Raw genomic sequence first — 57,671 nt, 5'->3', positions numbered from 1 at the left:
AGCGCCGAGAGCATTCTCGAGACGCCGATCGCGGTCTCCGCGTTGACCGGCGAGGACATCCGCGCACGCGGCATCGTCTCGGTGCAGGACATCGCCGCCTATACACCCGGCATGAAGGTCGTGAACAACGGCGCGGGCCGCAACGACCGTTCGTTCCAGCAGATCATCATCCGCGGCTTCACCCCGCCCAATGCCGTCGCCCAGACCGCCTCGGTGTTCATCGACGGCGTGCCGGTCAGTTCGGCCACGGCGATCAACAACATCACCAATCCCGAGCGCGTCGAAGTGCTCAAGGGACCGCAGGCCGCCTACTTCGGTCGCCAGACGTTCGCCGGCGCGGTCAACGTCGTGAGCAAGGCACCCAGCGACCACTGGACCGGCACCGTCGATGCGATGATCGGCACGCGCAACAGCTACGACGTCATGGGCGAAGTGAGCGGCCCACTGGTCGATGACCTGCTCGGCATCCGCGCCACCGTGCGCAAGTACGCCAAGGACGGTTCCTACGAGAACGCCGGGGTCCCGGGACAGACGCTGGGCGACCAGAAGACCCGCACCGGCACCCTGGCCCTCACTTTCACGCCCGCCTCGAACCTGACGGTCAAGGGCTTCGGCATGATCACCTACAACGACGACGGCCCCAGCGCGCAGGGTCTGATCGGCGCATACCAGGCGACCGACGACAATGGCCGGGTGATCGTGCAGGACCAGTCGAACTGCAGCTTCAACGTCACCAATTCCAGCGGGGTCACCCGCACCAACCGCTATATCTGCGGCACGGCGCCCAAGCTGGTGAACTCGCCCTCGGCGAACACCACCAACGACGCCTTCATCAAGAATTTTCTCGCCAATCCGAAAGGCCGTCTGATCTCGCCGGAAGACGGCGTGCAGGGCTATGGTCTGCGCAGCCGCTTCTACCACCTGCATGCCTCGGTGGACTGGGAAGTGGCCGACGGTGTGACGCTCAGCTCGCTGACCGGCATGAACAAGGAGCGCAACAGCGAACTGGCCGACCTGGACAACTACTACAGCGTCGGACAGGCCAACATCTTCGGCTCGGCCGGATCGCGCAGCTACTTCGATTTCCCGTTCCTGGTGGAGCGCAGGCAGAGCGACTGGTCGCAGGAATTCCGGGCGCGCTACGACACCGACCGCTTCAAGGGCACCGTCGGCGTCAGCTACCTCGACGCGCGCTACCAGAACGCCAATGGCGGCGGCAACAACGCGCTGGGCATCTCCACCTTCTCGGCCGTCTTCGGACAGTCGCGCAACCAGACCCTGGGCGCATTCTTCGGCCTCAGCTACGACCTGACCGACAAGCTGACCATCAGCGTCGACGGGCGCTACCAGATCGACAAGCTCTATGCCTATGCTCCGCCGGGCGGCCTGACCGTCACGACCGACGCTTTCGCCCCCGCCGGCTTCTATGCCGAGGGCCAGACTCTGGCCCATAAGAACTACCGCAATTTCATCCCGCGCGGCATCGTCCAGTATCAGTTCGATCCCGACACGATGTTCTACGCCTCCTACGCCAAGGGCATCAATCCGGCGGGCTTCAACACCCAGTTCCTGACCGGCACGCCGTCGGTCCAGCAGACGGCGGCGGCATCGGGCCTTGCCATCGAAGTCGATCCGGAGAAGCTGGACAACTACGAGATCGGGCTGAAGGGGCGCCTGCTGGGCAACAGCGTGCGCTACACGCTGGCGGCCTACAGGGCGACCTGGAAGAACCAGATCAACTCGGCGGACGTGGTGTTCTTCGATGCGCAGACCAACACGCCGCAGGTGATCACCGCATTGCGTAACGCGGGCAAGGTCATCATGACCGGGTTCGAGGCTGAAGTCTTCGCCGACGTGACCGACAACCTGTCCATCACCGCCAGCGGCGCGATCAACGCCAGTTCGATCCGCAGCCTGACCGCGCCGTCTTCGACTGCGCTGACCGGCATTACCGACTTCCGGGGCAACGAGAACCCGCTGACCTCGAAGTATTCGGCGGCGGTCAGCGTCAGCTACAGCCATCCGATCCCCGTCGCGGACGGTGCCAAGGCGTTTATTCGCGGTGACCTCAGCTACAAGTCAGGCGTTTACTCGGATGCGTCGAACGTGCTCAAGTCGCCCGACCTGACCCTGGTGAACATGCGCACGGGCATCGAGACCGGCAAGGTCAACGTCGAGGTCTTCGTGAACAACGTGTTCAATACGCACGCCTATACCAGCGTTGCGTTGGGCACTCTGTTCACCAACGACTTCCGCTATACCGGCACCAACACGGCCGCGATCGTCGGCCTGCCGGACCTGCGCACGGCTGGCCTGCGTATCCGCTACAGCTACTGAAAATGACGTCGGCGTCAGGCCCTCCCTGACGTCGGCGCCATGGTGGAGGCTGCCGTTGCCGGTGCGGCCTCCACCACCTTTTGTCGCCGGCCTTTGTTGTCGGGGCATCATCGATGGCGGGTGTGGATGGATGGTGTTAGAGGCCGCCGCCCCATCAAAGCAGGAATTCAATTCGATGATTCAGCCCGGCGCGACGTTCAAGGACAATCTGCAGAAGCTCCCGCCGATCGATGGGCTGGAGCGCATCGACCTTGTCGCGGTCGATGGAACGGTGGTCGCCAGCATCGAAAACCAGCCCGGCAAGCAGGGGTCGCTCGCCGTGTATCAGCACCTGAAGCAGTGCTTCCCCGCCCTTGACGCCGCAGCGGCCGAGCATGGCCTGGGCGTGTTTGCCGAGCACACGGCCGATGCCCGCAACCGTCCCGGCGCCCATCCCAATATCGACCGCCTGCTGGACATTGCCGCCGGTGGCAGCCCGCTCTCCATCGAGATCATTCCCCAGTCGTAAGGCTGAGGGCGCTTGGACGAACGGCCATGGTGACCGCCGAAATGCCTGAAATACGGCTGTGAACATGGGGTGGCAGCTCGGAGGAGCTGCTGCCCCATGTTCGCGTAATATCATGTGAAACCACCCGAATTCGGGAGTTCTGACTGGAAAAGCGTTGCGCTCATCGCAACGAACCTCACGGATTGGCTGCATTGAAGGGCAACCGCGCTCGTGTGACGTTTCTGTCATCCGGCGATGCGGGGACACTTGCTGTCGCGCCGGTTAAAGCACAATCGGGTTGAAAGGGGTTCCATGAAGATCGAGACGAACGCAGCGCTGAGGCTTTTCGTAACCGGCATGATGGCCGGCACCGCGCTGTGCGCCGTGCCTGCACTCGCGCAGGACGCGGCGACGGCCGCTGAGGGCACCGGCGGCGACATCGTCGTCACCGCTTCCAAGCGTACGTCCTCGACCGTTCAGGATACCCCGATCGCCGTGCAGGCGCTGGGCGGCGACGCGCTGAAAGACAAGGGTGCGGTCGATTTCGCGGACTTCTACCACGCGATTCCGGCCCTGTCGGTTCAGGACGAAGGCCCCGGCGACAAGCGCTACGTCATTCGCGGCGTCAACTCGGCCGGTGCCAGCACCGTGGGCATGTACCTCGACGAAACCGTGATCACCGGCGAGAACGCGCAGGACGGCGGCGGCCAGGCCCCCGACATCAAGCTGTTCGACATCGACCGCGTCGAAGTGCTCAAGGGCCCGCAGGGCACCACCTTCGGCGCCAGCTCGATGGCGGGCACGATCCGCTACATCACCAAGAAGGCCGATCCCGACGGCGGCGTGAACGGCTACGTCCAGTCGGCCCTGCGCGCCACCAAGGGCGCATCGCTGGGCATGCAGACCGACGGCGCCGTCAACCTGCCGGTCATCCCCGGCGTCCTCGCGGTGCGCGCCTCGGGCTTCTATGCCGACCTGCCGGGCTGGATCGACAACCGCTTCCAGAAGGGCGCCAACGCCGAAAAGAGCAAGGCCGGTCGCCTGACCGCCCGCCTGCAGGCAACGCCCGACCTGACCGTCGACCTCACCGCGATGTACCAGGACGTCCATCAGGACGCGAAGAACTTCTACAACAAGCTGGATTACGACGGCAACGTGCTGCCCTCGAACTATCAGGCCGACGAAGTGCGCGCGCCCTACAGCGACAAGAGCGAAATCTACAACGCGACCGTCAACTACAAGCAGCCCTTCGGCACGTTCACCGGCACCGTCTCGCGCTTCGTGCGTGACACCAGCTTCGTGCGCGACGCCTCGCTGGCGGCGCAGGCGTTCCTTGGCCTGCCGCACGACACCACCGGCCGCAGCGCTCTGAAGCAGGACAAGCACCGCCGGGTGGACAGCGGCGAACTGCGCTTCGCTTCGGACTTCGACGGTCCGTTCCAGATCCTCGTCGGCGGCTTCTTCCAGAACGAGAACCGCTTCTTCAACAGCTCGTGGCCCAAGGCCGACGTCAACGGCAACCTGCCTGCCGATGCCGACATGCTGCTCGACCGCACCGTCGATACCCGCATCAAGGAACGCGCGCTGTTCGGCGAACTCAGCTACGAGATCGTGCCGGACCTGACCTTCACCGCAGGCGGCCGCCTGTTCGACTTCAAGCTTGAGCAGCAGTCGGTCGCCAACGTCGCGTTCGGCGGCGGCACCGGTGCGGGCGCCGGTCCGGTGCTTCACACCAAGGACAACGGTCTGATCGGCCGCTTCAACCTGGCGTACAAGCTGAGCGATCAGGTCAACACGTACGTGCAGGTCGCGCAGGGCTACCGCTCGGGCGGCACCAACGACCAGACCGCCGCCGCCATCGCCAACGTCGTCATCCCCGACGGCTACGGTTCGGACTCGCTGTGGTCCTACGAGTGGGGCGTGAAGACCACGCTGCTTGATCGCAAGCTGTTCCTGAACGGCGCGGTCTATTACATCGACTGGTCGGATATCCAGGTCTCGCAGCAAGCGACCGACGGCACCGTGTCGTTCGGCTACACCGGCAATGGCGGCAAGGCCGAGGTCAAGGGCATCGAAATGACGCTCGATGCGCGCCCGATCCCGGGCCTGCAGATCAACCTGTCGGGCAACTACAACACCGCCAAGCTGGCGCAGGACAACCCCGTTGCCGGCACCGGCAACAAGGGCGACCGCATCCCCTACGTGCCGGAATTCACCGGCTCGGGCAGCGTCAACTACACGACCTTCGTGGACGCACTGGGCGTGGACGCTTCCTTCGGTGCGGACGTGAGCTATCAGGGTTCGATGGCGACCAAGTTCAACCCGACCATCGACAACTACCAGCCGCTCGACTCCTACTGGCTGGTCGGCATGCACGCCGGCATCAGCAAGGGTCCGTGGCAGGTGAACCTCAACGTCACCAACCTGTTCAACGACCAGACCACGATCAACTACAACGAGATCGTCCCGGGCGTGTACCCGCTGGGCTACTACATGAACCGTCCGCGCACGGTCAGCCTGTCGGGAATGGTGAAGTTCTGATCATGACTGTTGCTTCCAAGTTCGTCCTCGGGTCGCACCAGGTGGCAAATGTATCCCGGAGAGCCTTGCTCTCCGGGATCGCGTTTTGTGCCGTGGCGGCCGTTCCCGCTTTCGCAGCCGAGGCGCAGCAGCCCTGGCTGGACGCCGCCCGCACGCCTGAACAGCGGGCCGAGCTGGTGGTTGCGGCGATGACGGACGACGAGAAGCTCAAGCTCCTTCAGGGCGATACCGAGCTTGATGCCAACGGCACCGGCGTCAACGCCTGCGTCGGCCACATCAGCGGCATCGCCCGCCTCGGCCTGCCGCGCCTGTGCATGGGCGACGGCCCGGCAGGCGTCGGCAACGGCATGAAGGGCGTGACGCAGTTCCCCGCACCCGTCATGGGCGCGGCGACCTTCGACCGCGATCTGATGAACGCCTACGGCAAGGCGCTGGGCGCCGAGCACGCGGGCAAGGGGCGCAACGTGGTGCTCGCCCCCACCATCAACATCATCCGCACCCCCAAGTGGGGCCGCCTCGCCGAGACGCTGAGCGAAGACCCCTACCTGACCGCGCAGCTGGGCACCGCGATCACCGGCGGCATCCAGTCGCTCGGCCTCATCGCCACCCCCAAGCACTTCGCGGCGAACAATCAGGAATGGCTGCGTCTGGGCGATGGCCCCGCCTACGAGGCGGTGGACGCCATCGTCCCCGAGCGCGCGCTTCGCGAAATCTACTACCCCGGCTTCGAGGCTGTGGTGAAGCAGGGCAAGGCCGGCTCGATCATGTGCGCGTACAACCGCGTCAACGGGCACTACGCCTGCGAGAACCCCGGCACGCTGGGCAATCTCAAGCGCTGGGGCTTCGACGGGTTCGTCGTTGCCGACTGGTACTTCGCCCACCGCTCCACCGCGCCCTCGGTGAAGGCGGGGCTGGACATTTCCATGCCCGGCGGCGTCAGCCCCTTCGGGTTCGCCGAGTTCTACGGCGTCAAGGAACTGAAAGCCGCCCGCGCGAGAGGCGCCATCACACAAGCTGACATCGACGGCATGGTGAAGCGCATCGTCACCCCGATGTTCCGCCTCGGGCTCGTCGATCATCCCATCGCGGCGGCCGACGCCAATGCCAACGTGCGCGATCCGGCGCACCTCGTCCTGTCGGAAAAGATCGCCGAGGAAGGCACCGTCCTCCTGCGCAACGAGCGCGGCGTTCTGCCCCTGAAGGCCAAGACGATCGCCGTGATCGGCGACGATGCGGGCGCGAACGTCCAGACGTCCGAACGCTACGGCGGCTTCGTGAAGACCGAGGACGTCGGCACGCTCAAGGCCCCGGTCGATGCGATCAAGGCGGCGCTCGGCGACAAGGCGAGCGTGACATATGCGCGCGGCACCCTTGGCATCGCGCCGCTGCCCGCCATGCCGGCCTCGGCCTTCGAGGGCCTGACGGCGCGCTACTACGCCTCGCCCGACTGGAAGGGCGAGCCGCTCGTCACCCGCAAGGAAGCGTCGATCGACTACGCCGAGGCTGGTCCCAAGGCGGGCGTGCAGGGCTTGCCCTCGCTGTGGTCGGCGCGCTGGACGGCGGGCTTCGTGCCGCCGAAGACCGGCACTTATCGCTTCTCGCTCAACGGCGGCGGCGAGATCGCGCTGCTGATCGACGGCAAGCGCGTGGTCTACGTGCCCAAGCAGAGCTTCCGCCTTGCCACGCACGGCACCGTCTGGCTGGAAGCGGGCAAGCGCGTGGCGCTGCAGCTCGACTATTCCAACGCGCCGACGCTCTCGGCCAACGAGCTGCGCCTTGGCTGGCAGGCGCCGGATCGGGCGCTGATAGATGAGGCCGTCGCCGCCGCGAAGAAAGCGGAAGTGGCGGTGGTCTTCGTCGCCGATCACGTTTCCGAAGGCGCGGATCGCACCGACCTCAAGCTCCCCGGCGATCAGGACGCGCTGGTCGAGGCCGTCGCGGCGGCCAACCCCAACACCGTCGTCGTGCTCCACACCGTCGGCCCGGTGCTGATGCCGTGGCGCGACAAGGTCGCGGGCATCCTCGCCGCCTGGTATCCGGGAGAGCAGGCGGCGGACTCCATCGCGGCGCTGCTGACCGGCAAGGCCAACCCCTCGGGTAAGTTGCCGGTGACGTTCCCGGCGGACGAAGTGAATGGCCCGGCCGACCAGCCCGCCCGCTACCCCGGCATCGGCACCACCGCGCGCTATGACGAGGGCATCCTTGTCGGCTACCGCTGGTACGACGCCAAGGGCATCGCGCCGCTCTATCCGTTCGGCCACGGCCTGTCCTACACCAGCTTCGCCTACAGCGGCCTCAAGCTGTCGAAGTCGGACGTTGGTTGGTCGGTGCGCGCCACCGTGCGCAACACCGGCAAGGTCGCGGGCGACGAAGTGGCGCAGCTCTACGTTTCGATGCCCGCTGCCGCCAACGAACCGCCGCGCCAGCTCAAGGGCTTCGCGCGCGTCTCGCTGCAGCCGGGCAAGTCGACCACCGTCGAGTTCCCGCTGGACCGCCGCGCCTTGTCCTACTGGGACGAGACCGCGCACGACTGGCAACTGGCCAAGGGCAGCTACCGCGTTCAGATTGGCTCCAGTTCGCGCGATCTGCCGCTTGCCAAGGACTTCGATCCCGCGCGCTGAGCGGCTATGCGTCGTCCCGGACTTGATCCGGGACCGCTGGCGGTCTTTAGATGCGTGTTCGCGACGGGGACTTCGACAAGCTCAGCCTGAGCGGGATGTGGATGGATGCTCCATCCCCGCTCAGGCTGAGCTTGTCGAAGCCCCGCGCGTTAATGATAGGCGTGCCGGTCACGGCCAGCGGTCCCGGATCAAGTCCGGGACGACGAAGAGGAGCACCCCTTGTCCGAAGCCGGAATGCGATACCTGCTGGAAGCGCTCAGCGCCGGATCGATGCGCGCGGCGGGGGATCGGCTCAATGTCGCGCCGTCCTCGATCAGCCGCCAGATCGCGCAGCTGGAAAGCCAGTACGGCCTCGCCCTGATCGAGAAGGGGCGGCGCGGCGTGCGCCTGACCCATGCGGGCGAGATCGTCATCGCCCACTACCGCAACCAGTTGGCTGACCGCGAGGCGCTGCGTGCCAAGCTGGAGGAACTGCGCTCGGTCCGCACGGGCCAAGTGACCGCAGCCATCGGCGACGGCTTCGCGGGGCAGAGCTTCACCTCGATCGTCAGTCAGTTCTCGCAAGCGAACCCGCTGATCCGGCTGGAGATCCTCACCGGTTCCACCACCGAGATTCTGCGCATGATCGCGGATGACGAGGCGCATTTCGGCCTCGTCTTCTCGACCCCGAACGACATGAAGATCCACGTCCGCTCGGTGATCGCGCAGCCGCTGATGGCGATCATGCTCCCTGACAACCCGCTGGCCGCACAGCCGAGCGTCACCATCGCGCAGCTGGCGCAAGTGCCGCTGGTGCTGCCGCCCGCGCATTTCCGCATCCGCCAGATCCTGAGCGCGGCGGAGGCCAATTCGAAGACCTATTTCCAGCCCGCGATCACCTCGAACTCGATCCACGTCATGCAGGACATGGTGCGCGCGGGGATCGCCGTTGCCATCCTGCCGCAGATTTCGGTGTGGTCCGAACTGACCGAAGGCGCGATGGTCAGCGTGCCGATTGCCGACGACAGCATCGAGGAAACCACCACCAGCCTCGTCCTGCGCTCCGGCCGCCAGTTGGAAGGCGCGCCGCTGCGCCTGCTCAAGCGGATCGAGGCGCAGTTGCGGCAGTGGAACCGGCCGGTGGGGCGGGAACGGTGATGTCAGGTTACCTTCGGATCGTCATTGCGAGCGCAGCGAAGCAATCCAGGGCAGTATGAGGCCGCCTTGGATTGCTTCGCTACGCTCGCAATGACGAGATGGGTGGAAGGTAATCATACGGGTCGGCGTTTCGTTTTTCGCAACGTTTCGAGCATTGATTCGTCATTGAATGCAACGTTGACGGCGTCCACGCTGCTCATTGCAACATCCGAGAGCACTGATGACTGACCCAACCGACAACCCCGAAGACACCGGCCTGTCGCGCGCCGACCTGCTGCTGTTGCTGCCGTTCGTGTGGCAACTGGGCTTCGCGTCATGGGCCAACGGCGTCGAGTGGGCACCGCTGGGCCTGCCGTTCGGGATGGTCTGGCAGATGGCGGGCATCCTCTTCGCCACCGCCGTTCTGGGCCTCTGCTTCATGCTGGACGCGCGCAACAGGGAGGGCGGAGCATGATCCTCTCGCTCATCCTGCTGATCGTGTGCGGCACTGTCGCCGGATCGATGCTCTACGGTCGCCGCAAGCAGAAGCGCGCGCAGACCATGGAGGAATGGGCGCTTGGTGGTCGCAAGCTGGGCACGCTGGTGTTCTGGTTCCTCAATGCCGGTGAGATCTACACGACCTTCGCCGTGCTCGGCATCTCGGGCTTTGCCTGGGCTTATGGCGCGCCGGCTTATCTGGCGTTCTGCTCGGTCTCGCTCTCGGCGGCGCTGGGCTACTGGCTGACGCCGATGATCCATGCCTATGGGCGGCGCCACGGCCTCGTCACGCAGGCGGACTTCTTCGCGCACCGTTATCAGGCTCGCTGGCTGGGCATCTGCGTCGCAGCGGCGGGGCTGATCGCGCTGGTGGTCTACGTCCAGATCCAGGTCACCGCGCTGACCTTGGTGGTGCGCCTTGCCGCAGGGCCGTGGGTGAGCCAGGGCGCGGCGGCGGGCTTCTCGGTCGTGCTGATGCTGCTCTTCGTGTTTCTCGCGGGCCTGCGCTCAGCCGCCTTTGCCGCGGGCGTGAAGGACGTGCTGATGCTGATCGTGGTCATCGTGCTGGCCTGGACCGTCGCGAGCGTGGTGGGCGAGGCCTCGGTGCTCGACGTCTTCCGCACCGTTGGCGAGCGTTTTCCCGACGCCACCCGCTTCCCCGGCCTCAAGCCCGAACTCGGCCTCGACGTGACCTGGCTGGTGACCTCGGCGATCAACGTGGCGCTGGGGACGTACATCTTCCCGCACATGTTCCAGCTGTGCTACTCGGCCGACAGCGGCACGACGATCCGGCGCAATGCGGTGTTCCAGCCGATCTACTCCCTCTCGTATTTCTTCATCATCCTGCTCGGCTTCGCGGCGCTGCTGGCCGGGACCAAGGCCCCCGGCGGCGACCCCAATGCGCTGCTGCTGGCCTTCGTGGAGCAGCGCTATCCGGCGTGGATGCTCGGCGTGCTGGCGGGGACGGCCTCGCTGCTGGCGCTTGTGCCCGGCTCGGTGCTGCTGCTGACCTGCGGGTCGATCTTCGGCCGCAACATCGTGCGCCCGCTGGTTCCGACCATAGACGACCGCACCGAACTGCTCGTCTCGCGCCTCGCGATGGTCGTGTTCGCCGCGATCGCGCTTTACCTGACTTTGGGCGCGAGCGGTTCGCTGGTCGAGATCGGGCTGTCCGCTTATGCCGCGATCGGCATGCTGGCGCCGGGCGTCTACTGCGCCTTCCTGCTGCGCCGCACTAGCGCCGCCGCCGTCCTGTGCGGATTGCTGACGGGTTACGCGGTGCTCTGGGTGCCCGCGTTGTCGAGCCTTGCCGCAGGGTGGTTCCCGCATTGGGAGGTCGGCCTCGTCGCGCTGATCGCCAATGCCGTGGTCACCGTGGGCCTGTCTCTGGCCAGCCCGCGCAAGGTGCTCGTCGCCCAACCCGCCTGATGGCAGGCGACTGAGGCGAAAGACAACGCCGCGTCCGGTCTCGACCGGGCGCGGCGTCTTCGTGTCCGGGCCATGTCCGACGTTGCAGCCAGCGCAACGTTTTCGCCCGATGCGCGCCATTGTTGGAAAACAACCCCGCTGGCATCGATCGTCTGAAGGCAGAGAGCGGGACAAAGATCGCGCCGCTGCAGCAGGAATTTCCGCAGGTCAGGAACAAGGACGAAGCAATGACGGTCAGCAAGCGGTCACGGGTGAACTGGCAGGGCTATATCCCCGCGATCACGACCCCCTTCATCGACGAGGACACCCTCGACGAAAAGGGCCTCGGCCTGCTGCTGGAATGGCTAGTCGATCAGGGCATGCACGGCCTCGTGCTGGCGGGCACCACCGGCGAATGGACCAGCATGCGCCCGGACGAGCGCAAGCGCCTGTTCGAACTGGCGGGTAGCCAGATGGCGAAGAAGGTGCCGCTCATCGCAGGCTGCTCCAGCTTCACCGCGCGCGAGACGATTGCTTATGCGCAGGCCGCCGCCGAGGCCGGTTTCGAGGGCGTGCTCATCACCCCGCCGCCTTACGTGCGCCCGCTGCCGAACGAGATCGTGGCGTTCTACGAGGAAGTCGGCGCCGCCATCGACCTGCCGATCTGCGTCTACAACTGGCCTCCGGGCACCGGCATCGACATGCCGCTGGAGACGCTGCGCCGCCTTGCCGACATCGACGCGATCGTCGCCATCAAGCAGTCCACCCCGCGTTTCACGCACTTCGCCGAGACCGTTTTCGCGCTGGGCGAGCAGGTCCGCGTGTTCGGCTATCCGATGGACGAACTGGGCCTGACGATGCTGCGCGTCCACGGCGGCGACGGCACGATGGGCGCAGGCGGCGTGCTCGGCCGTAACCAGACCGGCTTCTACGACAAGCTGTGGGCCGGTGATATCGAGGGTGCCCGCGAATGCGGGCGCAAGGACCGGGTGCTGATGGAGGAGTGGTACACCCCCGACCTCGTCGGCCGCTTCGGTTCCGGCCCGGCGATCCTCAAGGCTGCGCTCGATGCCATGGGCCTGCCCGGCGGTCCGGTGCGCAAGCCGCTGATCGACGTCACCGGCAAGGACCGCGAAAGCATTGCCGAGACGCTGCGAAAGCTCGATATGCTCTGACCATGAGCATGCCGACGACGACCCACTGCGATATCCTGATCGTCGGCGGCGGACTCGTCGGCTGCGCTACGGCCTGGCACCTTTCCCGCTTGGGATTCAAGGCCTTGCTGGCTGAGCGGGGGCACCTCAACGCGGGTGCCTCCGGGCAGAACGCGGGCTCGCTGCACTTCCAGATCGAGCGGCGCTTCCTCGAACAGGGCGAGAAGGCCGCCGCCGACGGCGCGCGCATCGTCTCGCTCAACCGCCTCGCGATCGAGGAGTGGAAGGGCATCGAGGAGATGCTCGGCCGGCCGCTCGATGTCGCCATGCACGGCGGACTGATGGTCGCCGAGACCGAGGCGGAGATGGACCTCCTTGCCTTCAAGGTGGCCCGCGAGAACGAACTTGGCTTGCCCACAAGGGTACTCAACGGCACCCAACTGCACCATAAGGCCCCCGCACTGTCCCCCAACCTTGCCGGAGCCGCTTGGCTGGAGGACGAAGGCCATGCCAATCCGCGCATCCTCGTCGATGCCTTCGCCGATGGCGCGCGCGGGCAGGGCGCCGTGGTGAAGACGGGCACCGCGCTCGCCGGACTCTCGATGCAGCGCGACCGGACCTACCGCGCCACACTACACGGACCCGACGGCGAGATCACGGTGAACACGCCGCGCGTGCTGCTGGCGGCGGGGCATTGGGTGCCGCGCCTTGTCGGGCTGCTGGGCCTCAACGTGCCGCTTTGCCCTGCGCCGCTGATGATGAGCGTCACCGATCGGACCGCGCCGGTGCTGCCTTACCTCATCCAGCACGTCGGGCGGCGGCTGTCGATGAAGCAGACCGAGGACGGCAACCTGCTGATCGGCGGCGGCTGGCCCTCGCGCCTTGCGAAGCGCGCCGACGGCACCCCCGATCTCGACCGCCCCGCGATTGTCGAGCCTGCCAACTTGCGCGCCAATCTGGAAGTCGCCGCGCGGGTCATGCCGGGGCTGGCCGAGCGCTCGCTGCTGCGGACATGGACCGGCACCACCTGCATTTCCGCCGACCAGCTTCCGATCGTCGGCGAGGTCGCCGCCGCGCCGGGGCTGTTCGTGGCGGCGGGGGGATCGCTGTTCACCCTCGGCCCGGTGCTGGCGCGGCTGCTCGCGCGTACCATCGCGGAAAGCGCCACGCCGGAGGAACTGACGATGTTCACGCCGCGCCGCTTCGCGCACCTCGATGCCTTCGCGGTGTTGCCGTGAAGCGCGTCGAACAGGGCGTCACCCGGCCCGCGCCGGTCGCGGTGGAACTCGACGGCGCACAAGTCATGGCGCATCCCGGCGAGACGGTCGCCGTCGCCGTGCTCTCGACCGCGCCGCGCTTTCGCGACGACCGTTCGGGCCGCGCGCGGGGCATGTTCTGCAACATGGGCACCTGCAGCGAATGCACCGTCTGGGTCGCGCGCGGGGATGCGCCATGGCGCCGCCTGCGCGGCTGCCTCGTGCCCGTAGAGCCGGGCCTGCGCATCCGCACCGAAAGGCCCGAGGCATGAGCCCTTACGACGTCGCCATTGTCGGCGGTGGCCCGGCGGGCATGGCTGCTGCGGAGCGCACGCTGGCGGCGGGCCTCTCGACATGCGTGATCGACGAGCAGCAGCGGCCCGGCGGCCAAATCCTGCGCCAGCCTCCCGCGACGTTCTCGGTCCCCGGCTGGCTTAGCGGCGCGCCTTATCGCAAGGGCCGCGCGCTGCTGGACCGGGTTAGCGGCGACGCGCGGCTGCAATGGCTGGGTGGCCGCTCGGTGCTGGGCATCATGCCTGACGGCGAAGGTTTCGCGCTGACCCTCTCGGGCACGGCGGGCGGTATCGAACAGGTACAGGCGCGGCGCGTGCTGGTGGCCGGGGGCTGCTACGACATGCCGGTGGCGCTGCCGGGCTGGACGCTGCCCGGCGTCATGAGCGCGGGCGCGGTGCAGACGCTCATCAAGGCGCAACAAGTGCTGCCCGGCCAGGGGATCGTCCTGTTCGGCACCCATCCGCTGATGATCGTCCTCGCGCAGCAGATCGTCGAGGCGGGCGGCGAAGTCGCGGCCGTCTGCTTCGCGCAGCCCTTTGCCGCCATGGCGCGCACGGCGCTGGCGCACCTCCCGCGCGCCATGGCGACGCCGGGGCCGCTGCTTGCCGCTGCAGCCGGGATCATGGCGCTGCGCCGGGCCGGGGTTCCTGTTCGCTACGGCGCGCAGGCGTTGCGCTGCGAAGGCACCGACGCGGTGGAGCGCATCGTCTTCAGCAACGGCGAAAGCATCGCCTGCGACGTCGCCGCGATGTGCTACGGCTTCCTGCCGCAAGCCGACCTGATCCGCCAGATCGGCGCCGAGGTACGCTGGTCCGACCCCGCCGGAGGCTGGGAAGCCATCCGCGACGCATCCATGCGTTCGACCGTGCCGGGCCTCTACGTCGCGGGCGAGACCACCGGTGTCGCGGGCAGCGATGCGGCGATGGCCGAGGGCGCGTTGGCGGGGCTGGCCATCGCGCAGGACGCGGGCGCGCTGTCGGACGGGGAAGCGGCTGCGGCTATACGCAAGCCTCGGGCCGAACGGCAGGCGATGCAGGGCTTCATCGACCTTCTGCGGGGCGTCGCCGATCCCCGCCCGTGGCTGCCGGAACCGGAACCGGAAACCCTGCTCTGCCGGTGCGAGGACATTTCCGCCGGGACTGTCGATCGCGCGATTGCCAATGCCTTGGAAGTCGGTCCCTCGTTCGGGGCAAGCGCGATCAAGCTGCGCTGCCGGGCGGGCATGGGGCTGTGCCAGGGGCGGACCTGCGAGCACGCGCTGGTGCGCCGCATCGCCTCGGCGCGGGGCTGCGCGGAAGCCGAGGTCACCGGCTTCCGCCCGCGCTTTCCCGCGCGTGCGGTGTCGGTGGCGGACTTACTGGATACCCAAGAATAACCCCCTCCTCCCGCTCAGCCTGAGCTTGTCGAAGGCCCTGCGGCTGGCGCCTGGAGCCTGCAGCGCGACTTCCGCCGATCCATCGTCATTCCCGCGAAAGCGGGAACCCATCTCCTGACGCCGCCTGTTGCACGGGCATCAGATGGGTCCCGGCCTTCGCGGGGATGACGACCGATGTTTCGAGCAACACTATCACGCTTTAATTCCCGGGCCTTCGACAGGCTCAGGCTGAGCGGGGGATGGGGAGGCGACGGGCCTTTACGTTGCGTCCATCGCAACATCTTCGCTCAGTCCACGCCATTGCCGGAACACTCGTGCGGCGTAGGCTGGCCGCTTCCCAGCCGGAGATTCCCATGACCGACGCCGCGTCCGACCGCCCCATCTTCATCGAGGCCGACCACGTATCCTGGACCGTGGCCGATGCCGACGCCGTCGCGCGGTGGTACAAGGACGTCTTCGGCGCCACCGAACTGTTCCGCATGGGCCCGCTCGACGCCGCGCAGATCCCGGTGGGCGAGGACGGCCGCGACTGGATGGAAAGCCACGTCAATGTGCCGGGCGCCTGCCTGACGCTCATCATGCTAAAGCTGACGGCGAACCTCAACTTCCAGCTCGTCCAGTACGACAAGCCCGCCGATCGCTCCGCGACCCTGCCGCGCAACTGCGACGCGGGCGGCCACCACCTCGGCATCAAGGTGGACGATGTGGAGAAGGCCAAGGCTTACCTCGCCGCCCACGGCTGCACGCCGATGGAGACCATCGACATCACCGAGGGTCCGCTGGCGGGCAAGAAGAACCTCTATATCCTCGACCCCTGGGGCCACCAGCTCGAGATCGTCGACTGACCTTTCCTGACAGGAGCCTGCCATGACCAGCACCCGCATCAATCCCGAGACGCTCTATCCCAGCGTCCAGTACGGTTTCTCGCACGCCACGCTCGACGAGGCGACCGGCACCCTGCACCTCTCGGGCCAGGTGGCCTGGGACAAGGACTACAACGTCGTCGGCGGATCGGACGTGGGCCTTCAGGCGCGTCAGGCGCTGGCGAACATCAAGGACGTGCTGGCTTCGCAGGGCGTCGGCCCTGAAGCGGTGCTGCGCCTGCGTACCTTCATCGTGAACTACGACGTCTCGATGCTGGCCGCGATCGGGCCGGAACTGGGCGCGTTCTACGGTGATGTGGTGCCCGCCTCGAACACCGTGGTCGGTGTCTCGGCGCTGGCGATGCCCGAGTTCCTGATCGAGATAGAGGCCATCGCTACGGTGAAGTAAGCCGCACTCGTCGTCCCGGAGCAAGTCCGGGACGACGATCATCACGGCACGTTGTCCCGCAGCCGCATCCAGCCCGGCGCCTCGACACAGACCCCCGCGCCGACGGCGAGGTTGTCCGCCGCGAGCCACTGCACCGTCTCGTCCTGAGGCTTGCCTTCGGAGACCACGCGGATGCCGATGCGCGCCAGCGTGATGGCGTTGGCATTGGCGTGCAGGAACCGCCCGAGCCAGCCCCAGATACGGATGCCCTCGTGGAAGCGGCGGTCGTTGCCGGGGGCGAAGTCCAGTTCGTTCTCGTTCACCCGCACCTGCGCGGCATTGCCCACGTAGATGCCGTGACCGCCCCACAAGTACTCGACCGGCAGGCGCAGCGCCATGCGGTTGGCGATGACGGCGACGCTGGCGAAGTCCCGGTGGTCCCCGGGGCCGTCGCCCTCGCGGGCCAGCGCGACATGGACGCCTTCGAGGAAGGCGGCGATGTCGTTGCGGGCGATGCGGGTGGTACGCCCCTGGCCGCCGGCGACGACGATCGCCTGTCCGCCGACCACGCCGAGACCTTTGCGCAGCCGCTCGAACCACGCCGCGACGGCGGGGAACTTGGCGCGCAGGTCGGGATCGGTGACGAAGCGGCGGGTCAGGTCGGCGATAGCGTCCCAGGTGCGCTCCTCGGTTTCCGCGGTGATCTCCTGCGCGAATTCGCGGGCGATGCGGATCCAGGTTTCCTGATCAATCTCGGATTCGAAGGCGACGCGCCATTGCCCGGCAGGAATGGTGATCAGGCCCTTGCCATCCGTGGCAGCGGGTTTCGGGGCCTCGGCCACCGTCATCTCGCCGCCGCGGATGAGGTCGCCGAGCAGCTCGGGCGATAGCTGGATGCCGGTCTGTCGCCCCATGACCTTGCGCACCCGGTCGGCAGGCGCGCGGAAGGCGGACGTGGCGGACGTGTCCGCCAGCGCCTTGTCGGTCAGGCGGCGCATGTAGGCTTGCACCGCGTCGGCGCTGGCCGTGTCGGCGGCGGCGGGCGGCTCGGCGGCGATCAGCTTGCGCCATTCGGGCGCCTCGACCATCGAGGCCATGCTCACCGCGTATGGTCCGACGAGGACTGCATTGCCCGGCACCGGCGTGCGCGTCTCGGCCGGGGCGAAGTCGCGGGCAAGGTGCCTTGCCAGCATCCCGTGGCGACGCGGATCGGCGGCGAGTTCCTCCAGCGTGAACCGCTCGGGCAAGTGAGAGACGCGCAGGCGGTTGCCCTCGATAACGGAGTCGATGGCGTCGGTGACCAGCACGCCGTCCTGCCCGAAGCCGCAGGTGAAGGCGCAATCCACGATCCGCACGAAGCTGACCGGAACGGGCTTGCCGTCGCGCTGCGTGCCGGACACGGTCATGCAGGTCCGCTCGTTTCCGCGCGCGGTGCCGCACGTGACGGTCAGGTCCTCGAGCGTCACGGTATCGACCCCGATGGCGGTGATCGCGCCCCGGCGGCGGGGCTTGTGGTCGAGGAGATCGGCGGTCGCGGCGACGGTCAGCTCGCGCATCGAGAGGCTGGCGCAGTCGATGAACTCCAGCACGCTCTCCCCCTCACCGCACAGCACCTGGCTGGCCGCTCCGCCGCCGTGGATGACGACGTGGCCGAGGCCGGTCAGGATCACCGGCTCCCTGGTCTCGAACCGGCCCTGCCGGAAGCAGATCGTCACGTCCTCGCCCTTGGGCAGTTCGCTCAGGGTCTTCACCCAGTCGGTGCCGGGCGAGAGCGTGACTTCCACGCAGCCGCCGCCGACCCGATTGGCTAGTTCCTCGATCGCGCGCTGGACGGTGACGATCCCGGCGAGGCTGGGCGTGGCCGCCGGGTCGTAGGACACGCGCGCGGCGGTGGAGAGGCTGGCCCCGAAGGTGACGGCAAGGCCCACCCGCGCATCGGTGGAATCGATGAGTTCGGCGCGGACCTGCTGGGTCGCGGTAGCGGCGTCGAGTGCCCAGGCGACGGTCGCCTCGCCCTTGTCGTCGGTGAGGGCGATGACGCTGGAGAAGCCGCTCGCGGGCGGGATGACGTTGAGCCCCCCGCTGCCCGACAGCACCGTGAAGCGCACGCGGGCATTCTGGACCGGCATGGTCCCGCGAAACACGCCGACACGCAGCAGGTCGGCGAGGGGACACAGGCGCGTCGGCTGGGTCGGATCGGGCAGCGCCTCTTGCCCGTCGCCGCCGAGTAGCGCCAACTGGCGCATCCGGGTGAGCGGCGGGAACAGAGGGCGGCAGTCGCCCACGATAGTCCACGCGCCGCCGGTGCAGTCGAGCACGGCGAGGCGGGCATAGGCATGTTCGATGCCTTGCGGTGACTGCTGTGCGGGGGCACCGCCGCTCTCGGGCCAGTCGATCCCGCTGCCGCTGCGGGCAGGGATCACCCACCAGTCGCCCGAGCGATAGGCGCCCCCGGCGAGGAAGGCGACCTCCAGCCCGCTTTCCAGCGGCAGGAAACCGTCGTTGGTGCCGGGCACGGTGATGGCAACGGCACCGGGCGAATCCCACGCGCGGACCTTGGGATTGCGACCGAAGGAACTGATCGCGATCGGCCCGTCGGCAGTCGGCGCGTCGAGCCGGACGCGGTTGCCGGTCAGGCTGACGATGCGCACCAGCGTTCCGGGGCGGCCGGCAAGTTCGGCGTCGTCGTCGGTCAGTTCGATCCACTGGCCGGGGCTCAGGCCGCTTACCGCGTCGCGGCCGGTCTCGGCGAGGGTCAGGGTATCGCCATTGCTTTCCAGCCAGCGCGTGGCGAAGGCGGCATTGTCGCGCGACCATTTGAAGGTCGCCCCTCCGCCTGCCGTACCCGGCTTGTGAATCTCGACGCGGTAGAGGTGGTTTTCGAGCCGCTGATAGCCTGCGGTCTCGGGAAAGGCGCAAGGGTTGGCCTCGGTGTCGGCGGGCTTGCCGCGCGCGGCGATCGTGCCGTTCGGGCGCTGGATGAAGGGGGTCCACCCCGGCACCGCCGCGTCGCAGGTCACCGCGCCGTCGCCCGCATCGCCTGCCCGAAGGAAACCGACCTGCTCGACCACCTGCAGCCGCGTCGTGGTATCCACGCCCAGCGCTTCCTCGACGAGTTCATCGTCCTCGATCGCGGTGACGTGGCGGTGCCAGACGTCGACGAAGGCGATGTAGCGCCCGTCCGCCGGGCTGGCCGAGCGGCTGCCGTCCGCCGTGACGAAGACCGGCGCTCCGGCAGGCAGGAAGGGCTGCGCGTCGTGAAGGAACTTGCCGGGGTTCATGCAGCGCACGCCGTCGACGTAGAGCGTGCCCGCGCCGACCCCCAGCTTGCCTGCCGCCTCGACGGTGATCGCGAACCCGGCATCGCCCTGCGGCGCGCCGGATGGGCCGATCAGGTCTGCGGCGGTGCGCCTGTCGCGGTGGAGCTGGATCGCGCTGGCCTCGTTGCTGTCGGCGTCGAGCGCGACGCGGCCCTGTTGCAGCAGGACGGCCTCGTACTGGCGGGCGGGATCGAACCGCAGCCGGGAAAAATCGCCTTTCATTCGTCCTTCTCCTGCATGATCAGCTGGCCGGCAGCAGTCCGGCTTCGAGGCCGAGGCCCAGGTATTCGTCGAGCGCGATGGCAAGGTTGGCGCGGCGCTGCGGCTCCTCGAGGAAGCGCCAGACGCCCATCGGACCGCCGTTCGCCGCGCCTTGCGTCAGCGCGGGATCGCTGCCCCACGAGAGGCGCGCGAAACCTGCAGCGCCCGGCTCCAGCGTCTCGAAGGCGAGGCCCAGACGCGCGGCGATGGCGGCCTGATCTGCGGCCGCGCCGGCTTCGCGAATGGCGAGGTCGGGCTGGCAGCGGAACTGGCGCGGGCCGGTGGATCCGGGTGGAACCAGCGAGTAGCGCAGGCATCCCACCTGCCGCCGCGTCGCCGCGAGCGTGCGGGCGAAGATGCAGTCGCTGGCGGTGATCGAACGCACCTGTGTCTGGCCGAGAACGGTCGCTCCTGCGAGTGCCGCGCGCGCTCCGGGCATCGTTAGAGCGCCGAGCACCACGCTTTCCGTCACGTCCAGCCCCGGCACCGTCGCGGGCGCGGAAAGAGCGGGCAGGACGCTGCGGCGCAGGGTCACGTTCAGCCGGTCGTGGTCCCCGGCGATGGTGAGGCCGTCCGCGCCGAGCACGGTGCTGTTGGACACGACCAGTTCGCCGAGGTTCGCGGACCCGTCCGCCGCCACCCTGAGCGCGCCGCCGACCAGCAGGCCGTCGATCACCAGCGCGCCGGGATCGAGCGCATCGGCCGGAGCGGTCCCGGTGACGGCAATGTCGCCGGTCACGCAGGCGCGCCGGTCGCGGGCGGTGAGGGAGCCGGGGCGAAGGTCGCTGCCGCCGCCCTCGCGTGGGGTTTCCGGCCAGTCGGCGCTGGCGAGGAGCAGCAGGCTGCCGCGTGGTAGGGCGATCGTGCGGGGGCCGGTCAGGTCCTCGTCGAAGCGGTCGTTGTCGAGCAGGACGATGGCGCCCACGGTCCCGGCAGGCTGGGCGTTCCACAAGGCCACGGCCTCGGCCACGCTGGCGAGCATGATTCCCGGAAGCGGAGCGCGGCGACGGCTGACGCCGACCTGCCAGGTGATCTCGCGCCCGCCGAGCAGCGTGGCGATTGCGGTGCTGCGATCGTAGGGGCCGCCGCCGAGGTCGCCCGGCGCCGCGAGGGCGTGGCTGACGTGGACGCCCGCAGGCTCCACGCCCTCGGGAAAGGCGATGCGGCCGCGCACCGGGTCGAAGGCGGCAGTGATGGCCCGGGTCACGGTGCTTCCCGTGGCATCAAGGTAGTCGAGCGTCGCAGGAGGTCGTCGCCATCCGCGCGCGTCAGCCACGTCATGCAGGTCCGCGCTGGCCAGTTCGGCGGAGGGCACCGCGACGAAGACATCGCCCGTGCTGGCTTGCACCCAGAGTTGGACCGGCGGGCGATCGTCGAACCACAGCGGCGTGGGCGTGCGTCCCGCCGCCATGTCGGCGCGCATGGCTTCCAGTTCGAGATACAGCCTGCGCCGGTCGAGTAGAGTGGGCAGGTCGGCCTCGCCCGCCGGAACGTCGGCAGCAAGCGGGCTTGGCGGGTTCCACAAGGGCAGTTCCCGCCCCGCAAGATCGCAAAGGAAGCGCCCCGGTCCGGCAGGCGCGGCTTCCACGGCGGCGAGCGGATAGACCTGCTGGCGCCACGCGAAGATGCCGATGTTCGGCACGTTGTAGCGGCCCCGCCCGCGCGCGATGGGGCGGATGTCGAGCGTGTGCGGCAGCGCGTCGAAGGCGGTGTCGTGGCGCCGCATCCGCTCCGGTTCGCGCACCGCGGCGGTAGCGGGCGCGTCGAGGCGCAAGTGGCGCAGCGCCTGCGCGGTGGCGAGGCGGCGGAACATCTCGGCCGGCACGGCGGGCCAGCCCGTCGTCGCGCGGGTCAGGGTGCCGATGATCCCCAGCGTGCCCTTGCGCCGCCGCAGGCCGACGGTCTGCGCCACCCATGCACGCTCGGAGAAGTTCTCGGTCGGGGTCAGCGCCCGTACCGCGAGGAGGTCGGCGATGTAGGGTACGGCCCATTCGGGGCAGGTCTCGATGAACCAGCTTTCGCTCAGATCCTCGATGGCGCGGGCGACGCGGTCGGCCTCCCCGCCCATGATGTCGAACAGCGCGGCGACGGCTCCCCCGGCATCGAGGTCGGCCTCGCGTAGATAGGCGGGCAAGGCGGTGTATAGGCGATCTGCATCCATGCGCATCATTGCACCTGCGTCAGCTGGAGGGCGGCGGGATCGATCGTCAGCAGTTCCGCCCCCTGCCACCCGTTGCCGAGGCGCGCGGCGATGGCCGCGGGAAGGACGGGGGCAACCGAGGCGGACTGGTCCTGCCGGTGGAAGCGGGTGAACCGCGCGGCGGTCACGCCGTCGACCGCGTGCAGCACGGCGGAGACTTCGGCGAGGCTGGCGGGATGGGCGAAGGCGCGCGCCGCGAACCCGAAGGCGGCCAGCAGCGCCTCGCGCGCGGCGGCCATGACCACGGCGGCGACCGCGTCGGCGGCAAGTACCAGCCCGGCGTGCAGGACAAATCGGCGCGATCGATAGGGGGCGAGCGCGATCGGCAGGCCGTGGCGTTGCCCGGCATAGTCCCCGCCGCTGCGCACGGCGGCGATCGACTGCTCCAGATTGTCGAACAGGGCGTCGCCGGGCAGGGGGGCGCCGCCGCGCGTGTCGGCGATCGTCAGGACGACGGCGCGCAGCGTCCGGTCGCGTACAAGGGTGGCGTCGGCCTTGCCGATCCCGGCGAACGTGCGCGCATAGTCCGCCGCGTCGGCGAGGCTGACTATGCGGGCCATCGTGCGCACGGTGCTCGGCGCATTGGCGCGTGCGGTGGCGAGGGTCTCGGGGTCTTCGGCGCCCGATGCAGGGAGCGGGTTGATCACGCCCGAGAGTCCGGCGGGCCGCTGCAGTGGCTGGCTCAGCTGCCCGGCCCTGAGCATCCCGACAAGGCCGGTGCCGATGCGGTAGCGGGCGATCAGGTTGCCCTTGCCGCTCGGCGGGCGCGCGCCGGTCACGCCGTCGCCGAACTGGATGGTGACGGTGCCGTCGTCGGCGGTGCGGGTGGTGAACACGCGGTCGCGCGGGCCTTTGCCGACGAAATCCGCGACTTCGCGCCAGCGGGCGGGTCCGATGCGCAGTTCCAGCGTGCTCGCGCGGCCGAGCGGCGTGGGGGCCGATACCCAGGTCAGCGGCTTGCCGGGCAGCGCCACGGCCTGGAAGGCGAGCGTTGCATCGCCGTTGCCGATGGCGTCCTCGCGCGTTTCGCCGTGGCTGGCGGCGACGACGTTGGCGTTGATCCGCAGGCTGCGCGGGGTGAGCGGCGGGTCGATCTCGGCGGTGAAGGTCAGGCGGGTGGCGTCCCGTGCCGGGGGGGCGAGTTGCGGCGCGTCGCCGCCCGCCGCGACCGTGTCGATCTGAGCGATGGTGAGGATGCGCGCGGCCGCCGCGCCGCTCGCGGCCTCGGAGCCGGTCAGGGCGACGCGCTGGCCGACCGAAAGCCCGGTAACGTGGCGGCTTAGCGTCACGCTCTTGCCGCTGACGGTTTCGGTCACCGGCGTCATCGCCCAGCCGAGCAATTCGCTGACGCCGTGCACGGTGGTCGAGCGCGGCGAGAAGGCCGTCATCGCAGGGCCGCTCAGCTTCAGGCGGGTGACCTTGCCGGACATGCCGAAATCGCTGACGCTGATCTCGCTGGCTTCGGTGACCTTGTAGGTCTCCATAGTCGTCCCGGCGCGCAGCACGACCCAGCTTCCCGCCACGAAGCGTTCGTAGACCTGGTCGAGATCGACATAGTCGCGGGTGGCGGGGAACGGCGCATCGGCCCAGCTGGAACGCCTGCGCGCATAAAGGCCGGGCGCGAGCTTGCGGGTGGTGTCGAACTCGATGATCTCGCTGATGTCGTCCAGGATGCCGCCGTAGCCGATCGCGCTTACGGCGGTGTCGCCGATGCCGCCCACGATGGCCCGCTTGATCGCCTTAGCCTCCAGCGCGGCTGTGGCGATCGGCAGGAATTCGCCGACGCGCAGGGCGAGGGGCAACGACTCCCACGCGGGCGCATTGTGCCCGAACAGGCTGGCGCGCTGGCGCAGAGCGAAGACGCGGGGCGCCAGCTGCGGAATGGCAGCGGCGGTGCCGAGCGGTGCTTCGAGGACGACTTCGCTGCGCGCCGGGATCTGGTCGGCGGTGTCGGGAGGCACATCGGTCACGCCTGCGACGCGGCGGGCCTGCCAGCGGGGGCTGGTGGTCGCGGTGTCCCGCTCGGAGCCGACGATTAGCACCATGTCGCCGGTGCGCAGCTGCGTGGGCGGCTGCAGCATGAGCCTGTCGTCCCCCGCCTTCGGTGCGACGTAGCGGACGCTTTCGGCGCGCAGGTCCTGCCAGTCCGGGCGGGCGTCCATGGCGGCGTCGGTCTCGAAGATCTGGGGCTTCTCGTCGGGACCGGGGATGCTCATTACCCCTGATCCAGCGGGCAGCGAGACGACCTCCGGCGAACCGGGAATGGTGTCGCAGGTCACCGCCAGCCAGGCCGAGGCGGAGACGCCGGGTGCGGGCGCATAGCCGATCAGCCGCGCCAGTTCGAGCACCGAACGCCGCTCGGTGGCGGGGCGCAGGAAACCTTCGTTGCCGATGCGCTCATTGTAGAAGGCGAGGATGTCGAGCGCAGTGGCCCAGCCGTCGAGCAGGGCGATGGCCGGGTCGGCGGGGTCGCGCGTGGTCAGCCGGGCGAGCGCCGGCGCCTTGTGCAGCCGGTCCAGCATCGCGCCGTTGAAGCCTGCGTGCGTGGCCAGTCGCCACGGGATCATGGCGAGGTTCGCAGCCGGCGTGTCCGGCTGCGTGTCTGCGCCACCGAAGCAGGCGCATTCGGGGTCAGTGGTCATCGTCCGCCCTCCATGTCGAAGCGGATGCGGCCCCGGTCGGGATGGTCGGGGTCGTTGTCGAGCCGCAGCAGTTCCGGGCCAGTCGGTGCGATCACGCCGTCGGCGACCGGGTCTATCGGCGGCGCCCCGGCGCGGCCGAAGCGCGTCAGCATCGCCGATCGCACGCCTTCCACGCCTACGGCAGCGGCGAGGATCGCGCTGGCGTGCACCGGGTCGCCGAAGCTGCGGCGGTCGGGATGGAAGAACCCCGGCGCCCCGTCCGGCGCGGTGGCCGCGCTGAAAGTGCGCTCCAGCCGCTGCCGCACATCGGCGAGGATCGCGCCGGGATCGACGCAGACGTGCATCACGATGTCGAGCGGCACGTGGACTGGGTCGGCGACTTCGAGGTCGAAACCGGCCATGCGCTTCGCTTCCAGATGGGCGAAGAGGTCTGCGGCGAAGTCCGGGTCGTCCGTCGCGGACAAGCCGCCGATGCGGTCGACGATGAGGAACACGGTGTACCAGCTTCCCGTCCAGCGAATGCGCGCCTGTGCGCGCTGGACGCCGGGCAGTTCCTCCAGTGCGGCTGCATAGTCGGCCTCGGTCACCGCGCGGTCCTGCCGGGCGACGCGGGCGGGGGCGAAGCGGCGGATGTGCGCGGCATCCTCCCGGTCGCGGCCGCCCTGTGCCGGGAGCGGGTTGGTGACGGCGACGATACCTTCGTGCGGCGGCAGGGCGACGTGGCGCAGCACGTCGCGCCCGACGTTTCCGGCCGCGCCGCCGCCCAGCCGGTAGGCGACGGAGAAGCGTGTGCCCAAGGCAGGCCGCACGGCCAGCCGGTCGTCGCCGAAGCGCAAGCTCACGGTGCCGCCGTGCTCGACTTCGGCGACGGCGGCGCGGGCGAAGCGGTCGGCGCCGAGCAGGTCGGGCAGGATGTCCCACGCCTGCGCTCCGTCGGTCAGCCGGATCGCGGCATGGGTGGGCGCTTGGGCGGGCGGGGCAAGGAAGCCGGAGACCGGCCCCGATGCGGCGAAGTCCGGTGCGAAGACGACGCCGGCATGCGCCAGTTGCGGACGATAGGGCCGGTCCGTGTCCCGGGCGGTGTCGGGCAGGAGCGTGGCCTGCGGCTCCCAATGCCCGGCATCGGCAGGGGCGAGGTTCGCCATGGCGAGGGCGCAGGGACGCACTTCACCGGCAAGGCTCAGGCTGTCGAGAGGCAGCGCGAAGGGCAGGGCGTCCTCCTCGTCCCACGCGACGTCGCAGACCGGGGTGCCGTCCACCGGATCGACGGCGTGGCGCACGGCGGTCAGCCGCACCGCATGGCGCAGGCGCGGGTCGGCGTCAGTGGCCGCGCCGGTATCGGGATCGGCGCTCTGGAGCAGCATCAGCAGGTCGCCGGGGGCAAGGTTCAGCCGGGGCTCGTCCACCAGAGTGACGCCGAGCGCGCCGGGCGGCAGGCAGCAGGCCGCATCGGACCAGGTGTGGATGGGGATCGCGTCGTGGGCGGACCACAAGGTCACGTCGGCCATCGTCTCGAAGATCGCCGCGCCCGAGCGTAGCGCCGCGTCGCGCTGCGCGGCGGTCTTCAGCACCGCCTCGCGCCCGGGCTGCATCCCGGCGACGAGCTGACCGGCGGGCAGCACCCGGCCGTCCATCGCCGATCCCGCCGCGACGCCGAAGTGGACGAGCGTGCGGGCATTGGCGCCTTCGTCCACGCGGTAGTCGACCAGCCGCGCGTGGCGGCGCAGCGATATGCGGCTGCGCGCGGTGCCGAGGTAGGCTTCGGTGCCCGCCGCGTCCTGCGCGTAGCTGAGCCGGTCTGCGTGGTAAGCCAGCGTCTCCACCAGTGCGAGGTAGGGATCGGCCGCACCCCGGTCGCGCCAGCCGGGCATCAGCACCGCCAGCCTGTCGAGCATGACGCGGCGGAAGCTGGCGTAGTCCTTCGCGAGATAGTCGATGCGCGGTTCCTCGGCCACGACCGGGGGGCAGCGGTGCACGGGGGCGCAGTCGAAGTCGCTGGGGCAACCGGCCTTGAACAGGAAGTCGATGGCGGCAAGGCGCGGGTCGAAGCGCTGCGGTGGTTCCTCCTCTCCGCTCGCGCTGACGAGGTGCAGGACGTAAGTGGAGAAATCTCCGGCGGCATTGACGCGCAGGCGTATCCGGTTGCCGTCGGTTTCGATCAGTTCCTCCACGCCGATCCCGGTCACGCGGTCGCCGCCGGTCACGCTGAAGTTGGCGGCGACCAGCGGCGGCGAAGCGGGAACGCCATCGGTCTCGCCGGGCAGCGCATGGACGAAGAACACGTCGATCAGGGTCTGATCCGGGGAGGCGATCTCCAGATAATCGAAGCCGTTGATGGCGTCGGGCTGCGGGTCGCCCAGGGTATCGCGCACCGCCGCCACGCGGCGCGCCTCGCGGCAGAGGTAGCGGGCGGTCATGGCAGCGGCCTTTCGATCGTCGCCAGCTTCGTTTCGCCGCTGGCGCGCAGGACGTAGGCGACGCGGATGCGCAAGGTGGCCTCCTCGATGGTCACTTCCACCTGCCCGACCTCGATCAGATCGCCGAGCCACTGGCCGAGCGCGCCCTGCAGGCCGAGTTCGACGGCCACGGCGATCGAGGGATCGTTGCCGCCGAACAGGATCTGCCGCAGGCCGCTGCCGAAGTCGGGCCGCATCACCCGCTCTCCGGGAGAGGTCAGCAGGAGCTGGCCGATCAGCATCCGCACATAGCCCTCGGCGTCCATGGCGGCGGTGCGACCACCGGAATCGAAGGCGAGGGGGAAGGCGATGTGCGGCGCCTGCGAGGTGGCTGGCTGGGTCATTGCGCGATCACTCTCGTCTGCACGGTGGTGACAGTGGGCGGGCCTTGCGGGATCTGCTCGGCGCTCTTGCACAGGCCCGGCGAGGTGGAGAGGATCAGCGGCTGCCCTCCGGCGGTGACGCGGGTGGCGGGCACCAGCCACTGCACGGTGACGCAGGGCTGGGGCTTGGTGCCCGCGCCTACCGGGACCTGGAACGGGCAGGCGGCGATCGTCGCCATGTCGGCCGTGGTCGCGGCGGGCATCCCGCCCAGCATGACGCGCGGCGATCCGGGGGCGATGCTCATCTGCCCGGAGTGGGGGCACATGCCGAGCGCGCCGATGTGGAGGATCGGGCCGGGCATCAGGTCACCACCAGCGCGCCCTGGTTCACGGTCACGGTTGGCCCCGTGAGCATGATCGTCGCGCCCTTGCCGTTGGTGATGGTGATGCCGACGTCGTTGATCGCGATCATCGCGCCGGTCATGGTCTTGAGCAGGAAGCCCCCGGTCGGCCCGGGGGTGTCGCTGATCATCAGCGTGTTCTGCCCGGCGGTCTGGATCACGAAGTTCGACAGGCCGGGCGTGCCCGCCATCGCCAGCGGCGGGACTTCGCTGGTGCTGTGGTAGTAGCACCCGGTCCAGATCGGGTAATTCAGGTTGCCCTGTTCGAACTCCACCCACACGCCCGCGCCGATCTGCGGCAGCCAGTGCATGCCCATCTGCTTGCCGGTGGCGGGAAAGCACGGTTCCGCCCACGTCGAGGGGGCGAGGCCGGGACCGTCGGGGACCTGCACCATCAGGCGGCCGGTCTGCATCGGGTCGATGTTGTTGATCACCGTGCCCCGGTACTTTCCGTAATAGCGGCGGGTCTCGGTCATGCGGCCACCTCCTGCGTCCATGAGCCGTGCGCATTGCGCGCCAGCTGGAAGTTCTGGCGGAGTTCCCCGCGCTTGATCGAGGTCGTCACCGACTTGACGAGGTAGACGCCGTCGTGATGCGGCCCGGCCCCGCGCACCGGCACCAGCCGCCCGGGCACCAGCACCCGGCCGTAGCGCGCGACGTCGAGCGTGCCCGAGGCACCGACCACGCGGCTGGCCTGCGCGGCTTCTCCCAGTCCGCGCATGACCAGTTCGGGGACGTCGAGCCGTGCCTGCGTCTCCCGGTCCGAATTGCGGCCGAGGTCGGCGAGCTTGGAGAAGCGGGCATAAGGTATCCAGCCCGGCCCCATCGGCGGGCTCAGGATCTCTCCGGGAATGGGGATCGGGATGGTGAGGCCGGTGCCGCGCACTTCCTGGCTGAGCAGGTAGGGCAGCAACTTCTGAGTGCCGTCGAAGGTGAAGTTCAGCGACTGCACGTTGGATGCCTGATCCATGTTCACCGTCAGCGCGGGCTGCATCGAGAAGCCCTGGCTGTTGAAGTTGCCGCCCGGCGTCAGGCCGCCGAGGTCCGGCCCCCAATAGGCGGTCGTCACGCCTTCCTCCTCGGTCGGCTCGACCATGAAGACGTAGCCGCAATCGCGGGCGAGACGGTTGACGTGGCCGTAGTCGGTGCCTTGCTGGACGTGCCAGCCGTTCACCGGATTGGGGATCGTCCAGCTCGGCGGGGGAAGAATCGCGGCGATCACCCCCAGCGGCGTCCACCGGGCGAGGATGAAAGCGACCTGGCCCATCGGCGGCATGCCCGGCATCGGCAGGCCGGTGACGTCGTACTGGTCCATCAGTTGCGTCACGTCGCCGCCGGTGACGCTGAGGGTGGCCTTGCCGCTCTCGTTCGACTGCGCGACGTCGTAGCGGGCCACGAACCCGTCGAGCAGCACCGTGCGCAGGCCGTCGATGGTCAGCGAGAAGATGAACCGCTTGCCCGGCGTGAACATGCCGCCGGGGAGCATCTCGGTCTCCACCGCGCCCCCTTTGGCGAGGTTCAGCTTCATCTGGAAACCGCCGCGCGGGGACTGGCGGGTCACCTGCAGTTCGGTGATCGCGTCGATCAGCGCGGGCGGCACCGGGTCATGGGTGATGAACCCGGTCCGGATCGAGAGCTGCGCGCCCCTAAGCATCGCCCTGCGCCTGATGCGTGGGGCCGGGCAAGGGCACCATGACCCGCGAGCCGGGCGTCGCGGCGAGCGCGTCGATGTCGGACAGCCCGGCCGCGTCGGCGAGGCGCCAGTCCAGTTCGGCCCGGCCGTAGGCCCGCGCCGCGATGAGGTCGGCGCGGTCGCTTACTCCGATTTCGGCGACCCCGGCGGGGGAGAACGCCTCGGGCGGCGGGATCAGCCGCCGGGTGACGTAGGCCGCGTCACTGCCGTCTGGCAGCGTGACGGTGGCGAGCGGCAGGCCCTGATAGCGGCTGGTCGCGCCGAATGCGGGCTCGGCGCCGGGGGTAAGGCCGGGCAGGACGGGAAGCTGCGACGTGCTCATTGCAGCGCCTCCAGCCCCAGATCGGACAAGGCCCGTCCGCCGAAGCGCCCGGCGAGGCTCTCCTTGCGCCCCTGATAAGCAAGGTAGAGCGAGGCAGGCCAACTGGTGAAGCCGAGGTCGTTGGCATTGAGCACCCGCAGCGACAGCTTCACTTTCGCGCGGATCGGATTGAGCGCGGTGTCGAAGGCGTCCTCGGTCACGCTCATGTCGGTCAGGCGCACCGGCATCACCCGCGAACGGCCCCAGACGAAGACGGTCAGCGGTTCCGGCGCGGGCAGCACCTCGATCGCACCGCGCGCCGCCTGTGCGTGGGCCGCGCGCATCGCCGCGAGGCCGGGGTAGAGCATCCGTTCGAGGATCGCGAGCTGCGGCCAGAGGCCGAGCGTGGCGGCATCGTCGGTCGGCTCGGCATTTTCCAGCGCATCGGTGGCGTCGAGTTCGGCTTCCAGCGAGATCGTCTCGGTCGGCGGGCCGGTGAGGCGGGTCGCCTCCTCCGCCGGGGCGCCATCGGTCGCGCCGCGCGGCTGCAGGGTGCGGGAGAGGGTGTCGGGGTTGTACTGCAGCGGCACGACCTCGATCAGCACGCCGGTCTGCGCCTCGACGCGCACGAGACCGGCCTTGAGCAGACGGGGGGTGAGGGGGGAACTGGCCATCGTCGCGCCTTTTGCTTCAGGGTTTCTTTTTCTTCTTCTCGGCCCAGGGGGGATCGAGCAGGTCGATCGAGAGCCCGCGCACCGAGGTGCCCCGGATCTCGTCTTCCTGCTGCCAGCGGTCCCACTGGTTCGGGTTTTGTCGGTACTGGTAGGATTCGTAAGCACTGGAGATTGAGCGGCGGGCCAGCCAGTCGCCGATGTCCGCGCCGAACACGCCGCTCCAGAACGGTAGCAATCCGCGATAGAGAGACTCTGCCGCGGCGGCGTCCCGCAAGTCCACCGACTGCCCGCGCAGCGCCGCGGAACGTGCAAGGGCGGTCCAGTCCACACCCTCGCCGCGCCATGGGAAGAGGCTCTCGCCACTCAGTGGCGGCACCAGCGTGGCATCGAAGCGTGGCGCGTAATCCGAGGGTAGCAGGCTCGCTCCGAAGTGCGGCGCGAAGCGGGGATCGAGGAGGGGGGCGGACGCCTCCGGCTCGCTTCCGGCAGGCGGCGGTGCGACATCCGGACGCCCCCCGACCAGCGGGCTCGGATCGAGCTGCAGGCGAAAATCGCCGAGCAGGCCGATGCTGGAAAGCTCCGGCGCATCGCGCAGGCGGATGCCGACGCGCCGGTTCTCTTCCACGGGGCCGAAGTCCTGCACTTCGCCCTGCGCGTGGACGTCGAGCAGCGAACCGGGCGGCAGCAGCGGTTCGATCGCCCTGCGCACGGCGACGCCGCGATGGGCGGACAAGTTGGCGTTGTAGGCGTCGTCGCCCTCCAGTGAAGCGTAGCCGTAGACGTCCACCCACAACCTGCGGCTGCGCCCGCGCATCAGGCCCTCGATCGTGGCGACGTCGCCGGGGTCGAGGTCGGCGCTGTCGCGCTCGAACAGGACGTGGCCGGTCTCCGGCATCACGCCTTCGCCGCGCTCGAACGCATCGCGCGGGGGCGCCGAGCCGATGCCGCGCGGGCGGGGCGGATCGTCGTGGAGCGCGATCGGCGGCGCGGCTCCGGTACGGGCCTGCGCGACGTGGGCGAGTTCGTGAAGCAGTACCGGCTCGCCCGCTCCGGCGCCCAGCACGACCTCGTCCCCCAGAGCGAAGGCATTGGCGCCCAGCACGTGCGTGCGCTCCCGTGCCTCGGCCCCGGTGTGGAGGCGTACTCCGGCCAGGTCGATGCCCAGCTGTGCCTCGGCCTGTCGCCGCACCGTGCCCGGCAGCAGGGAGCCGCCGCTGCGGGGGAGCAGTCCGGCCTCGTCCCGGGCTGCCCGGCGAGATGCGGGCAGGCCGCCGAGCAGCCCCGGTGCGGCCAGCCCGCGCACGGCGGTATCGCGCGCGCGGTTCTCCAGCGCGGGGCGTGCCGCTTCGGGAGAAGCGCGGGGGGAGGGCGCATTCATGGACGGTCCTCCCGGGGCCTGCCGTTCGCGTCGAGGCTCCGGAATTCCCCGGCGGTGTCGAGTGCGGGAGTCCCTGCGCGGCGCGGGGCGGGTGTCTCTGGCACCGGGCAAACCTGATCCGGATTGAGCGTGACGATCAGGTTGGTGACGCTCGCCTCGGACAAAGTTCCTTCGGCCGTACGCGGGGTCAGCCCGGCAAAGCCGATCTCGGCATCGGCGATACGGCCGATGTGCACCGCGCCGGTGCGAACGTCACGCGATCCGCGTCCGCGCGTCGGGAAGCGCAAGTCGAGCGCGCTGAGATCGAAATGATCGAGCCGTACCGCCAGTGCGCCGGGGCGCTCGGGATTGGTGATGCCCTGACGGCGGAGGCTCGGGTAGGCGTTGAAGATCGGATCGAGCGGTTGCAGCGCCCCCGTGACCGTGAGGCCCCCGAGCGCGTGCGGCGCGAGTGTCGCCGTCCCCATCGATCCCAGCGAGACGGTGAGATCCGAACCGTTGTCCAGCCCCAGCGCGAGCGCCAGCCGGTCGATCCTGAGCGGCGCGGCGTAGTCCGTGCCGCCGGAGTCCGAGGATGCCGACGGTGCGCGGGGAGAGCGTGCGCGCAGCAGGGTTTCCAGGTCGATCCGGCCCGCCTCCGCCTCGCGCAGGTGATTGCCTTCGAGGTTCCATTCGAAGAAGTCGTGATAGATCGGGATCGGCTCCGGCGTGGGCCCCATGCCTTCGGGATCGCCCGGCGGGTAGAAGTGGAAGCCGGCCCCGATGAAAAGCGTCGATCCTTCGAGGTGGAAGTCCACCAGGGCATCGGCGAGGTTGGGGATCTGGCCCTCGAGGTCGGCGTAATTGATCGAACCGTTGGTGATCGGAACGTTCACCCCGAAGGTGTAGTCCAGCGAAGGGATGCCCAGCGCCCCGTCGATCCCGTAGGCGCCGGCGAGCGTGAAGCTGCCGTTGACGTGGCTGAACAGCTCGTGGTTCGCGGCGAGCCATGCCGCGCCCGCATCTCCCGCCAGATAGCGCGAGGCTGTTGCCCCGCCGCCGCTGCCGGCGCCTGACGGGATCGGATTGATGCGGAACCACGCGTCGGTGATCGTCGCCGAGGGAATCTCGATGACGCGGCGGCCCTGGTTGTTGCCGCCGAGATCCACCGCGACTTGCGGGGACTCGATGCGGCGGATGTCGAGGTGGATGCCCGCACCCTCGTCGTCGTAGCGCAGGCCGCGTGCGTTGAGGCCGGCGAGGGTGACGTGGCCGCCTTCCGCCGCGTTGTAGGATAGCCGATCGCCGCCGATGCCGGTGCCTTCGCCGAACATGTCGTGCCGGGTGCCGCCCGCTCCCCGGCGTACGCGGATGCGCTGGTCGGGATCGCCCATCACGTAGCCGACGATCTGGGTGGCGGACCAGTCGAGGAGGTCGATGCTCATCGGCCCGTCGCCCGCGAGGTTCGCCTGAAGCACGTCGGCATCGAAGGCCATGCGGGCATTGAGCGAGCCGACCAGCTGCGCCTGCAGCCGCTCGGTGTGAAGTGCTTCGGCGCGTACGATCCCGGTGATCGCGGTGCCTCCGGCGGAGGGCACGATCTCCAGCGGCTCGTTGGTGGCGGGATCGGCAGGGCGGCCGACAAGGACAGGGCCGACCGTGAAGGGCTCGCTCTCCGGCAGGTCCAGCCAGAGGTCGAGGCTCGCAAGGTGGATACGCATCCCCGAGGCGGCCACCTGGCCAAGGCGCAGTTCGTCGATGACGATGCGTTCGTAGGGCGTGCCTGCAGCCGCCGCTGCCGCGGGCGTGGGATGCAGGTGCACCGAGAGCCGCGCGGTGATGTCGCTGACCGTGATCTCGCTGGTGTCGGGGGCGAGGATCTGCATCGACGGTCCCGAAAGCTCCAGCTGGGAGAGGTTCAGGCTGTCCAGATGCAGCGGCGCGCTGCCGTTCGCGCCGATCGAGACGACGTTGCCGGAATAGCGGATCAGCCCGGTGTCGAAGTTGCGAAACCCGTAGCCGAGATCGACACCCGGCCCGGTGCCGTCTCCGTAGTGGACCGTGCCCGCGCCCGAGATTCCCGTAGCTCGTCCCTCGATCGCACCGCCGGGATCGAAGGCGAAGTCGATCCTTCCCGCGTTCAGCATGCCGCTCGCGCGCAGTTGTTCGCCGTAGCGCACGAGGAAGTCGGTCTCCACCGAGCCGATCGAGCCGCGCGCCCTTGCTGCACCGGCGGTCGGCCCGATGGTGGTCGCCGCGCCGCCGAGGCCGATCAGCAGGTTGTGGACGTTGATGTCGGACAGCGTCGCCGCCTCTCCCGGCACGAAGCGCCCGCCCGGTGCGGCCTCGGGCAGTTCCAGGTGCAGCGAACCGGCATCGACGACGATCCGCGCGGCGCTGATGCGGTCGACATGGAGGCTGTCGATCGCGAATTCGCTGCGCTCGTCCGCCAGCGAGGAATAGCGGCCGGAGAAGCGCACGCCAGTGGCCACCGTCGGGCCGTCGGCGCGGATCGTGGTGCCGTCGGCGGTGTGCCAGCGGATGCGGCTGAAGGTCAGGTTGTCGAGCCGCAGCGCATTGATCCGCGTGTCGCCGCCCGCCAGGACGACCTGCCCGGACACGTCGCCGCGCGTGATATGCATGCCCCCGCCGCTGCGTCCGTCCGCGCCGCGATAGGTGACTTCGGTGTCGGAGGCGACGAGGGCATCGAGGGCGACGGTCATCGTGCCGTCGCTGGCCATGTCGACACTGACCGCGCGGGGCGCGCGCTCGGCCCCTTCCGGCCGATCGAGCTGGCCACCGGCCTCCAGCATCCGGCCCATCGCGAAACGGAAGCGCATCTGGTCGAATCCGGCGACCTCGATGGCGCCGGACATCCGCGTCTCCCCGCCGCCGAGGTCGATGTCGAACCCTCGCAGGGCCAGCCCGAGCAGGGCGCCGGAGGTGATCTCGACCCGGTACGAACTGCTGCCAGCAACCAGTTTCTCGTAGCCGAGGCCGCTGCCTTCGATCCGGCCGATGCGGAAGGTCTCGATGTGGATGTTGCGGAAATCGATGCCGCCGTTCTCTCCGGTGCGGCGGCGCAGCAGGATGTCGGCGGTGATGTCGCGCGCGGTGCTCAGGCCATCCGCCCAGATGTGATGGGTGCCGTTGTTGTAGTCGAGGGCCTGCAAGTCGAGCTGGCGCACCACGAGCCCCTCGACATGCAGCCCATCGGTAGCCACCCGCAACCCGGCGCTGACACCCGACAGGGTTAGGGCCTGTCCCTCGCGCTCGGTGATGCCAGCGCCGTGGATGCCGCGTACCGCCACGGAACTGGCCCCGATCCGCGCGGAAAACGTCTCGCCGCCGCCTGCCGAGATGGTCGGTCCGGTCACGGTGACTTCGCGCACGCGGATGTCGAGCAGTTCACCCAGCTGGCGCGACACTTCCAGCAGTTCGCGTTGGTCCTGCGGCGAGCGGGCCAATCCTTCCGGCACGCCGATGCCGAGCGAACGGCTCCGCAGTTCCTCGTAGCGACCGACCAGCGGGCGCAGGCGCAGCAGGTGCTCGCGCTCGGCGGGCAGAGGAGGCGGATCGGCGCGCAACTGCGCCTCGATCGCGGCGAGCGTGGGGATCGTCGCGGGCAGGGCGAGGTCGCGCAGGGTGAAGTCGTCGGCGCTCACGCTCGGCCCGCTCGCCGCTGTGCCGAGGCGTGCGGGCGAAGGGGGACCGGCGCTGACGAAGCGGCGGATCGCCTCCTCGCTGGTCATCTGGCGGAAGGCCAGCGCGGCGGTGTCGCCGCCGCCGCGTATGCCGGTCAGTTCCGCATGGCCAAGGCGGACCGGGCCGTCCACGCCGTCGACGCTGACCCGCGCAATGGCGATGGACAGGCCGCCGACACCGCCCACGCCCGTCTCGGCCTGCAAGGTGTCGAGCCGTGCCTGCTCGGCGGGGCTCAGGCGATGCCCTGCCTGCAGCCGCGCCATGAGCCCCAGCATTTCCGCCTCCAGCGGCTCCAGTGCGGCGAGCCGGGGCCGCAACTCCTCGCGATCGGCGACCAGCCCAGCGACCTGTTCAGGAGCGGCGGCGCGCGCCCGTTCGATCCGCGCGTCGAGGACGAAGATCTGCGCGCGCAGCGCCGCCGCGCGGTTGCCGCCTGCCGCCGCCGTGAAGCCCTCGACCGAGAGGCTGGCGACGCGCAGGTCGCCCATGTGAAGGCCCTGCGCGTCGATGCGCCCGACCGAGATGGTCGCGGTGCCCAGCGAGGTGTTCGCCGCCGCCCGCTCGGTCAGCGCGTCGCGGTTGAGCGCGAGGTCCCACAGCAGGCCGAGCACATGGCCCAGGACCGGGGAATCGGGCAGCGGTGCGGTCTGGAAACTGGCGCTGGCATCGACTCCGGCGATGCCGAGGTGGCGCAGGCCGGTCGGTTCGGCGTCCCCCGCGCGGGTGTGGACGATCTCGTCGAGCGAGACGTCGTCCACATGGAAGCGCCCGGCACGCGGCGCCCGCAAGTCCTCTGGCGCGAAGGTGAGCGCGAAATCGAGGTCGGTGAGCGAGACGGCGCCCGCGCGCAGCGTCGATCCGGTCGAGACGGAGGCGAACCGGGTGAGCGCGATCCGGCTGGCCCGCACGCGCATGAAACCGGCGGGCCCGTTGATCTCGATATCGACGACGTTGGGCTGGGCGAGCGCCGCCTCGCGGTTGTCCGAGCCGATGGAAATCCGCTCGCCCGGCGAACGCGCCAGCACCGCGCCGGTGTAGAGCGGAGCCCCGGCGTTGCCCTCCAGCTGTTCGAGGTCGACGGTCACTCTGAGCCCGGTGGTCTCGGCATACGTCGCGGATTCCCCGGTGAAGGGGTCGGTGCCGTGGACGGGGCGGGTGTACTCCTCCAGTTCGTAGGCGCCGGTGCCGAACAGCATCGCCAGCAGGTGGCGGCTGCTCCGCGCGGCGCTGACCGTGTGCGGGCGCGGGAACGTGCGCCCCACGCGCGGGTCGTAGAGCGCGAAACGTTCGACCAGCGGCCCAAGCGGCTCGCGGGTCCAGGCCCGTTGGCGGTGCGACTGCTCGAAGATCCAGTCGAAGTCGCCGGCCGTGATGCCCATCTGGACCAGCAGCGCCAGATCGGCCGGGTTCGTCCCGTCCCATGCCGCCGGGTCGGCCAGTTGGCGGCGCAGCGGGGTTTCCCCGCGCTCGTCAGGGCGGGTGAAGGCGAACGACAGCCCTGCCTCGTGGAGCATCGACTGCGACAGTGCCCCGGCGATCCGGGCGGCATAGGCGCCGCGATCCTCGAGCTCGAAGGCGCGGCGCTGGTCCTCGGGCAGGGCGCGCAGGATGTGGAAGGCGAACAGCGCCTCCTCGAACGTCACCTCATCGATGGTAATGATCCACAGGAAGGTGCTGACGTGGAGCAGCCGCCGCAGGTCCTCGCGATTGAACGCCGGATCGCGGGCGCCGAGGACAGTGGCGAGATCGTTCCAGTAGCGTCGGTCCTGTTTTACCCCGTCGGAGAGGGCGGAGAACAGGCGGCGCATCAGGCCCAGGACGTCAAGCCTTCGCACGACGGCCGGCAGGACGGACAAGCCGGGCGCCGGGCGCGTGGACGTGGCCGCGGTTCCTTCCGGCGGCGCGTGGGCAGGAGCCGGCACGGCGAGCGCGGCCAGTCGCACGAACAGGCGATAGGCCGCCTCGGCGCTGTCGTCGAAGGCGCGGGCGGCGGCGATCAGTTCGGCCTGTCCTTCCAGCAGCGCGCCCGCCTCTGCGGTGAGGTCGGACAGGGAACCGTCTTCGCCGCGAACCACGATAAGCCCGGCCATGGCGGCTTCGGCGCGCAGGTCGTCCGGCAGTTCCTCGATCAGCCGCAGGTAGAGGCGGCCCTCGTCGAGCGACTGGAAGCGCGCCTGCTCGGCGGGCGGCATCGCGCGCAGCATGTCCCAGGCGAGCGAGGCCTCCCAGTCCCGCACTGCCCAGTCGAAGAAGCTGCGGCTCAGCAGGGTACGCATCCGGGCCATGGTCCTGTCCGGCCGCCGGGTGCGGACGAGCATCGCGAAGCCGCGCGCTTCGGGCGTCTCGCCCCGGCGGTCGACGGGTTCGAGCGCGCCGATGCAGCGATCGACGATGCCTGCGCCGTCGAGCCGGGCGATGACGCTCTGCAGGCTGCTTTCCGGCAAGGGGGGAAGGGCGGCGTCCGGTGCAGGTGTCGGTGCGCCCGAGAAGCGCGGGTCCGACACCGCGAGTGCGGGGTTTTCAGCCAGCAGCCGAAGCGCCTCACGGGCGTCCTCGCGGCTGGCGTCGGTGAGCATGATGGAGAGCGTGCGGCGCAAGTCCTCTTCGCGCCGGGTGAGGTCGGGCGCGGCCGCACGCCGTCCCGCTTCGGTGCGCGCGGCCCGGCGGCCGGCCTCCTCGCGGTCGTATTCGGGCAGGGCGGTTGTGCGCAAGGCGCGTAGGTCCGCGCCGTTATCGCCGCCTTTGAGGCGCGTGAGCTGGCCTATCGGCACGCGGCGCAGCGTGGTGACGGCGGCGTGATGTTCGGCCGGACTGAGCGAGCCGGGGTCGAGCCGCATCGCCCGGAAGATGCGATGGCCGTTGTCGGCGCGGTCCAGCATGTCCGTGGTGAACGATTCCGCTGCGGCCAGAACCTCGCGCCGATGGCTGCGTGCATGATCATCGCCAAGGCCGTTCGCGAGCGCGGCGAGCGGCCCGGTGCCCAGCTGCGCCGTCAGCACCCGCGCCGTCTCGAAAGGCAGCGGCGCGAGCAGGTCCAGCACGCGGGTCACGGCATCGGCGGACGGGGTTTCCTGCGCGAGCACGCGAACCATGTCCTCGCGCTCGTCCCGGTAATTGGCCTCGACAACGTCTTCCAGACTGCGTGCGGGTGACGGCTCGGCCCCGTCGAAATGCAGCGCGCCACCGGTCGCCGCACGCGGGCGCGGCGCCATGCCTCCGCCGAGCAGGGCTGCGGCCAGGCGCTCGGCCTCGCGCTCGGCGGCAAGCGGCGACGGCGGTGTCGCGGAATGCAGGCGGCCTTGCGCGACATGGACGAGTTCGTGCGCCAGCGTCAGGCGGCTCGCCTCGGATGCCGGATCGTAGCCGCGCAGCCACACCACATTGCCCCGCGCCGCGCCCCGCGCCCCGGCATCGGCCAGCAGGCGGTCGCCCTCGCGATCGAGCCGGAGATCGACCTCGCTCGCCGCAAGGCCGAGAGCCGGGGCGAGGCAGGCGAGCGCGTCTTGCGCGGCCTCGCGCGGGGCGCTCACGCTCTCGGTCGGGGAAGGGGCGGCGCGTTCGCTCATGGCGCGCGGCCTTGGCCCGCGATCCCCGCATGGACGCGGGCGGCGGCGGCGCGGCCGATGTCCTCGGGGCGGGGCCGGGCGGGAAGACGCTGCGGCGCTGCGGCGCGTGACAGGCCGCGCTGGCCGACGAGACGCTCAAGCTCGGAGGAGAAGGCCGCCCCGGCGCGCCCTGCCTCATCGGCGTTGAGGCCGTGGAAGACCAACTGGCCGACCTCGATCGCCACGCGGCTCACAGCCAGCCTCCCAGTTCGGCCGAAGTGACCGGCCGCTCCAGCTTGCGGCATTCGAGCACGGCGGCTTCGTGCACGTGGCGCATCTCCACGGCGTCCCCTTGCGCAGCGGCGAGGAACGCGGCGTTGACGGCGATGCTGCGGATGTTGCCGGGCGCGACGTTGAGGCGCGCGAGGCGGTCGAAGTCCAGCCCTTCGGTCGGCGTGGCTTGCGGGAAGGCGCGTTCCCAGACGGTCCGGCGCAGCGCTTCGTCGGGGAAGGGGAAGGCCACCACGAAGCGCAGGCGGCGGAAGAACGCGGCATCCAGCGATTCGCGCTGGTTGGTGGTGAGGATGGCGAGGCCGGTGTAGCTCTCCATGCGCTGCAGGAGGTAGCTGACTTCGATGTTGGCGTAGCGGTCGTGCGCGTTGCCGACTTCGCTGCGTTTGCCGAACAGCGCGTCGGCCTCGTCGAACAGCAGCACCGCGCCGCTGCCCTCGGCGGCGGCGAACACGCGGGACAGGTTCTTCTCGGTCTCGCCGATGTACTTGCTGACGACTCCCGCCAGATCGACGCGAACCACGTCGGTGCCGAGGTCGGCGGCGATGACTTCGGCGGCCATCGTCTTGCCGGTGCCGCTGGAGCCCGCGAACAGCGCGGCGATGCCGAGGCCGCGCCCGCCGCGCGCGGCGAAGCCCCAGTCCTCGTGGACGTGGCGGCGGTACCGCACTTGCGCGGCGATGGCGTGCAGCGCGGTCTTGAGTTCCGCGGGAACGATGAGGTCATCCCACGTGGCGACGGGGTGGATGACTTCGGCGATGGCGGCGATATGCGCCTGCGCATGGGCGCGGGCCTCGCGGTGGAGCAGGTCGCGCGCCGCCTCGCGGTCCAGCCCTTCGGCCAGCGGGCCGAGGCGCGCGATCGCGGTCGGGCCGATGGCAAACTGGCTGGCCAGGGCTTCGCTCGCGCCGTTGAGCCTGGCGGTCTGAGCCTGCCCCAGCGCCCGGGTCCAGAGGGCATGGCGCTCGGGCGCTTCAGGCACTTGCAGTGTCGCGGAGACAAAGGGGCGGCGGCATGGCAGCGCCCCCGCGCCGCCGCTGACGATGATGCAATCGTCCAGTCGATCGACGAGATCGGCGGCGAGCGCGGCCTGTTCGGGAGCGATGTCATCGGGCAGTTCAATCAGCAGCGCGAGGCCGCCCAGCAGCGCCTCTCGCCGCCACAGGGCTGCGAAACCGTGGCGCTCGGCGGGAGTGGGCGGTAGGTTCGCCGCGCCGAGAACATGGAGGCGGCGCCCCAGCCGGGTTGCCGCAGTCTGGGCGATGAGCCGGGCGTCGGCGGGCTCGCCGTGATGCAGGTGGATCGCGGGTACCTCTCCGTCCGCGCGCATCGACCACCAGCGCTCGACCAGCCGCTCCGCCTGGGCGCGGCCGGAGGGGCCGATTTCCGCGCCCGCCGCCACCGGGCGGACGAGCGGGGCGAGGCGTTCGTCAAGCGCGTCCTCTCCCAGCAGCGCGAGGAGGATGCGTTCGTCGATCAGGAGTTCGGAAAGGGTCGGTCGGTCGGGATCGGCGAGGCGCAGGCACCGCAACGCGCGCAGCGGGGCGTCGGGACGCAGCGCCGACCATGCCGCCTCCGGCAGTACCGCCATGGCGAGGGCGGCGGTGATGCGGCCTTGCGGGTCGCCGGTCACGGCGGCACAGAGCGCTACGGAGCGTGCACTCAAGTGCGGCAGAGCGGCCAGCAGCAGGCAATCACGGGCGAATGCGATGAGGCCAAGGCGCTCGGCGAGACGCCTTGCCGGCCCACCGGATTGGGCGGCCTCCTGCGCTGCGTGCAATGTCGCTTCGGCGGCCGCGATTTGCTCGCCTGTTCGCGCGGCGGCAAGCGCGAGGTGCGCTTCGATCACGGCGATCTCGCCGGCGAGAGACGGCGCGCTCATATCGTCACCAGCGGGGTGGCGAAGCGGCCGTCGCCGCCGGGGGTGAGCAGGCTTTCGGCGCCGTCGATGCGCAGGCGCACGAGGTAGTCGCCGCGCGCGATGGCGCGATAGGGGATTGCGATCTGCGCAGCCTCGTCCACGCTTTCGGCTAGGCCATTGGCGGCGGGAGCGGCGATGGCATAGCCGCGTGGAGGCCGCGAGGCGGGCGCGCCGCGTTCGTTGAGCAGCACTTCGACCCGCTGGTCACGGCCGATGGCGCGGGCGGCGGTGACCGTCAGGGTGCCGTCGGCGTAAACGATGCCGTCGATGGTCCGCGTCGCGGAATTGGCGGCGGAGACGGTGTTCACCACCGGGCGCAGGATCAGCGCGGCGGCGTTGGAGAACACGCCTTCGTGCGCGGTGGCCGGATCGCCCATTTGGCGCGGGTGGATGACGGTGACGCTCTGCACTCCGGCGCGCGGGCGAGGGGCGGCGGCAAGGTCCACGTTCAGGATGTGGGCGCGGGAATCGGAGGCGGGCGCGTGGTCGGTGGCGCCGATGCGGACCACGGTGCCGCTGGCGGCGAGCAGGCGCAGGCCGGCGATCGCCAGCGTGTCCTCGGTGGTCACCGCCGCGCTCGGATCATCGGCGAGGCCGACCCGCGCGATCTCGGGCAGCGCCAGCGTCTCGCCGAAGACGGCGCGGGCAGTGGCGGGCAGGGCGGTGCGGCCCTTCGCGCGCGGATCGATGAGCACGACGCTCGCTTCGTAGGCGACGGTGGTGCGGTAATGCGCTTGGAATGCCGACCAGATCCGCGACATGTCCTCCAGCGCGACGGCGGTGGGGGTCAGCTTGACCAGTTCGATCTGGTCGGCGAGGCCGCAGTTCTCCAGCGCCGTGGCGAGCGGGCTCGCGGCCGTGGGCACCAGTGCGCGGCGTACCGCCTCGCGCGTCAGGACCGCGTTCTCGCCGAGGATGCGCAAGGTGTGGCCGAGCAGGACTTCGGCGACGAACATCTCCGCCGCGAAGGTCGTGACGAGGTAGTGCAGCGTGAACGCCAGCGGCGGTGCGGAGACGAGGTCGCCGCCGCTGTCGCGCCCAGGCAGCCCGAGATTGCGCCAGGCCGCGTTGGGCGTGACCTGATGGAGATAGAGGTTCACCCGCGTCGGCTCGGGCTGGCCGGGCTTGGCGACGAGGTCGGGCGGCCCGGCACTGACGCCGATGGTGCCGACCGCGTCGCCTGCCTTGTCGAGCGCAAGGCCCTCCACCACGAGCTGGCGCAGCACGGCGGTGACTCCGGCGATGGCGAAAGGCGTGCTCATCGTGCGCGCTCCCCGCCCGAAAGGAACTCTGCGGGGGAGGGGCCGGGCGACGGCGCAGGCGAGGCGGGCTGGCGCCGTGCGGGCGGCGGAACGGGGGGCGGGGGCACCGCATGGACGTCTATGCGCTCGATCCGGATGACGACCGGCGGCTCGCCTCGGGGCGCCGAAACGGAGCGTTGGCGAGGTTGCGGAGCGGCGGGCGTGGGCCGGGGTATCGCATGCGCGACCGGCCGAGGAGCGGGTTCAGCGCGGCGCGGCGGGGGTGCCTGAACGTCCGGGCCGGGCGTTGTGCCGGCGCGTGCGTGGACTTCGACGTGGCGCATGATCTCCTGCAGCACCGTGCGTTCGGAGATCTGGAGGTTCGGGGAGGGCGAGTTGGCCATGCGGCGGGGAGCCGGGCGGTCAGGCGCTTGGGCCGGGGGGGGCGTGAGCGCAGGCGTATGGCCGGGATCGGCAGGGGGCTGCGGTATCGCAGGACGTTCGCCACTCGGTATCGCCGTCTGGATTGGCGGCACGGCCTGAGAACGGAAGCGCGGTTCCGGATTCTCAGCGGACGTAAGCACTTGCGTAACCTGCACCACCGAACCCTGCCGGATTGTCGGCGCGGCGGCGGGGGCCGTGGTGCCCGGGCGCGGCGCCGTGCTTTCCCTTGGGGCGGAGGGCGCGTCCATGACCGTGCGCGGTATAGGCTGCACGCTCCCGGCGATCGGCTGCGCCGGTTCCTCGAAGGCCGTATCTCCGCCGCCGCCCTCGTAAAGCGTGCGCGGGCGCGGGGAAAGCAGCGCCACGCGGCCCGAGGCTCGGGCTGCGAGGGTGGCGAGATAGCGGCTCACGCTGCCAGCTCCAGATAGGCCGCGCGGCGCTGCGGGGTCATCGCCAGGATGTCCGCCTCTCGCCAGCCATAGGCACGTGCGAGCGCGGCGACTTCCGCCAGCAGCCGCCGCGCCTCGGCGGCGACCGAACGGGCGAAGTGATGCGCGGGATCGTGCAGCGCCGGAATGCTCGCGCCGCAATGGGGGCAGGCGACGAGCAGCGTGATCGCCGCCAGCGGATCTGCAGCTTCCAGCGCATCCTCGATCGCGGCGACGGCCTCAGGCGGGAGGTTCGCGGGATCGGCGGGCGCACCATCGCGGGTGCAGAGCGTCACCACGCGGGCGAGGAGGGCGCGCTCGGCCGCTTCGGGCTCCTTCATCGCCAGCGCCGCCATGTCGTGGCTGTCGGCGGGGCGGGCCTCGATCCGCCACGCACCGGTCGTCACCGAGATCGGCGCGACCTCCTCCGGCGCCATCGCCAGCAGGCTGTCGGCATCGAGCGTGACTTCCGCCGTCTCGCCACATGCGTGGCAGGGCAAGGTCGCCTCGATGGCCGGGCCGAACAGTCGCCGCTGGTGCGCGATCAGCTTCCCGTCACGCGCGCCGACGGGAAGGCGTGCAAGGGCATCATCCCCGGCACCGGGCTCGGCGGCCCTCAGCAGGGCGAGCGGGTTCGTGCCCGCCTCCCAAAGTGCGAGCAGTCCCTCGACCGGGTTCGTGGACATGGCCTTACTGCGGTTCGACGAAGCTCGGTTCGGAAGGCTCGGTTACCGCGTAGTCGCGCTCCCAGCCTTCGTTCTCGATCTTGATGTGCTGGATGGCCACCGCGTTGGCGTTGGCGTCGAGATCGGGCATCGACTGGAACTCGCTGATCCAGCAGCGGAACAGGCGATAGACGATCGCCGGTTGCCCTGCCTCATTGTAGAGTTCGATGGTGATGTCCTTGCGGAAGTCGGCGAGCGAGACTTCGGCGCCGAGGGCGGAACCGAAGTTCCAGACCTTGTTGGCCCACCGCTCGAACTCGACGTCATGGGTGACGCCGCGTTCCAGGGTGACGGCCTCGAACTCGCTGCGGCCGGGGGACTTGCGGCTGGAGGAGGGATCGCCCCCCTCGCGATGCTTGACCACCTCGGTCGTGCGCTTGAGCGCGCTGACCTTGCTGACGCCCGCGACATAGCGGCCGTCCCACTTCACCCGGAACTTGAAGTTCTTGTACGGGTCGAAGCGCTGGGCGTTGACGTTGAACTGGGCCATCGGGCAACTCCTCCCTTGCCGATTACGAAGCGGCCTGACCGGCCAGCTGCTGGATGCGGATCATGACGAATTCCGCGGGCTTGAGCGGCGCGAACCCGACCAGGATGTTGACGATGCCCCGGTCGATGTCGGCCTGCGTGGTCGTCTCCTTGTCGCACTTGACGAGGTAGGCGTCGCGCGGGGTCTGGCCCTGGAACGCGCCCTGCCGGAACAGGCCGTGCATGTAGGTGGTGAGGTTCAGCCGGATCTGCGCCCACAGCGGTTCGTCGTTGGGTTCGAAGACGACCCACTGGGTGCCCCGGAACAGGCTTTCCTCGATCATGAGGGCAAGGCGCCGGACGGGTACGTACTTCCACTGGCTTGCCTCCACGTCGGAGCCGACGCGGGTGCGCGTCCCCCACGAGAGCGTGCCGTAGACCGGCAGCGCGCGGATGCAGTTGAGGCCCAGCGGGTTGAGCAGCCCGTTCTCGGAATCGGACAGCTTGTAGACCAGCCCGCGCACCCCGCGCAGCTGCGCGTCGGTTCCGGCGGGGGCCTTCCACACGCCGCGCTCGGCGTCCGTGCGGGCATAGAGCCCGGCGATCGCGCCGGACGGGCCGAAGGTGCGCAGCTGGAAGTCGTTCAGCGGATCGGCCATGCGGACGCGGGGGAAATACGTGGCCGCGTTGGCGCCCTTGACGGTGAGGCCCGAGGAGATCCACTCGAACGCGCGGTCGACGGTGTTCACGGTCGGCGGCGGGTCGATCAGCAGGAAGGCGCGGCGCCTGGCGCAATAGTCGAGCGCGGCCTGATAGATGGCGTTCGGGTCCAGCCCGGTATCGAGCGCGTTGGGATCGCCGGGGCTGGCGCGGGTGGCGTCGGGCAGGACGAGGATGTTGAAGATGTCCGCCTTTTCCAGCGCATGAATGCCGGTGAAGGCGGACGGACTGCCGATCACGTCGGCGCTCTGCGGCAGCTGGGTGCCGTCGGCGCCGGGGACGGGGTTGCGCTGGGCGGCTTCGGCCGTGCCGGTGCCGAGGCGGTAGCGACCGACGTTGAAGTTTGCCGCAGGCAGCTTGAGCATAGCGAGGGCGCCTGCCGGGGCGCTGTCCGCCAGCGAAAGCGTGGTGTCCACGGCCGCGGGGAGCAAGGCCGGGTCGAACATCGGGGCGATGCGCAAGGCCTTGCCCGATCCGGTGACGCCGACGGCGACGGCCGCGCCGGGCAGTGCGGCGGCCAGCGCCTCGTTGAAGCGCCGCTCCAGCAGCCGGGCGAGGGCGACGACCGAGGTGGGCAGCGTCTCGGCCTGCTTGACCAGCGTGACTTCGAGCGCGGTGACGGGGCCGCTGGGCCGGTTGGCGGTGACCCGGACCTTGTACGCCTTGTCGTTGGCGAGGCCGGTGATCCCGGTGGAGGTGACGGTGAAGTCGGTGCCGACGATCCCGCTCTCGGCCGGGCGCGCGCCGGGGCTCGCGGCGGGGACCTTGGCGCTGGCAAGGCGCGAGCCGTTGGCCGGGTCGTTGAGCACCGCCTCCACGAAGCGGGGCGAGGCGGTCGATACGCTGAGGTCTGCCCAGCGCTCGACGGCGCCGCTGCCGAGATCGGTCAGGGTGAGGTTGAAGTTGCTGGCCGATGCCCCGTCGTAATCGACGTCGGCGACGATCCCGTTGCCCCAGTCGCCCTTGCTGGTCGCGGTGAGGGTGAAGCTGACCTTGGCGGCGTTGGCGACGCCTTCCTTGAGGTTGACCTGCGCGGCGACCCCGTCGCTCTTGGGCACGCGCACGACGATCGCCTGGCCGCCGCCGTTCTGGAAGAACTGCTGGACCGAATAGCTCAGCTCGCTGTTGGCGGCGAGGCCGCCGAATTCGCGCTCGTAGTCGGCGTAGCTGAAGATCGTCGTCGCCCGGTTGTCGAGCCCGCGCGCGGTATAGCCGACGAAGGCGGCGATCGCGGTGGGTACGCCGGCCAGCGGACGCACGCCGCTGCCCAATTCCTCGACGTAGACGCCGGGATAGGTCGGTACGATAGGCATGAGGCCCCTCCTCCCCCTTGTCCGCACATGCGGATGGTGGATCGATGTTGATGGGAAATCGACCTTGAATGATTATCGCTACGTATAGCTACTTGGCGACCGGATCTGCTTGCGGCGACTCAATAGCACCGGGGGAAGTTCGGGGCACATGACGATCTATGTTAGAGTATGTTTGTCGTTGTGCGGCGAAATGACTTATTACGCAGATCAACTGATATTGGTTAACATCATGTAGTATTGCTTCTACTTGATTGGATTGTCTTTCCCTGCATTTCGACTGTCGTTGCGGGTTTTGCATGCGGTAAAGCGTGGCGCTTTGCCGCGTCACCCCGCGCAGGATTGAGTCGCTGCGCTTGCCATGACGATGCAGCGGCAGGTCACCCGCTCCCTGCCCGTCGGCGCCACCGTTCAGAACAACTCATAGGTCGCGGCGACCAACTCGATTGTCCCGTGCGGCTTCGGTCCGCAGGTCCTCCCGGCAATCTGAGGAGTCGATCCGTGCATCTCGCCCTGTTCCTTTCGCTTTCGGGCTCACATCTTGCCGGCTGGCGCCATCCGCTGGCCGAGCATGGCGATCCCTTCGACGTCGCCAACTACGCGCGGATCGCGCAGGCGGCGGAACAGGCGAAGCTCGACATGGTGTTCGTGGCCGACAAGCTGTCGATCGACGACATCTACGGCAGTTCGTTCGAGGCCGCCGTCAGGCTGCGGCCCGCGATCCACGTCGAGCCGCTGACCCTGCTTTCGGCACTGGCCATGACAACGGACCGGATCGGGCTGGGGGCGACGATCTCGACCAGCTATTCCGAGCCTTATCACGCTGCGCGCATGTTCGCGTCGATCGACCACTTCAGCAAGGGGCGCGCGGCCTGGAACGCGGTCACCTCCGTCAATGACGGCGAGGCGCGCAACTTCAGTCGGGCGGAGCATCTGGGGCACGCCGAGCGCTACGAACGCGCCGCCGAGTTCATCGACGTCGTGCGCCTGCTGTGGGACACATGGCAGGAAGACGCGATCACCGCCGACAAGGCGAGCGCGCGCTATGCCGATCCGTCGCGGATCCACTACGCCGATCATCGCGGCACGTGGTTCCAGGTCAAGGGGCCGCTCGGCGCGGTGCGGCCGCCGCAGGGGCATCCGGTGCTGATCCAGGCCGGTGTCTCCGGGGCGTTCCAGTCTCTGGCCGCGCGCAATGCCGAAGTGATCTTCCCGGTGCAGTCGACGCTGGCCAAGGCGCAGGCGTTCTACGCCGACTTCAAGGCCCAGGTCGTGGCCGCCGGCCGGTCTCCCGATGCGGTCAAGGTGCTGCCGGGGGTGGTTCCGATCATCGCGGATACCGACGAGGACGCGTTCGAACTCGAAGCCCAACTCGACGCGCTGATCCATCCCGAGGCAGGGCTCAGCTTCATGTCGGGGAGCATGAACTACGACTTGTCCGTCCACCCGGCCGATGCGCCGGTGCCCGATATCCGCGATCGCATACGTGGCAGCAAGGGCCGCTTCGAAGTCGTGCTCAAGAGCGCGATGGAGCAGGGCATGACGCTGGGCGATCTCGGTCGAAGCTATGCCAAGGGCCTCGCCTTCGCGAAGTTCGTCGGCTCGCCCGCGACGGTGGCGGACAGGATGGAGCAATGGGTTCGCGAGAAGGGCGCCGACGGCTTCGTCGTCATGCCGCCCTACATGCCGGGAGGGGCGGAGCGGTTCCTTTCAGGCGTCGTGCCGGAACTGCAGCGGCGCGGGCTGTTTCGCAGCGAGTACGCGGGTACGACCCTCCGGGACCACCTCGGACTGGAGCATCCCGGCAACCGCTTCGATCTGGGCGAGGACATGCTGGCCGCGCAGTGACGCAGCCGCGCACTTGGCGTTTCGGCGCCGTGGTGCCGGTCCGGGGCTCTCTCGAGTGGCTGCCCGGCAGCGAATCGGCATGTTGAAAGAGCCGGTCACCCGGAGGCGGCGCCATGCTGCTTCCCGGTGCCGCACGTGGTTCGTAACGACGAGATGAGGCGGATCGCATGTTCTCCAGAGGCCGGAACATTACACGAGTGCCGATCTCGCAAGTCATTATTCGATTGCTCTAATTGCTTCGGGAATACAGGATTTGCCTGTTTCTCGGAGAAATCTCTTTGATGGCCGATAAGGTCAAGGCTATATTGCGGACCCGGAGTAATTGACCATGCGGAAGGTCCGGCCGACGCTTTTTCGTAAAGTAGCGTAGATTTCGTGCTGCATTGCAGAAAGGGCGTAGACGACGTCGCCATCCCGTATTACCATGTTTGAAATAAGTATTACTGACATGGGTGGTCAAATATTACGAGGGCAGGCGCATGGACGGGGTTCGCGTAGGTAAGAGATTGATCGGAACACAGGCACCAGTCACTGTCGGCTGGGAGAATATCGGCAGGGTCGAAGGCGGTCCGGTGAAGCAGTTCGTCTTCACCTGGTTCCAGCCAACGGTGCTCTTCGCGCTGATCGCGTTCTGGTACTACGCCCCCAATTCCATCGCCAAGGCATCGACAGCGATCGGCATCGGCATCGGTTTCCGTCTGTTTCTCCTCGGCCTCGAATGGGCCTTCCCGCGCTACGAAAGCTGGAGCCTCACGTGGAAGGAACTGGCGACCGACCTGTTCTACGTCGGCCTCGGCTACACGATCCTGCGCATCGTCGATGGCTACATCGGCGACGGCGTGATGATCGAGGCGATCCAGGGCGCGTTCCACTGGGACAAGTTCGCCTGGTTTACCGGCCTGCCACTGCTGCTCCAGGCGTTCCTGATCTCGTTCATCTTCGATTTCGGGCAGTACTGGATGCATCGCGGGATGCACAACTGGTATCCGCTGTGGCTGCCGCACTCGGTGCACCACTACATCACCCAGTTGAACATCAACAAGGGCGCGGTCGGCAACCCGGTGGAGTTGTTCCTGATCGGGCTGGGCGTCGGCGGGTTCTTCGACTTCCTGCCGCGCGCGTTCCTGCTTGCCGGGGCGATCGGCATGGCGGTGGGCAGCTACCAGCACATCAACGTGCGCTTCAATTCGCCCCGCTGGTGGCGCTTCCTGTTCCACACGACCGAGCATCACAGCCTCCACCACTCGCAGGACTTCGAGGCGAGCCGCAGCAACTTCACCAACACCTACATCTTCATCGACCGCATTTTCGGCACCTGCGTCGATGGCGAGGCGGAACTGCTGGGCATGGAAGGCGGCCGTCGCATGGGCATCCGTGAGCAGATGACCTTCCCCTTCACCGAAGGCTGGAAGACCCTGAAGGAACGCTTCGGCGGCACCCGCGCCACTGCGGTTCCGGCCGAGTGACCGCCCGCATCGGGCGCGGCTCTCCTCCCATGCAAATGCAGTCCACCGACCTGGGCGGCCCTTGTGGCCGTGCCGAAAGGGATACCATGAACGCGCGTTTCATCGACTGGATCTGGCATGTCAGGGGCAGCCTGCCGCTCGCGCCCGGACAGTCGCGCGAGGATGCCTTCGACCGCCTCACACCCCTGTTCTTCGAGAGCGGCACCAGCCACGAACGCGGCGGCGACACGCTGACCTTCACCAAGCGCGATCAGGCCGCGCAGGACAGGATGTCGGTCTTCGACGGCGGCACGCTCCGGATCGAGAACGGCGTGGGCGGGTCCGTGCTGCGCTGGCACATGACCAGCCGGGCCTTGCTGTTCTGCTTCCTGGCGCCGCTGCTGTTCCTCGCCTTCGGGCAATTGACGATCGCGCTCGGCAAGCTGGAAAAGCCCGCAGCCGAAGCCTCGGAAAAGAAGGACGAAAAGAAGGACGAAAAGAAGGACAAGGCCGTGCCGGCAATGAACCCGATCGACAAGTTCCTCGGCGCACCGGCTCCGGAAAAGCCCAAGAAGGACAGCAAGGACAAGAAGGACAAGAAGGAAGATAAGAAGGACGACAAGCACTCGCCCACTTCCGCCTATGTCTTCGCCGGTATCTTCGCCGCGCTCTACGTCGGTGGGCGGGTTCTTGAGGACCGGAAGATCAAGGCGCTGATCCGCAGGAAGCTCGCGGGCGCTTAGGGCACGGGAGCCCGTCTCCTGCCGGTTCTCGTCGCACGGAGATCAGTTGGGGCCCCGCCTCTGCGGGGATGACGAAGAGCTTTTCAATGTGCAGTTTCGCGCTTCCGTCCGCTTCAGGCGACGATCACCCTGACGCCAAGGTCGTTCAACCGTGCGGCCATGTCGCGGGGGATGCCGGGGTCGGTGACGATCGTGCCGATCTCGTCCAGCCCGCACACGATCGCGCCCGAGGACGAAGTGAACTTGCTGCTGTCGACGAGGAGGATGACTTCCTCCGCGCGCTCCATGAACCGGCGCTCGGCGGCGACGAGGATGACGTCCTGCTGCATCACGCCCTGCGGGCCGACGGCGGCGGCGCCCATGAACAGCTTGGGTGCGTGAAAGCGCGGCATCGATTCCTCGCCCGCCGGGGCCAGCACGATGTTCTGTTCCCGGAACACGGTGCCTGACGGCAGCAGCACCCGCGTGCCCTGCTGCGGCAACAGGGCATCGACGATGTGCAGCGAATTGGTGAGGACCTGACAGTCCAGTCCGGCCAGATGCGGGCACATCTGCAGGGTGGTGGTGCCGCCGTCGATCATTATCCCCTCGCCCGGACGGCACAGCGCGGCAGCCGCCCGGCCGATCGCCTGCTTCGCCGGAAGGTGCTGCAGGATCGACTGTGCGAAGGGCGTCCCGGCAAGGCCGTCCTCGCGCTCTTCCTTCTGCTCCTGCGCCAGCTTGGCGCCGCCGTGCACGCGGACGATCAGGCCCTCTTCCTCCAGCCGCGTCAGGTCGCGCCGGATGGTCGCGGGCGATGCCTCGAGCCGGGCCTCGAGCGCGCGATACGTCACGAAACCGGTGGCGGTCACCGCTTCGAGGATCAGGCGTTCACGCTGCGTGGAGTGCATTGGCTACCTTATGTCGGTTTATGTCGGTCTTTGCACGGCCCTATGGCCGAGTTTTCGATCATGATCCATCATTTCTGCTCACGGGTTCATGCCCGCCTCGATCATGTTGCCCGCCCCGATGATCACCGTCGAGCCGACGAGCAGGCCGATCCCGGTCCAGACCAGCGTGCGGGTACGAAGGCTGGCGCCCTTCCACTCCTTCAGCGCAAAGCCCCAGAGCGTCGAGAACAGGATGATGGAAGCCATGTGCAGCGTCCACGAGGAGAAGCCGTAGCGGCCCATCTGGCTCTCGCCCATCGTGTAGAAGAAGAACTGGAAGTACCACAAGGTGCCGCCCAGAGCCGCCAGCAGGTAATTGACCAGAAGCCTAGGCTTTTCCCCGGTCGGCACTCGGCCGAGGAACTGGCCGAAGCTGCGGTTGCGGCGGATGAGGATCGCGCACCAGATCGCATTGGTGGTGAGGCCGCCCGCAAGCACCACGCACAGCACCGGAAGCCCCTGGCTCAACGGATCGGTCCCGGCCGCCAGCGTCAGGTCGCGGATCGGCTGTCCGGCATCGAGGCCCCAGGCGAAACAGCCCGACATGACGCCCGAGAACACCGCGATCAGCAGGCCTTTGCGAAGGTCGAACTCGGCCACGCCCTCGGAAATCTTGCCGCCCAGGTCCTTGTCCTTGGCGCTCCCCGCCCGCGCGACGACGACGATCCCCGCCAGCGTCACCAGAATGCCCAGCAGTGTCAGTTGCCCGCTGGGGCGTGAGGCGATCTCGCCGATGGTGCCGTGGAAGATCGGCGGTCCCATCGTGCCGATCACCGTGGTCAGTCCCAGCGCCACGGCCATGCCCAGAGAGAGCCCGAGATAGCGCATCGTCAGCCCGAAGGTCAGGCCGCCGAACCCCCACATCGCGCCCCAGAACCAGCACCACAGCAAGGTCCGCGAAGGCGTGGATGCCAATACGCTGAGCAGGTCCTCGGTGCGCAGCGAGGCGAAGAGCCAGGGCGCGATGGCCCAGGAGAAGATGCCGCCCGCAAGCCAGAATATCTCCCACGACCACAACTTGATGCGCTTGTAGGGGACGTAGAAGCTGGCGGAGGCGAAGCCCCCAAGCCAGTGAAACAGGACGCCCAGCGGCGGATTGCCTCCCATGATTTTCGTGATCCTCTCTTGATGTATATTATCGGGTGGCCGCCAGGCAGTTGCGGTCGATCTGGTCGATGCGGGTGGTGCCGGTGAGCGCCATGGCGACGCGCATTTCGGCCTCGATCAGCTTGAGCATCTTCGTGACGCCTGCTTCCCCTCCGGCCGCGAGCGCCCAGGCCCAGGCGCGGCCCAGCAGCACGCCCTTGGCGCCCAGCGCCAGCATCCGCACCACGTCGAGGCCGGAGCGAATGCCGCCGTCGGCCAGCACGGTCAGGCGGTCTCCCACCGCATCGACGATCGGGGGCAGGGCGCGGGCGCTCGAAAGCACGCCGTCGAGCTGCCGCCCGCCGTGGTTGGAGACGACGATGCCGTCCGCGCCCAGCTCTGCGGCTTCGCGCGCGTCGTCCGGGTCGAGAATGCCCTTGATGATCAGTGGCCCCTTCCATTCTGAGCGGATGAAATCGAGATCGCGCCAGTTGATCGAGGGGTCGAAATTGTTTCGCATCCAGGCGAAGAAGTCCTCGATCCCGGTCCTGCCCTGCAGCACCGGTGCGACGTTGCCGAGCGTGTGGGGGCGGCCGTTGATCCCGACATCCCATGCCCAGCCGGGGCGGGCGGCGGCCTGCGCGAAGCGCCATAGCGCGCCCTTGATGCCGCCGGACCCGGCAAGGCCGGTGTGGTAATCGCGATAGCGACTGCCGGGGACCGGCATGTCGACGGTGAAGACGAGGGTGGAGCAGCCCGCCTCGACCGCCTGCGCCAGCAGGTCCTTCATGAAGGCGCGGTCGCGGATCATGTAGAGCTGGAACCAGAACGGCCGGTCCGCAGTCCTGGCGACTTCGCCGATGGTGCAGGCGCCCACCGTGGAGAGTGTGAAGGGAACGCCGGCGTTCTGCGCCGCCCGCACCGCCTGCGTCTCGCCGCGCCGGGCGTAGAGGCCGGCCAGCCCGATCGGCGCCAATGCAAGGGGCAGGGCCAGCTTCTGGCCGAACAGCTGCGTCGACAGGTCCAGCGCCGAGACGTCGCGCAGCACGCGCTGGCGCAGGGCGAGTTCGGCAAGGTCGGAGACGTTGCGGCGCAGCGTCGCCTCGGCATAGGAGCCGCCGTCGATGTATTCGAACAGGAAGCGCGGCAGCGTGCGGCGTGCGGCTTCGCGAAAGTCGGGGATCGAGGCGGTGATCATGCGGTCAGTCCTGCGGGAGCCTTTGCCACGGCTTCGCGCCAGGCGTCGCGGTAGCCGAAGAGGTCGCCTTCCAGCGGTTCGACGCAGATAAGTTCGCCGCCCGCTTCGAGCGACGGGTCGATCAGGCGCAGCGCGCCGAACGAGACGTCGTTATGGGCATTGGCGAGGAAGACCCGGGTTTCCGGGCGCAGCGCGGCGAGTGCGCGCACGAAGACCTCGGCCTCGGAAAAGCGTCCCTCGATCAGCAGCCGGTCCTTCGAACCGATCAGGTCGAGCGCGGTATCCGCCACCAGCGCGGCATAAAGGCAGATCGCCGCGCGTCGGGCGTACCAAGTTCCCTGCCACTCGACCGGCGCGTTGACCCAGCGCGCCTCGCCGTCGGGATAGGGGCCGAAGCCGGGCGCGAGCGTGGGCATCATCATCGTACGGCGGCGCAGCAGCGCCGGGACTTCGGCCATCAGGCGGGGCTGGTCGGGCTTGATGTCGATGCGGCGGGTGTCGAGCTGGATGACCGTCTCGATCTCGCGCCCGCCCATGAAACGGGCCGAGGGCACGGGCGCGCCATAGGCATCGACGTTGACCAGCGTGTCGCGCCCTTCGGGCAGCGAGGCGATGGCGAAAGGTTCGGCAGCAAGGCGCATGGCGATGAACCATGTGCCGGTGGAAAGGATCGTCGCCTCCTGCCGCGCGATCTGCGCGAAGCCGCGCGCGGCGAGCAGCGCGGCGTTGGAATCGTGAAGTCCGGCAAGCACTTGCGCACTCGCGGGCAAGCCCGTCTCGGCCGCGAGTTCGGGGCGCAGAGTCCCCACGACCTCGCCTGCGCCGACCACGGGGGCAAAGCGCTCGGCCCAGCCGAGGCGCTCGGCCATCGGTGAGAAGCGCGCTTCGCCGGGTGCCCAGAGGTCCGAGTGGCAGCCGAGGCTGGTCACTTCGCTGACCGCCCGGCCGGTGAGGAACCAGGCCCAGTACTGCGCCCAGGGCACCAGCGTCGCCCGCGCCATCGCCTCGGGGTGGCGCTGCGCCATCCACCAGATCTGCGCGCCCATGTTGAGGCCGTCGGGCAGGGCGGGGGAGCCCGTCACGGCAAGCGCGTCGCGCTCGGCCCGGTAGGCGGCCATGACGTCGCCCGGGATCGGCTGTTCGTAGTCGAGCGGGGCGAAAAGCAGCCCGCCTTCTCCGATCGCGGCGAAGGCGGCGCCATGGGCCACGGGGATGATCGCCTCGACCGGATGGCCTGCCCATTCACGCAAGGTGGCGCGCAGCCATTCGCCGATTCCCTCGGCGTCGAGGCGGCGGATCCCGTCGATTTCATGGGTCGGGTTGGGGCGCACCTGGCGGCACACAAGGGTACCATAACGGCACCACAGCGACACCTTGGTGAGGGTCTTGCCGATATCAACGACGATGTAAGCGCCTGTTCCTGCCATTCTCTCCGCCGCCATTTTCAACCAGGCAGCGATCTGCCTGAACATGGTGTTGATTGATTGATTGTGAGCGATTATTATCGATTCAGATTGAACATGAAAAGAGGAAATGTCAGAGGGTGTCCATGGAAACAATCACTGCCCCCGCCGCCCCGTTGAAATCCGCCCCCGCGCTCACTTTCGCCGTGCCGACCAGCCGGTGGGACGACTCGGTCGCGGCGTCTCTTTCTCCTGCCCAACTGCTGCTCTACCGCTCCAACCTGCTGGGTTCCGACCTGACTGTCACCAACTTCGGTGGCGGCAACACCTCCGCCAAGCTGGAAGAGGTCGATCCGCTGACCGGAGAGACGGTGGAAGTCCTGTGGGTGAAGGGCTCGGGCGGCGACATCGGCTCGATGAAGCTCGATGGATTCGCGACGCTCTATCAGGACAAGCTGCTTGGCCTCGAACAGCACTACGGCGGCCCGGACGACGACGACAAGATGGTCGGCTACCTGCCGCACTGCACTTTCAACCTGAACGGCCGCGCGGCGTCGATCGACACGCCGCTCCATTCGCTGCTGCCTTTCGCGCATGTCGATCACGTCCACCCGGACGCGATCATCGCGCTTGCCGCCAGCTCCGGCGGGGAGGCGGCGACGCAGGCGATCTGGGGCGGCCGGATCGGCTGGTTGGCGTGGAAGCGCCCCGGCTATACGCTGGGCGTGCAACTGCGTGACTTCGTGGCGGCCAACCCCGGCGTCGAGGGCGTGATGCTCGCGGGCCACGGCATCATCTGCTGGGCGGACAGCGCGAAGGCCTGCTACGAACACACCGTCGAACTGATCGCCGACGCTGCCGCCTACCTCAATGCGGGCCTTGCCGGGAAGCCCGCGTTCGGCGGCGCGGCTTATGAAACCGCCGGGGACCGCGCGGCAATCGCGGCCGATCTCATGCCCCGCCTGCGTGGCCTGATGACCGGAGCGCGGCGCAAGGTCGGCCACTATTCGGACGATGCCGAAGCGCTCGAGTTCGTGAATTCGGCGGACTTCCAGCGCCTCGCTGACCTCGGGACCTCGTGCCCCGATCACTTCCTGCGTACCAAGATCGCGCCATTGACGCTCGACCCGGCGCGGTTGCAGGATGGCGCCTACCTGGCGCAGAAGATCGCCGATTACCGCGACCTCTATGCTGCCTATTACGAGCGCTGCAGGCGTCCGAACTCGCCCGCGATGCGCGATGCCAATCCGGTCGTGGTGCTGGTGCCGGGCGTCGGGCGCATCACGTTCGCCACCGACAAGACCACCGCGCGCCTCGCCGGCGAGTTCTACGGCAACGCCATCAATGTGATGCGCGGGGCCGAGGCGATCGGCGACTATATCGCGCTCGATGAACAGGAAGCCTTCGACATCGAGTACTGGCTGCTCGAGGAAGCCAAGCTGCAGCGCATGCCCGCGCCCAAGCCCTTGGTCGGCCGCGTCGCGCTGGTGACCGGCGGTGCGGGCGGCATCGGCGCGGCGAGCGCGGCGCGGCTGATGGCCGAGGGCGCCTGCGTGGTTCTCGCCGACCGCGACGGCGCCGTCGTCGAGGACGTGCGCGCCGGTTTCGCCAGGCAGTTCGGCAAGGACGTGGTGCGTTCGGTGGTGTGCGACGTGACGGATGAGGCGCAAGTCGCCGAAGCCTTCGCCGTCGCCGCGCGCGAGTTCGGCGGCCTCGACATCCTCGTCGCCAATGCCGGCATCGCCTCCTCGGCGCCGATCGAGGAAACCACGATCGAACTGTGGAACCGCAACTACGACGTTCTGGCGCAGGGCTATTTCCTGACCAGCCGCGCCGCGTGGCCGCTCCTGCGGGGCATGAAGGAACAGGGCGGCACCAGCGTCGTCTTCATCGGCTCGAAGAACGGCGTCGCCGCCGCTACCAATGCCAGCGCCTATGCCTCGGCCAAGGCGGCGGCCAACCACCTTGCGCGCTGTCTGGCGCTGGAGGGGGCGCCGCACGGCATCCGCGTCAACGTCGTCAACCCCGATGCCGTCATCAAGGGCAGCCGCATCTGGGACGGCGACTGGCGCAAGGAGCGCGCGGGCGCCCACGGTATCGACACCGGCAAGGAACTGGAGGAACATTACCGCCAGCGCTCCACGCTCAAGCGCGACGTGCTGCCCGGTGACATTGCCGAGGCGGTGTACTTCCTGGCGGGCGACCAGTCCGCCAAGTCCACCGGCAACATGATCAACGTCGATGCGGGCAACGCCC

The 57,671-nt window shown here is 69.0% G+C and carries 40 protein-coding genes (1 of these 40 running past the window's edge); 17 read left to right on the top strand and 23 right to left on the bottom strand.

Translation table 11 applies throughout. The annotated features are described in order from the left end of the window. From LH128_RS21105 to LH128_RS21045, 13 genes are all read left to right on the top strand, one after another. Positions 1 to 2,337, top strand: partial view of a TonB-dependent receptor gene (locus tag LH128_RS21105; RefSeq protein WP_008831717.1) — the 3' portion only. 168 nt of this gene lie to the left of the window's left edge; 2,337 of the gene's 2,505 nt are visible here — the last part of the coding sequence; its start codon lies off the left edge, out of view; its stop codon occupies positions 2,335 to 2,337. 175 nt (positions 2,338 to 2,512) lie between these two features. Next, positions 2,513 to 2,845 carry a DUF2322 family protein gene (locus tag LH128_RS21100; protein WP_008831716.1) on the top strand — a complete coding sequence of 111 codons (333 nt, stop codon included), beginning with the start codon at positions 2,513 to 2,515 and terminating at the stop codon, positions 2,843 to 2,845. A 291-nt stretch (positions 2,846 to 3,136) separates the two neighbouring features. Next, entirely contained in the window at positions 3,137 to 5,365 is a 2,229-nt protein-coding gene (locus LH128_RS21095; RefSeq protein WP_008831715.1) for a TonB-dependent receptor, read from the top strand. Positions 5,366 to 5,457: 92 nt separating this feature from the next. Next, positions 5,458 to 7,986, top strand: coding sequence for a glycoside hydrolase family 3 protein (locus LH128_RS21090; protein ID WP_008831714.1), 2,529 nt, complete (start codon positions 5,458 to 5,460; stop codon positions 7,984 to 7,986). Between the two features lie 219 nt (positions 7,987 to 8,205). Beyond that, the gene (locus tag LH128_RS21085; protein WP_155986432.1) at positions 8,206 to 9,123 is read left to right on the top strand and encodes a LysR family transcriptional regulator; all 918 of its coding nucleotides are present in this window, start codon (positions 8,206 to 8,208) and stop codon (positions 9,121 to 9,123) included. 220 nt (positions 9,124 to 9,343) lie between these two features. Next, a complete protein-coding gene (locus tag LH128_RS21080) occupies positions 9,344 to 9,577 on the top strand; it encodes a DUF3311 domain-containing protein (RefSeq protein WP_008831712.1) in 234 nt (77 codons plus the stop codon). After that, positions 9,574 to 11,028 (top strand): sodium:solute symporter family protein, encoded by a 1,455-nt coding sequence (locus LH128_RS21075; protein ID WP_008831711.1) that lies wholly within the window; start codon positions 9,574 to 9,576, stop codon positions 11,026 to 11,028. The genes LH128_RS21080 and LH128_RS21075 overlap by 4 nt, the downstream gene beginning before the upstream one ends. 227 nt (positions 11,029 to 11,255) lie before the next feature. After that, positions 11,256 to 12,182 (top strand): dihydrodipicolinate synthase family protein, encoded by a 927-nt coding sequence (locus LH128_RS21070; RefSeq protein WP_037520663.1) that lies wholly within the window; start codon positions 11,256 to 11,258, stop codon positions 12,180 to 12,182. 2 nt (positions 12,183 to 12,184) lie between these two features. Beyond that, positions 12,185 to 13,399 (top strand): NAD(P)/FAD-dependent oxidoreductase, encoded by a 1,215-nt coding sequence (locus tag LH128_RS21065; RefSeq protein WP_327195234.1) that lies wholly within the window; start codon positions 12,185 to 12,187, stop codon positions 13,397 to 13,399. Next, entirely contained in the window at positions 13,396 to 13,689 is a 294-nt protein-coding gene (locus tag LH128_RS21060; RefSeq protein WP_008831708.1) for a (2Fe-2S)-binding protein, read from the top strand. The genes LH128_RS21065 and LH128_RS21060 overlap by 4 nt, the downstream gene beginning before the upstream one ends. Further along, entirely contained in the window at positions 13,686 to 15,086 is a 1,401-nt protein-coding gene (locus LH128_RS21055) for an FAD/NAD(P)-dependent oxidoreductase (RefSeq protein ID WP_008831707.1), read from the top strand. Before LH128_RS21060 ends, LH128_RS21055 begins: the two co-directional genes overlap by 4 nt. 353 nt (positions 15,087 to 15,439) lie before the next feature. After that, positions 15,440 to 15,931: a VOC family protein gene (locus tag LH128_RS21050; RefSeq protein WP_008831706.1), complete on the top strand. Its 492-nt coding sequence runs from the start codon at positions 15,440 to 15,442 to the stop codon at positions 15,929 to 15,931. Between the two features lie 22 nt (positions 15,932 to 15,953). After that, positions 15,954 to 16,358, top strand: a complete 405-nt coding sequence (locus LH128_RS21045) for a RidA family protein (protein WP_008831705.1) — start codon at positions 15,954 to 15,956, stop codon at positions 16,356 to 16,358. 41 nt (positions 16,359 to 16,399) lie between these two features. Here the strand turns inward: LH128_RS21045 and LH128_RS31515 are convergent, their stop codons facing one another. The 19 genes from LH128_RS31515 to LH128_RS20955 are packed head-to-tail and all read right to left on the bottom strand — an operon-like array spanning position 16,400 to position 46,766. After that, positions 16,400 to 19,879, bottom strand: a complete 3,480-nt coding sequence (locus LH128_RS31515; RefSeq protein ID WP_008831704.1) for a DUF6519 domain-containing protein — start codon at positions 19,877 to 19,879, stop codon at positions 16,400 to 16,402. Positions 19,880 to 19,898: 19 nt separating this feature from the next. Then, positions 19,899 to 22,079 carry a hypothetical protein gene (locus LH128_RS21035; RefSeq protein WP_172705131.1) on the bottom strand — a complete coding sequence of 727 codons (2,181 nt, stop codon included), beginning with the start codon at positions 22,077 to 22,079 and terminating at the stop codon, positions 19,899 to 19,901. A gap of 5 nt (positions 22,080 to 22,084) precedes the next feature. Continuing rightward, positions 22,085 to 24,760 (bottom strand): hypothetical protein, encoded by a 2,676-nt coding sequence (locus LH128_RS21030; protein ID WP_008831702.1) that lies wholly within the window; start codon positions 24,758 to 24,760, stop codon positions 22,085 to 22,087. After that, positions 24,757 to 27,177, bottom strand: coding sequence for a baseplate J/gp47 family protein (locus LH128_RS21025; protein ID WP_008831701.1), 2,421 nt, complete (start codon positions 27,175 to 27,177; stop codon positions 24,757 to 24,759). Before LH128_RS21025 ends, LH128_RS21030 begins: the two co-directional genes overlap by 4 nt. Next, positions 27,174 to 27,560: a GPW/gp25 family protein gene (locus LH128_RS21020; protein ID WP_008831700.1), complete on the bottom strand. Its 387-nt coding sequence runs from the start codon at positions 27,558 to 27,560 to the stop codon at positions 27,174 to 27,176. The genes LH128_RS21025 and LH128_RS21020 overlap by 4 nt, the downstream gene beginning before the upstream one ends. Then, a complete protein-coding gene (locus LH128_RS21015; protein ID WP_008831699.1) occupies positions 27,557 to 27,901 on the bottom strand; it encodes a hypothetical protein in 345 nt (114 codons plus the stop codon). The genes LH128_RS21020 and LH128_RS21015 overlap by 4 nt, the downstream gene beginning before the upstream one ends. Beyond that, entirely contained in the window at positions 27,901 to 28,416 is a 516-nt protein-coding gene (locus LH128_RS21010; protein ID WP_008831698.1) for a phage baseplate assembly protein V, read from the bottom strand. Before LH128_RS21010 ends, LH128_RS21015 begins: the two co-directional genes overlap by 1 nt. Further along, positions 28,413 to 29,594, bottom strand: a complete 1,182-nt coding sequence (locus LH128_RS21005; RefSeq protein WP_008831697.1) for a hypothetical protein — start codon at positions 29,592 to 29,594, stop codon at positions 28,413 to 28,415. Before LH128_RS21005 ends, LH128_RS21010 begins: the two co-directional genes overlap by 4 nt. Further along, complete coding sequence (locus LH128_RS21000; RefSeq protein ID WP_008831696.1) at positions 29,587 to 29,955, bottom strand: hypothetical protein; 369 nt, start codon at positions 29,953 to 29,955, stop codon at positions 29,587 to 29,589. Before LH128_RS21000 ends, LH128_RS21005 begins: the two co-directional genes overlap by 8 nt. After that, positions 29,952 to 30,608, bottom strand: a complete 657-nt coding sequence (locus LH128_RS20995; protein WP_008831695.1) for a hypothetical protein — start codon at positions 30,606 to 30,608, stop codon at positions 29,952 to 29,954. The genes LH128_RS21000 and LH128_RS20995 overlap by 4 nt, the downstream gene beginning before the upstream one ends. A 16-nt stretch (positions 30,609 to 30,624) precedes the next feature. After that, positions 30,625 to 31,986, bottom strand: coding sequence for an eCIS core domain-containing protein (locus tag LH128_RS31510; RefSeq protein WP_008831694.1), 1,362 nt, complete (start codon positions 31,984 to 31,986; stop codon positions 30,625 to 30,627). Beyond that, entirely contained in the window at positions 31,983 to 39,236 is a 7,254-nt protein-coding gene (locus LH128_RS20985) for an eCIS core domain-containing protein (RefSeq protein WP_008831693.1), read from the bottom strand. Before LH128_RS20985 ends, LH128_RS31510 begins: the two co-directional genes overlap by 4 nt. Beyond that, positions 39,233 to 39,469 carry a hypothetical protein gene (locus LH128_RS20980; protein ID WP_008831692.1) on the bottom strand — a complete coding sequence of 79 codons (237 nt, stop codon included), beginning with the start codon at positions 39,467 to 39,469 and terminating at the stop codon, positions 39,233 to 39,235. The genes LH128_RS20985 and LH128_RS20980 overlap by 4 nt, the downstream gene beginning before the upstream one ends. After that, positions 39,466 to 41,388 carry an ATP-binding protein gene (locus tag LH128_RS20975; RefSeq protein WP_008831691.1) on the bottom strand — a complete coding sequence of 641 codons (1,923 nt, stop codon included), beginning with the start codon at positions 41,386 to 41,388 and terminating at the stop codon, positions 39,466 to 39,468. The genes LH128_RS20980 and LH128_RS20975 overlap by 4 nt, the downstream gene beginning before the upstream one ends. Next, positions 41,385 to 42,689, bottom strand: coding sequence for a DUF4255 domain-containing protein (locus LH128_RS31505; protein ID WP_008831690.1), 1,305 nt, complete (start codon positions 42,687 to 42,689; stop codon positions 41,385 to 41,387). Before LH128_RS31505 ends, LH128_RS20975 begins: the two co-directional genes overlap by 4 nt. Then, positions 42,686 to 43,522 (bottom strand): hypothetical protein, encoded by an 837-nt coding sequence (locus LH128_RS33640; protein ID WP_172705130.1) that lies wholly within the window; start codon positions 43,520 to 43,522, stop codon positions 42,686 to 42,688. The genes LH128_RS31505 and LH128_RS33640 overlap by 4 nt, the downstream gene beginning before the upstream one ends. Next, positions 43,519 to 44,226 carry a hypothetical protein gene (locus LH128_RS20965; RefSeq protein ID WP_008831689.1) on the bottom strand — a complete coding sequence of 236 codons (708 nt, stop codon included), beginning with the start codon at positions 44,224 to 44,226 and terminating at the stop codon, positions 43,519 to 43,521. The genes LH128_RS33640 and LH128_RS20965 overlap by 4 nt, the downstream gene beginning before the upstream one ends. Before the next feature lie 4 nt (positions 44,227 to 44,230). Next, positions 44,231 to 44,755: a phage tail protein gene (locus LH128_RS20960; protein ID WP_008831688.1), complete on the bottom strand. Its 525-nt coding sequence runs from the start codon at positions 44,753 to 44,755 to the stop codon at positions 44,231 to 44,233. Positions 44,756 to 44,777: 22 nt separating this feature from the next. After that, positions 44,778 to 46,766: a phage tail sheath family protein gene (locus tag LH128_RS20955; RefSeq protein ID WP_008831687.1), complete on the bottom strand. Its 1,989-nt coding sequence runs from the start codon at positions 46,764 to 46,766 to the stop codon at positions 44,778 to 44,780. A 498-nt stretch (positions 46,767 to 47,264) separates the two neighbouring features. Here LH128_RS20955 and LH128_RS20950 point away from each other — a divergent pair, with 498 nt between their 5' ends. From LH128_RS20950 to LH128_RS20940, 3 genes are all read left to right on the top strand, one after another. Continuing rightward, complete coding sequence (locus LH128_RS20950) at positions 47,265 to 48,611, top strand: LLM class flavin-dependent oxidoreductase (protein ID WP_008831686.1); 1,347 nt, start codon at positions 47,265 to 47,267, stop codon at positions 48,609 to 48,611. 479 nt (positions 48,612 to 49,090) lie between these two features. After that, entirely contained in the window at positions 49,091 to 50,077 is a 987-nt protein-coding gene (locus LH128_RS20945) for a sterol desaturase family protein (RefSeq protein WP_037520650.1), read from the top strand. Between the two features lie 86 nt (positions 50,078 to 50,163). Then, positions 50,164 to 50,799 carry a hypothetical protein gene (locus LH128_RS20940; protein ID WP_008831684.1) on the top strand — a complete coding sequence of 212 codons (636 nt, stop codon included), beginning with the start codon at positions 50,164 to 50,166 and terminating at the stop codon, positions 50,797 to 50,799. Positions 50,800 to 50,912: 113 nt separating this feature from the next. On the opposite strand, the gene LH128_RS20935 is transcribed toward LH128_RS20940, so the two are convergent. From LH128_RS20935 to LH128_RS20920, 4 genes are all read right to left on the bottom strand, one after another. Then, on the bottom strand, positions 50,913 to 51,689 hold the full coding sequence (locus LH128_RS20935; RefSeq protein WP_008831683.1) for a DeoR/GlpR family DNA-binding transcription regulator: 777 nt from the start codon (positions 51,687 to 51,689) through the stop codon (positions 50,913 to 50,915). 78 nt (positions 51,690 to 51,767) lie between these two features. Further along, on the bottom strand, positions 51,768 to 52,835 hold the full coding sequence (gene rhaT / locus LH128_RS20930) for an L-rhamnose/proton symporter RhaT (protein WP_008831682.1): 1,068 nt from the start codon (positions 52,833 to 52,835) through the stop codon (positions 51,768 to 51,770). A gap of 28 nt (positions 52,836 to 52,863) precedes the next feature. Continuing rightward, a complete protein-coding gene (gene lldD / locus LH128_RS20925) occupies positions 52,864 to 54,012 on the bottom strand; it encodes an FMN-dependent L-lactate dehydrogenase LldD (protein ID WP_008831681.1) in 1,149 nt (382 codons plus the stop codon). Next, positions 54,009 to 55,439 (bottom strand): FGGY-family carbohydrate kinase, encoded by a 1,431-nt coding sequence (locus LH128_RS20920; RefSeq protein WP_008831680.1) that lies wholly within the window; start codon positions 55,437 to 55,439, stop codon positions 54,009 to 54,011. Before LH128_RS20920 ends, lldD begins: the two co-directional genes overlap by 4 nt. A 122-nt stretch (positions 55,440 to 55,561) precedes the next feature. Here LH128_RS20920 and LH128_RS20915 point away from each other — a divergent pair. Further along, a partial coding sequence (locus LH128_RS20915) for a bifunctional rhamnulose-1-phosphate aldolase/short-chain dehydrogenase (RefSeq protein ID WP_008831679.1) occupies positions 55,562 to 57,671 on the top strand: 2,110 nt, incomplete at its 3' end.

The sequence above is a fragment of the Sphingomonas sp. LH128 genome (genome assembly GCF_000293195.2).
Lineage (GTDB): Bacteria > Pseudomonadota > Alphaproteobacteria > Sphingomonadales > Sphingomonadaceae > Novosphingobium > Novosphingobium resinovorum_A.
This window is presented reverse-complemented; position numbering and strand designations above follow the sequence as displayed.

Coding starts and splice junctions, on each gene's coding strand:
- LH128_RS21015 (WP_008831699.1), bottom strand. CDS start 27,901: ATGCCCGGCCCGATCCTCCACATCGGCGCGCTCGGCATGTGCCCCCAC.
- LH128_RS20985 (WP_008831693.1), bottom strand. CDS start 39,236: ATGAGCGAACGCGCCGCCCCTTCCCCGACCGAGAGCGTGAGCGCCCCG.
- LH128_RS20920 (WP_008831680.1), bottom strand. CDS start 55,439: ATGGCAGGAACAGGCGCTTACATCGTCGTTGATATCGGCAAGACCCTC.
- LH128_RS21025 (WP_008831701.1), bottom strand. CDS start 27,177: ATGACCGCCCGCTACCTCTGCCGCGAGGCGCGCCGCGTGGCGGCGGTG.
- LH128_RS21055 (WP_008831707.1), top strand. CDS start 13,686: ATGAGCCCTTACGACGTCGCCATTGTCGGCGGTGGCCCGGCGGGCATG.
- LH128_RS20935 (WP_008831683.1), bottom strand. CDS start 51,689: ATGCACTCCACGCAGCGTGAACGCCTGATCCTCGAAGCGGTGACCGCC.
- LH128_RS31515 (WP_008831704.1), bottom strand. CDS start 19,879: ATGAAAGGCGATTTTTCCCGGCTGCGGTTCGATCCCGCCCGCCAGTAC.
- LH128_RS21075 (WP_008831711.1), top strand. CDS start 9,574: ATGATCCTCTCGCTCATCCTGCTGATCGTGTGCGGCACTGTCGCCGGA.
- LH128_RS21035 (WP_172705131.1), bottom strand. CDS start 22,079: ATGGATGCAGATCGCCTATACACCGCCTTGCCCGCCTATCTACGCGAG.
- LH128_RS21020 (WP_008831700.1), bottom strand. CDS start 27,560: ATGACCCAGCCAGCCACCTCGCAGGCGCCGCACATCGCCTTCCCCCTC.
- LH128_RS21065 (WP_327195234.1), top strand. CDS start 12,185: ATGAGCATGCCGACGACGACCCACTGCGATATCCTGATCGTCGGCGGC.
- LH128_RS20955 (WP_008831687.1), bottom strand. CDS start 46,766: ATGCCTATCGTACCGACCTATCCCGGCGTCTACGTCGAGGAATTGGGC.
- LH128_RS21010 (WP_008831698.1), bottom strand. CDS start 28,416: ATGACCGAGACCCGCCGCTATTACGGAAAGTACCGGGGCACGGTGATC.
- LH128_RS21005 (WP_008831697.1), bottom strand. CDS start 29,594: ATGCTTAGGGGCGCGCAGCTCTCGATCCGGACCGGGTTCATCACCCAT.
- rhaT (WP_008831682.1), bottom strand. CDS start 52,835: ATGGGAGGCAATCCGCCGCTGGGCGTCCTGTTTCACTGGCTTGGGGGC.
- LH128_RS21100 (WP_008831716.1), top strand. CDS start 2,513: ATGATTCAGCCCGGCGCGACGTTCAAGGACAATCTGCAGAAGCTCCCG.
- LH128_RS21050 (WP_008831706.1), top strand. CDS start 15,440: ATGACCGACGCCGCGTCCGACCGCCCCATCTTCATCGAGGCCGACCAC.
- LH128_RS31505 (WP_008831690.1), bottom strand. CDS start 42,689: ATGAGCACGCCTTTCGCCATCGCCGGAGTCACCGCCGTGCTGCGCCAG.
- LH128_RS21070 (WP_037520663.1), top strand. CDS start 11,256: ATGACGGTCAGCAAGCGGTCACGGGTGAACTGGCAGGGCTATATCCCC.
- LH128_RS20945 (WP_037520650.1), top strand. CDS start 49,091: ATGGACGGGGTTCGCGTAGGTAAGAGATTGATCGGAACACAGGCACCA.
- LH128_RS20965 (WP_008831689.1), bottom strand. CDS start 44,226: ATGTCCACGAACCCGGTCGAGGGACTGCTCGCACTTTGGGAGGCGGGC.
- lldD (WP_008831681.1), bottom strand. CDS start 54,012: ATGATCACCGCCTCGATCCCCGACTTTCGCGAAGCCGCACGCCGCACG.
- LH128_RS20975 (WP_008831691.1), bottom strand. CDS start 41,388: ATGAGCGCGCCGTCTCTCGCCGGCGAGATCGCCGTGATCGAAGCGCAC.
- LH128_RS20940 (WP_008831684.1), top strand. CDS start 50,164: ATGAACGCGCGTTTCATCGACTGGATCTGGCATGTCAGGGGCAGCCTG.
- LH128_RS31510 (WP_008831694.1), bottom strand. CDS start 31,986: ATGAATGCGCCCTCCCCCCGCGCTTCTCCCGAAGCGGCACGCCCCGCG.
- LH128_RS21045 (WP_008831705.1), top strand. CDS start 15,954: ATGACCAGCACCCGCATCAATCCCGAGACGCTCTATCCCAGCGTCCAG.
- LH128_RS20995 (WP_008831695.1), bottom strand. CDS start 30,608: ATGGCCAGTTCCCCCCTCACCCCCCGTCTGCTCAAGGCCGGTCTCGTG.
- LH128_RS21080 (WP_008831712.1), top strand. CDS start 9,344: ATGACTGACCCAACCGACAACCCCGAAGACACCGGCCTGTCGCGCGCC.
- LH128_RS21000 (WP_008831696.1), bottom strand. CDS start 29,955: ATGAGCACGTCGCAGCTTCCCGTCCTGCCCGGCCTTACCCCCGGCGCC.
- LH128_RS21030 (WP_008831702.1), bottom strand. CDS start 24,760: ATGACCACTGACCCCGAATGCGCCTGCTTCGGTGGCGCAGACACGCAG.
- LH128_RS20960 (WP_008831688.1), bottom strand. CDS start 44,755: ATGGCCCAGTTCAACGTCAACGCCCAGCGCTTCGACCCGTACAAGAAC.
- LH128_RS21095 (WP_008831715.1), top strand. CDS start 3,137: ATGAAGATCGAGACGAACGCAGCGCTGAGGCTTTTCGTAACCGGCATG.